The 47,735-nt window shown below is 60.0% G+C and carries 37 protein-coding genes, 1 other RNA gene and 1 pseudogene; 20 read left to right on the top strand and 19 right to left on the bottom strand.

The genetic code is table 11. The features are described 5' to 3' along the window. Window positions 1-224: 224 nt before the first annotated feature. The 3 genes from recC to recD are packed head-to-tail and all read left to right on the top strand — an operon-like array spanning window position 225 to window position 9,471. Window positions 225-3,677, top strand: coding sequence for an exodeoxyribonuclease V subunit gamma (recC, locus tag ACQKP2_RS17935; RefSeq protein ID WP_427578300.1), 3,453 nt, complete (start codon window positions 225-227; stop codon window positions 3,675-3,677). Next, on the top strand, window positions 3,674-7,366 hold the full coding sequence (recB, locus tag ACQKP2_RS17930) for an exodeoxyribonuclease V subunit beta (RefSeq protein WP_427578298.1): 3,693 nt from the start codon (window positions 3,674-3,676) through the stop codon (window positions 7,364-7,366). Before recC ends, recB begins: the two co-directional genes overlap by 4 nt. Beyond that, entirely contained in the window at window positions 7,363-9,471 is a 2,109-nt protein-coding gene (gene recD, locus ACQKP2_RS17925; protein WP_427578296.1) for an exodeoxyribonuclease V subunit alpha, read from the top strand. Before recB ends, recD begins: the two co-directional genes overlap by 4 nt. 48 nt (window positions 9,472-9,519) lie before the next feature. Here the strand turns inward: recD and ACQKP2_RS17920 are convergent, their stop codons facing one another. Further along, window positions 9,520-10,467, bottom strand: coding sequence for a LysR family transcriptional regulator (locus tag ACQKP2_RS17920; RefSeq protein ID WP_427578294.1), 948 nt, complete (start codon window positions 10,465-10,467; stop codon window positions 9,520-9,522). Window positions 10,468-10,617: 150 nt separating this feature from the next. On the opposite strand from ACQKP2_RS17920, the gene ACQKP2_RS17915 reads away from it, so the two are divergent. Together ACQKP2_RS17915 and mmsB are read left to right on the top strand one after the other, a co-directional pair. Then, the gene (locus tag ACQKP2_RS17915) at window positions 10,618-12,144 is read left to right on the top strand and encodes a CoA-acylating methylmalonate-semialdehyde dehydrogenase (protein WP_427578292.1); all 1,527 of its coding nucleotides are present in this window, start codon (window positions 10,618-10,620) and stop codon (window positions 12,142-12,144) included. Between the two features lie 10 nt (window positions 12,145-12,154). Next, complete coding sequence (mmsB, locus tag ACQKP2_RS17910) at window positions 12,155-13,042, top strand: 3-hydroxyisobutyrate dehydrogenase (protein WP_427578290.1); 888 nt, start codon at window positions 12,155-12,157, stop codon at window positions 13,040-13,042. A gap of 157 nt (window positions 13,043-13,199) precedes the next feature. On the opposite strand, the gene ACQKP2_RS17905 is transcribed toward mmsB, so the two are convergent. From ACQKP2_RS17905 to ACQKP2_RS17895, 3 genes are all read right to left on the bottom strand, one after another. Beyond that, window positions 13,200-13,550 carry a cupin domain-containing protein gene (locus tag ACQKP2_RS17905; RefSeq protein ID WP_175388829.1) on the bottom strand — a complete coding sequence of 117 codons (351 nt, stop codon included), beginning with the start codon at window positions 13,548-13,550 and terminating at the stop codon, window positions 13,200-13,202. 165 nt (window positions 13,551-13,715) lie between these two features. After that, window positions 13,716-15,119, bottom strand: a complete 1,404-nt coding sequence (locus ACQKP2_RS17900; protein ID WP_427578289.1) for an amino acid permease — start codon at window positions 15,117-15,119, stop codon at window positions 13,716-13,718. A gap of 105 nt (window positions 15,120-15,224) precedes the next feature. Then, window positions 15,225-16,127 carry a LysR substrate-binding domain-containing protein gene (locus ACQKP2_RS17895; protein ID WP_427578287.1) on the bottom strand — a complete coding sequence of 301 codons (903 nt, stop codon included), beginning with the start codon at window positions 16,125-16,127 and terminating at the stop codon, window positions 15,225-15,227. 231 nt (window positions 16,128-16,358) lie between these two features. On the opposite strand from ACQKP2_RS17895, the gene ACQKP2_RS17890 reads away from it, so the two are divergent. After that, window positions 16,359-17,123, top strand: a complete 765-nt coding sequence (locus ACQKP2_RS17890; RefSeq protein WP_427578285.1) for a sulfite exporter TauE/SafE family protein — start codon at window positions 16,359-16,361, stop codon at window positions 17,121-17,123. Here the strand turns inward: ACQKP2_RS17890 and ACQKP2_RS17885 are convergent. Continuing rightward, entirely contained in the window at window positions 17,113-17,427 is a 315-nt protein-coding gene (locus ACQKP2_RS17885) for a putative quinol monooxygenase (RefSeq protein ID WP_427578284.1), read from the bottom strand. The two genes, ACQKP2_RS17890 and ACQKP2_RS17885, sit on opposite strands and share 11 nt — an antisense overlap. A gap of 162 nt (window positions 17,428-17,589) precedes the next feature. Between ACQKP2_RS17885 and ACQKP2_RS17880 the strand changes: the two genes are divergently transcribed. From ACQKP2_RS17880 to ACQKP2_RS17850, 7 genes are all read left to right on the top strand, one after another. Beyond that, window positions 17,590-18,174, top strand: coding sequence for an NAD(P)H-dependent oxidoreductase (locus ACQKP2_RS17880; protein WP_427578282.1), 585 nt, complete (start codon window positions 17,590-17,592; stop codon window positions 18,172-18,174). A gap of 426 nt (window positions 18,175-18,600) precedes the next feature. Beyond that, a complete protein-coding gene (locus ACQKP2_RS17875; protein WP_427578280.1) occupies window positions 18,601-19,518 on the top strand; it encodes a LysR family transcriptional regulator in 918 nt (305 codons plus the stop codon). A 174-nt stretch (window positions 19,519-19,692) separates the two neighbouring features. Continuing rightward, entirely contained in the window at window positions 19,693-21,138 is a 1,446-nt protein-coding gene (locus ACQKP2_RS17870; protein WP_427578278.1) for a SulP family inorganic anion transporter, read from the top strand. Window positions 21,139-21,627: 489 nt separating this feature from the next. Further along, on the top strand, window positions 21,628-22,977 hold the full coding sequence (locus ACQKP2_RS17865) for a gluconate:H+ symporter (RefSeq protein WP_427578276.1): 1,350 nt from the start codon (window positions 21,628-21,630) through the stop codon (window positions 22,975-22,977). A 15-nt stretch (window positions 22,978-22,992) separates the two neighbouring features. Next, the gene (locus ACQKP2_RS17860; RefSeq protein WP_427578275.1) at window positions 22,993-23,853 is read left to right on the top strand and encodes a MurR/RpiR family transcriptional regulator; all 861 of its coding nucleotides are present in this window, start codon (window positions 22,993-22,995) and stop codon (window positions 23,851-23,853) included. Between the two features lies 1 nt (window position 23,854). Next, complete coding sequence (locus ACQKP2_RS17855; protein WP_427578273.1) at window positions 23,855-25,312, top strand: N-acyl-D-amino-acid deacylase family protein; 1,458 nt, start codon at window positions 23,855-23,857, stop codon at window positions 25,310-25,312. 117 nt (window positions 25,313-25,429) lie between these two features. Continuing rightward, window positions 25,430-25,798, top strand: a complete 369-nt coding sequence (locus tag ACQKP2_RS17850) for a glyoxalase superfamily protein (RefSeq protein WP_427578271.1) — start codon at window positions 25,430-25,432, stop codon at window positions 25,796-25,798. A gap of 235 nt (window positions 25,799-26,033) precedes the next feature. On the opposite strand, the gene ACQKP2_RS17845 is transcribed toward ACQKP2_RS17850, so the two are convergent. After that, window positions 26,034-26,738, bottom strand: coding sequence for a methyl-accepting chemotaxis protein (locus tag ACQKP2_RS17845; protein ID WP_427578302.1), 705 nt, complete (start codon window positions 26,736-26,738; stop codon window positions 26,034-26,036). Between the two features lie 198 nt (window positions 26,739-26,936). Then, window positions 26,937-27,818 (bottom strand): annotated as a pseudogene (locus ACQKP2_RS17840) (methyl-accepting chemotaxis protein); the annotation flags it as partial. Between the two features lie 418 nt (window positions 27,819-28,236). Here ACQKP2_RS17840 and ACQKP2_RS17835 point away from each other — a divergent pair. Both ACQKP2_RS17835 and ACQKP2_RS17830 read left to right on the top strand, forming a co-directional pair. After that, on the top strand, window positions 28,237-28,908 hold the full coding sequence (locus tag ACQKP2_RS17835) for a histidine phosphatase family protein (RefSeq protein ID WP_427578270.1): 672 nt from the start codon (window positions 28,237-28,239) through the stop codon (window positions 28,906-28,908). Window positions 28,909-28,934: 26 nt separating this feature from the next. After that, window positions 28,935-29,768, top strand: a complete 834-nt coding sequence (locus tag ACQKP2_RS17830) for a phosphatase PAP2 family protein (RefSeq protein ID WP_427578301.1) — start codon at window positions 28,935-28,937, stop codon at window positions 29,766-29,768. A 138-nt stretch (window positions 29,769-29,906) separates the two neighbouring features. Here ACQKP2_RS17830 and ACQKP2_RS17825 read toward each other — a convergent pair whose 3' ends face one another. The 3 genes from ACQKP2_RS17825 to ACQKP2_RS17815 all read right to left on the bottom strand — a co-directional run bounded on the left by ACQKP2_RS17825 (window position 29,907) and on the right by ACQKP2_RS17815 (window position 33,724). Continuing rightward, the gene (locus ACQKP2_RS17825; protein ID WP_427578268.1) at window positions 29,907-30,164 is read right to left on the bottom strand and encodes a DUF6124 family protein; all 258 of its coding nucleotides are present in this window, start codon (window positions 30,162-30,164) and stop codon (window positions 29,907-29,909) included. A gap of 343 nt (window positions 30,165-30,507) precedes the next feature. Further along, entirely contained in the window at window positions 30,508-31,947 is a 1,440-nt protein-coding gene (locus tag ACQKP2_RS17820; protein ID WP_427578266.1) for an ArnT family glycosyltransferase, read from the bottom strand. 370 nt (window positions 31,948-32,317) lie between these two features. Continuing rightward, window positions 32,318-33,724 carry a DUF2252 domain-containing protein gene (locus ACQKP2_RS17815; RefSeq protein WP_427578264.1) on the bottom strand — a complete coding sequence of 469 codons (1,407 nt, stop codon included), beginning with the start codon at window positions 33,722-33,724 and terminating at the stop codon, window positions 32,318-32,320. A 221-nt stretch (window positions 33,725-33,945) separates the two neighbouring features. On the opposite strand from ACQKP2_RS17815, the gene ACQKP2_RS17810 reads away from it, so the two are divergent. Both ACQKP2_RS17810 and ACQKP2_RS17805 read left to right on the top strand, forming a co-directional pair. Beyond that, on the top strand, window positions 33,946-34,155 hold the full coding sequence (locus ACQKP2_RS17810; RefSeq protein ID WP_427578262.1) for a hypothetical protein: 210 nt from the start codon (window positions 33,946-33,948) through the stop codon (window positions 34,153-34,155). Window positions 34,156-34,545: 390 nt separating this feature from the next. Then, complete coding sequence (locus tag ACQKP2_RS17805; RefSeq protein ID WP_427578261.1) at window positions 34,546-35,910, top strand: hypothetical protein; 1,365 nt, start codon at window positions 34,546-34,548, stop codon at window positions 35,908-35,910. Window positions 35,911-36,193: 283 nt separating this feature from the next. Here ACQKP2_RS17805 and ssrA read toward each other — a convergent pair. The 7 genes from ssrA to ACQKP2_RS17770 form a co-directional block, all read right to left on the bottom strand. Then, window positions 36,194-36,585, bottom strand: a transfer-messenger RNA (tmRNA) gene (gene ssrA / locus ACQKP2_RS17800). Between the two features lie 96 nt (window positions 36,586-36,681). Then, window positions 36,682-36,954, bottom strand: a complete 273-nt coding sequence (locus ACQKP2_RS17795; protein ID WP_427578259.1) for a hypothetical protein — start codon at window positions 36,952-36,954, stop codon at window positions 36,682-36,684. Window positions 36,955-37,173: 219 nt separating this feature from the next. Next, on the bottom strand, window positions 37,174-40,017 hold the full coding sequence (locus tag ACQKP2_RS17790) for an FAD-binding and (Fe-S)-binding domain-containing protein (protein WP_427578257.1): 2,844 nt from the start codon (window positions 40,015-40,017) through the stop codon (window positions 37,174-37,176). Continuing rightward, window positions 40,014-40,685: a LutC/YkgG family protein gene (locus tag ACQKP2_RS17785; RefSeq protein WP_427578256.1), complete on the bottom strand. Its 672-nt coding sequence runs from the start codon at window positions 40,683-40,685 to the stop codon at window positions 40,014-40,016. Before ACQKP2_RS17785 ends, ACQKP2_RS17790 begins: the two co-directional genes overlap by 4 nt. Further along, a complete protein-coding gene (locus ACQKP2_RS17780; RefSeq protein ID WP_427578254.1) occupies window positions 40,685-42,139 on the bottom strand; it encodes a LutB/LldF family L-lactate oxidation iron-sulfur protein in 1,455 nt (484 codons plus the stop codon). The genes ACQKP2_RS17785 and ACQKP2_RS17780 overlap by 1 nt, the downstream gene beginning before the upstream one ends. After that, on the bottom strand, window positions 42,136-42,960 hold the full coding sequence (locus ACQKP2_RS17775) for a (Fe-S)-binding protein (protein WP_427578252.1): 825 nt from the start codon (window positions 42,958-42,960) through the stop codon (window positions 42,136-42,138). The genes ACQKP2_RS17780 and ACQKP2_RS17775 overlap by 4 nt, the downstream gene beginning before the upstream one ends. A gap of 150 nt (window positions 42,961-43,110) precedes the next feature. Further along, complete coding sequence (locus ACQKP2_RS17770; RefSeq protein WP_427578250.1) at window positions 43,111-44,805, bottom strand: lactate permease LctP family transporter; 1,695 nt, start codon at window positions 44,803-44,805, stop codon at window positions 43,111-43,113. Between the two features lie 263 nt (window positions 44,806-45,068). Between ACQKP2_RS17770 and ACQKP2_RS17765 the strand changes: the two genes are divergently transcribed. Next, a complete protein-coding gene (locus ACQKP2_RS17765; protein ID WP_427578248.1) occupies window positions 45,069-45,836 on the top strand; it encodes a GntR family transcriptional regulator in 768 nt (255 codons plus the stop codon). Window positions 45,837-45,925: 89 nt separating this feature from the next. On the opposite strand, the gene smpB is transcribed toward ACQKP2_RS17765, so the two are convergent. Then, window positions 45,926-46,408: an SsrA-binding protein SmpB gene (smpB, locus tag ACQKP2_RS17760; RefSeq protein WP_427578247.1), complete on the bottom strand. Its 483-nt coding sequence runs from the start codon at window positions 46,406-46,408 to the stop codon at window positions 45,926-45,928. Between the two features lie 217 nt (window positions 46,409-46,625). Between smpB and ACQKP2_RS17755 the strand changes: the two genes are divergently transcribed. Continuing rightward, window positions 46,626-47,060, top strand: coding sequence for a type II toxin-antitoxin system RatA family toxin (locus ACQKP2_RS17755; protein ID WP_427578246.1), 435 nt, complete (start codon window positions 46,626-46,628; stop codon window positions 47,058-47,060). After that, complete coding sequence (locus tag ACQKP2_RS17750) at window positions 47,053-47,355, top strand: RnfH family protein (protein WP_427578244.1); 303 nt, start codon at window positions 47,053-47,055, stop codon at window positions 47,353-47,355. The genes ACQKP2_RS17755 and ACQKP2_RS17750 overlap by 8 nt, the downstream gene beginning before the upstream one ends. 56 nt (window positions 47,356-47,411) lie before the next feature. Here ACQKP2_RS17750 and ACQKP2_RS17745 read toward each other — a convergent pair. Next, window positions 47,412-47,735: phosphoenolpyruvate carboxylase (locus ACQKP2_RS17745; protein ID WP_427578243.1), on the bottom strand; the 324-nt coding region annotated here is incomplete at its 5' end.

Genomic DNA, 47,735 nt, shown 5'->3' with positions numbered 1-47,735 from the left:
GAAGTGAAACGATGCATCGCCGATGGTAGTGTGGGGTTTCCCCATGTGAGAGTAGGTCATCGTCAAGATTAAATTCCGAAACCCCTATCTGCGTACGCAGGTAGGGGTTTTGTTTTTGTCTGCGAAAAAGTTCATGCCGCAATAGCCGGCAGGTCCACGCTGTCACAGTCTCCCGACAATGCTAAGGTTCGGCCCAAGCATTTGTATTTTCCAAGGAAGCCTTTATGCCGGACGCAACGTCCCTCAATGCTGGTTTTATGGTGGTTCACGGCAACCGCCTGGACGAGTTGCGCAACCTGGTTGTGAGCTGGATGCGACGCTACCCGCTGGCCCCCCTGGAAAATGAAATCGCCCTGGTGCAGAGCAATGGCATTGCACAGTGGCTCAAACTGGCATTGGCCGAAGATGCAGAAGATGAGGATATGGGCGGTTGTGGAATCGCCGCCGCCATCGACGTGCAGCTACCCGGTAGCTTCATGTGGCAGCTCTATCGCATGGTCTTGGGGCGTGATGAAATTCCAGCCAAGTCGCTGCTGGATAAAGCACCACTGACCTGGCGTCTGATGCGCCTGCTCCCGCAGTTGATCAATCAACCACACTTCGAGCCTCTGCAACGCTTTCTGACCCATGACACCGATCTGCGCAAACGCTATCAGTTGGCTGAGCGTCTGGCGGATCTGTTCGACCAATATCAGGTATACCGTGCCGACTGGCTCGAAGATTGGGCAGAAGGTCGTCACCAGTTGCGCAATGGCCGAGGCGAGGCCAAGCCGTTGACAGAGGCCAATTGCTGGCAGGCGGAGTTGTGGCGCGCGCTGTTGCTGGATGTGGGTGAGGAAGGTATGGCGCAAAGCCGTGCCGGCGTCCACCAGCGGTTTATCGAACGTATCAACAGTCTTGAATCAGCCCCCGGCGGATTGCCCTCCCGAGTCATTGTTTTCGGCATTTCCTCCTTGCCAGCCCAAGCCCTGGAAGCCCTGGCCGGGCTGGCCCGGTTCAGTCAGGTGCTGCTGTGCGTACATAACCCGTGCCGTCACCATTGGGCAGACATCGTCGCCGACAAAGATTTGCTACGGCATCAATACAAGCGCCAAGCCCGCAAGAGTGGCATGCCGGTTGTCCTCGATCCGCAAACCCTACACCAGCATGTCCATCCGCTGCTGGCTGCATGGGGCAAACAAGGGCGGGACTACATCAACCTGCTCGACAGTTATGACGACCCCAACAGCTATCGATCGGCGTTTCGCGACGGGCGCATCGATCTGTTCAGTGACAACCAGCCACTGACCATGCTCAATCAATTGCAGGACGACATCCTTGATTTGCGCCCACTCAACGAGACGCGCGAACGCTGGCCGGCGATAGAGCTGGCCAGTGATGAATCGATCCGCTTCCACATCGCCCACAGCGCCCAGCGCGAAGTGGAAATTCTTCATGATCAGTTGCTCGCGCGCTTCAACAGCAATGCACAACTGCGTCCTCGCGACGTGATTGTGATGGTCCCGGATATCGATAGCTATGCGCCGCATATTCGAGCGGTGTTCGGTCAGCTCGAACGTCATGATCCACGCTTCATTCCCTTCACCTTGGCTGACCAGGGCCAGCGTGGACGAGATCCGTTACTGATCGCGGTCGAACACCTGCTCAAGCTGCCCGATAGCCGTTTCCCTGTCAGCGAGATCCTCGATCTGCTCGATGTTCCGGCATTGCGTGCCCGCTTCGGTGTGGAGGAACGCGACTTGCCCACCCTGCACCGCTGGATCGAAGGTGCCGGCATTCGCTGGGGCATGAATGCCGAACAGCGTGCGGGCCTCGGGCTGCCACAGGCACTGGAGCAGAACAGTTGGCGTTTCGGCTTGCGGCGCATGCTGCTGGGCTACGCCAACGGCAGTGCCCAGGCCTATGGCGACGTCGAGCCCTACGATGAGATCGGTGGTCTGGATGCCGCGCTCATCGGCCCGCTGGTTGCCTTGCTCGATGCGCTGGAGATCGCCCATCAGGAGCTCTCACAACCGACATCGCCCCAGCAATGGAGCGTGCGCTTGCAGGCCTTGGTGTCACTGTTTTTCCAGGCCAGCAACGAGCACGACGACTACTTGCTGGCACAGTTGGAGGAGCTGCGGGAAGCCTGGCTGGATAATTGCGAATCGGTAGGCCTGCAAGACGAACTGCCGCTGACGGTCGTCCGTGAAGCCTGGCTTGCCGGTCTCGATCAAGGGCGATTGTCCCAGCGCTTTCTGGCCGGTGCCGTGAACTTCTGCACCTTGATGCCGATGCGCGCGATCCCCTTCAAGCTGGTGTGCTTGCTGGGAATGAACGATGGCGACTATCCGCGAGCGCAGCCGCCGCTGGACTTCGACTTGATGGGCAGCGACTACCGCCCCGGCGATCGCTCCCGACGCGAGGACGACCGCTACCTGTTGTTAGAAGCGCTGTTGTCGGCACGTGAGCAGCTCTACATCAGCTGGGTCGGTCGCAGCATTCGCGATAACAGCGAGCGCCCGGCGTCGGTGCTGATCGGCCAACTGCGTGACCACCTGGCCAGTGGCTGGCGACTGGGCGATACCGGTGAGGACTTGCTTGAGGCCATGACCCAGGAGCATCCGCTGCAGCCCTTCAGCGCCCGTTACTTTCATGACGGCGATGATCTGTTCAGCTACGCCAATGAGTGGCAGGTACTTCATCACGGCATCACACCTGTGGCCGACACCGAATTGCTTGCGCCCCATGTTCAGGAAGAACCGTTGAGCCTCGGACAGCTGCAGGATTTCCTGCGTAACCCGGTCAGGCACTTTTTCAGCCAGCGGCTCAAGGTGTTCTTCGAGGCAGCCGAAGTGCCTTTGGCGGATGAGGAACCCTTTGTGCTCGACGCCTTGCAACGCTACAGCCTCAGCGACAGTTTGCTTGCCGCGGCACTGGCGGACCTGGATGACAGCGGCCACGCACTCGAGGCACAGGCCCGGCGCCTGCAAAACAGCGGACTGCTGCCCATGGCCGGATTTGGCGAATGCCTTCAACAGGAACTGATCGAGCCGTTGCCGGATCTGCTGCAACGCTATCGGCAGATCCTGGCGTTGTGGCCGACACCGCTGACCAGTGCACTGCCGGTGAGCCTGGAGATGAACGGCTTGCGCCTTGACGGCTGGTTAAGTGGCCTGCATCAACGCGCGGAGGGTGGATTGTTGTCCATCACCACGATCCCCAACAGCATCGGTTCGATCAAGTCGCGCAAATGGCATCGCCTGACACGACCCTGGGTCAATCATCTGGTGGCGTGTGCCAGCGGCCTGTCGATGTCCACCGCGTTGGTGGCCAGCGACGACAGCCTGCTGCTCGCACCGTTGGAGGCCGATGGCGCACGAAGAATCCTCAACGATCTGTTGCAGGCCTGGCAATCGGGCATGCGCCAACCGCTGCCGATTGCGGTCAAGACGGCCTTCGCCTGGCTGGGGCAATCCGATCCGGTCAAGGCCGAAGCGGCGGCTCGCAAGGCCTATGAAGGCGATGGGGTGAACACGGACGGTGAGCGACGCGAAAGCGTGGCGCTGGCTCGTCAATTCGCTGATTACGATGCGCTGATTGCCGACGAGACGTTTGCCGATTGGTGCAACGCGCTGTATCGGCCGCTGCTTGAAGCACCCTGGCGTTCAATGTCCAGCGAGGAGGCGCGCCCATGACCCGCAAGACACCACTTGCCCTGGCGTTTCCACTGCGCGGCAGCCAGTTGATCGAAGCCAGCGCCGGCACCGGCAAGACCTTCACCATTTCGGCGCTGTACTTGCGCCTGGTCCTCGGCCATGGCGTGGAGGCGAGCGGTTTCGGCCGCGAACTGTTGCCACCGCAGATTCTGGTCGTGACCTTTACCGACGCGGCGACAAAGGAGCTGCGCGAGCGCATTCGTACTCGACTGGCCGAGGCCGCACGCTTTTTCCGCGACGAAACGCCGGCCCCCGACGGCCTGATTGCCGAGCTCCGCGAACAGTACTCGCCCGAGCAATGGCCCGGCTGCGCGAACCGTCTGGACATCGCCGCACAATGGATGGACGAAGCCGCCGTTTCGACGATCCACAGTTGGTGCCAGCGCATGTTGCGCGAGCATGCCTTCGACAGCGGCAGCCTGTTTACCCAAACCCTGGAAACCGACCACAGCGATTTGCTCGGTGAGGTCCTGCGCGACTACTGGCGGTTGTTTTGCTACCCGATGCAGGGTGATGCACTGAACTGGGTGCGCAACAACTGGGGAGGGCCTGCGGCATTGCTGCCTCGCGTTCGCGGCCTGTTTGCCAGCGAACGGGACAACGCTGAAGGCAAGGATCCTGCCGAACTGATCACCGAGTGTTTGCAGCAAAGGCGCGCCGCGTTACTGGACATCAAACAGCCGTGGCGGCAGTGGGCAGACGAGTTGCTGGCCATCTGTCACGCAGGTGTCGCCAGCAAAAGTGTCGACGGTCGCAAGATGCAGGCACGTTACTTCGAACCCTGGTTCGAAAAAATCAAAACCTGGGCCGAAGACGAATCCCTTGAGCAGCTGGACATCGGCACCGGCTTCACACGCCTGACGCCCGAGGGGATGGCCGAAGCCTGGAAGAAGGGGGAAGTCCCACGCCATCCGGGGCTGGATGCCATGCCCGGCCTCAAGGCCTGCCTCGACAGCTTGCCGTCACCTGATGCCGCTGTGCTCAAACATGTCGCGCACTGGGTCGGCGCCCGGTTCGAAGAAGAGAAACGCCGTCGTGCGGAAATGGGCTTCGACGACATGCTCCTGCGCCTCGATGCGGCTTTGCAAACCGAGGGTGGCGAGCGTCTGGCAACCTTGATCCGCGAGCAGTTCCCGGTCGCGCTGATCGACGAGTTTCAGGACACGGACCCCGTGCAGTACCGGATCTTCGAGAGCATCTATCGAATCGAGGACAACAATCCCGAAAGCGGTCTGTTTCTGATCGGCGACCCCAAGCAGGCGATTTATGCCTTCCGTGGTGCCGACATCTATACCTACCTTCGCGCTCGCCAGGCGACCGCTGGCCGCTTGCATACCCTGGGCACAAACTTCCGTTCCAGCCATGGCATGGTCAGTGCCGTGAACCACGTTTTCCAGCGGGCCGAGTCCCGCGAAACCGGGCGTGGTGCGTTCCTGTTCCGTGAGAGCAATGGCGACAATCCCGTGCCGTTTTTGCCCGTCGAGTCCCAGGGGCGCAAAGAGGTGCTGCAGATTGATGGGCAGCTCGTGCCTGCGCTGAACGTCTGGCATTTGTCCAGCGAACAGCCGCTGTCCGGTGCCCTGTACCGACAACAATTGGCTGCTGCGTGTGCCAGTCAGATCACCGCGTTGCTCAATGGTGGGCAGCGAGGTCAGGCGGGATTCGTGCAGGACGGCAAAGACTTCAAAGGCCTGTTGCCGGCGGATATCGCGATCCTGGTCCGTGATGGCAAGGAAGCGCAGGCCGTGCGTGCCGAACTGTCTGCCCGCGGTGTGCGCAGCGTCTATCTCTCGGACAAGGACTCGGTGTTCGCCGCCCAGGAAGCTCACGATGTGCTGACCTGGCTCAAGGCTTGCGCCGAACCGGATGTCGAGCGGCCGCTGCGGGCCGCGTTGGCCTGCATCACGCTGAACCTGTCACTGGCGGAACTGGAACAGCTCAACCAGAACGAACTGGCCTGGGAGACCCGGGTCATGCAGTTCCGCACTTATCGCGAGATCTGGCGCAAACAGGGCGTGCTGCCCATGCTTCGGCGCTTGCTGCATGATTTCCGCCTACCCCAGGCATTGATTGCCCGCAGCGATGGCGAGCGGGTGCTGACCAATCTGCTGCACCTGTCCGAATTGTTGCAGCAGGCCGCTGCCGAACTGGATGGCGAACAGGCGCTGATCAGGCATTTGTCCGAGCATCTGGCACTGTCCGGGCAGGCTGGCGAAGAGCAGATTTTGCGCCTGGAAAGTGACGAGCAACTGGTCAAGGTCGTGACCATTCACAAATCCAAGGGCCTGGAATATCCCCTGGTGTTCCTGCCGTTCATTTGCTCGGCCAAACCGGTGGATGGCAGCCGCTTGCCGCTGCATTACCACGATGCCACGGGCAAGGCCCAGATGACCTTGAACCCGACCGCCGAGCTGATTGCCCTGGCGGATGACGAACGTCTGGCCGAAGACCTGCGCCTGCTTTATGTCGCACTGACCCGTGCGCAGCATGCCTGCTGGCTGGGGGTGACGGACCTCAAGCGCGGCAGCAACAACAGTTCCGTGCTGCATCTTTCGGCACTCGGCTATCTGCTGGGTGGCGGTGCTGTATTGAGCGAGCCGTCAGGGCTCCAACGTTGGCTGCAAGACTTGCAACAGGATTGTCCTGCCGTGAGTTACCGCGAAATGCCGCAGGCCACTGACGAGCATTACCAGCCACCGCAAAACGAAGCGACCCTGCTTGCCCCGCTGGTACCCAAGCGCAAGGCCAGTGAGCACTGGTGGATCGCCTCCTACAGCGCCCTGCGCCTGAGTGACAGCCTCCGTATCGGCACCGACGAGGCGCCGGAGAGCCCCCAGGCACAGAAACTCTTCGACGACGAACGCCTTGATCCACAGGCGTCCCGCGAGATGCTGGCCGGCGGCGCCGACATCCATCGATTCCCCCGCGGGCCGAACCCGGGCACTTTTTTGCATGGCTTGCTCGAATGGGCTGGCGATGAAGGTTTCGCCACAACGCCGCAAGCGGTGGAAGACGCCATCGCCCGGCGCTGCAATCGTCGTGGCTGGGAAGGCTGGATCACGGCGCTGAGCCACTGGCTGCAGCATCTGCTCAAATCGCCGATGTCTGTCGGAGCCGGGCAGGCTCCGGTGATCTTCGAGCGATTGAGCCAATACCGGGTCGAAATGGAGTTCTGGTTCGCCAGCCACAAGGTCGATGTGCTCAAGCTCGATGCGCTGGTGTGTCAGTACACGCACAACGGTGCGGCCCGACTGGCCGCCGAGCCAGTGTTGCTCAACGGTATGTTCAAGGGCTTCATCGACCTGACGTTCGAGCACGAAGGTCGCTACTACGTCGCCGATTACAAATCCAATTGGCTGGGCATCGATGATTCGGCCTATTCGGAACAGGCCATGGAACAGTCGATCCTGGATAACCGCTACGACCTGCAATACGTGCTCTACCTGCTCGCCTTGCATCGCCAACTCAAGGCCCGACTGGCCGATTACGATTACGACCGGCATGTCGGCGGTGCGTTGTATCTGTTCCTGCGCGGCACGCGTGCACCCAGCCAGGGCGTGTATTTCACCCGCCCGCCCAGAGAATTGATCGAACGCCTGGACCGCTTGTTCCAGGGCAAACCGGAACCGAAGGCCGAACCGGCATGGGAACAGGGAGTATTGCTATGAGCCGCACCTTCGCCGATTTGCTGCCCACGTCATTGGCAGACGAGCGCCTGGCGGATCTGGACCCACTGAGCCGCGCCGATGACCTGTTGCTGTTGCTCACGCGCTGGGTTGAACGTGGCTGGTTGCGCGCACTGGACAAGGCGTTCGTCGCCTTCCTTCATGAACTGGCGCCGGAGGATGACCCGCTGGTGTTGCTGGCCGCCGCGCTGACCAGTCATCAACTGGGCCACGGTCATGTTTGCCTGGATTTGTTCGAGACGCTGAAGGAGCCGGATTTCGCCCTGTCGCTGCCACCGGAGGGCGATCTGCACAGTGGCGCGATGTTGCTGCCGTCGCAATTGCTGCAGACGCTGGATGGTGCTCACTGGTGCAAGGTGCTGGCGTCCAGCAGCCTGGTCGCGTTGGCCGCTGACGGGCGTGACACGGTGCAAACCCGACCCCTGGTGTTGTCTGGCAAACGCCTGTACTTGCGTCGCTATTGGGGCTACGAACGGCGCATCGACGATTCGTTGCACCAACGTCTTGCCGAGTACGAAGCGACGCCGACCGACATGCTCCAGCGTCTCACCGGTTTGTTCGGTCCGGCCAGGCCCACCGAGATGATCGACTGGCAAAAGCTTGCCTGCGCCCTGGCGACACGCGGTGCCTTCAGTATCATCACCGGCGGCCCGGGAACCGGTAAGACCACCACGGTGGTGCGCTTGCTGGCATTGCTCCAGTCACCGGCGGTGGAGGCTGGCAAGCCGCTGCGAATTCGTCTGGCCGCGCCCACGGGCAAAGCCGCGGCGCGATTGACCGAGTCCATCAGTCAGCAGGTTCGAACGCTGAAAGTCAGCGAAGCACTGCGCGACAAAATCCCCTCCGACGTCACCACGGTTCACCGTCTGCTTGGCAGCCGACCCGGTACGCGACATTTCCGTCACCACGCAGGCAATCGCCTGCCGCTGGACGTGCTGGTGGTGGACGAGGCGTCCATGATCGACCTGGAAATGATGGCCAACCTGCTCGATGCACTGCCGCCGCACGCCCGGCTGGTGTTGCTGGGGGACAAGGACCAACTGGCCTCGGTAGAGGCCGGTGCGGTGCTGGGGGATTTGTGCCGCGATGCCGAGGCCGGTTGGTACAGCCCGCAGACACGCCAGTGGCTGGAGGCCGTCAGTGGCGAAAGCCTGGAGGCCAGCGGGTTGCAGGAGGGGACCCAGGGTGGTCATCCATTGGCCCAGCAAGTGGTGATGTTGCGTCACTCGCGGCGTTTCGGCGAAGGCAGCGGAATCGGTCAACTGGCCCGCTGGGTCAACCAGCAGCAACCTGAAGAAGCGCGCAAATTACTGGCGGCGCGAAGCCATGACGATGTGTTCTGCCTGTCGCTCAAGAGTGAACAGGACCGGGCGCTGGAGCGCCTGTTGCTCGAAGGCCATGGCGAGGGACCGCAGGGTTACCGGCATTACCTGAGCCTGCTGCGCAATCAACGGCCATCGCTCGACGCTGCGCTGGATGATTCACGCTGGGTGGATTGGGCGCGAGACGTGTTGCAAGCCTTCGATGCCTTCCAGTTGCTGTGCGCTGTGCGCAAGGGGCCATGGGGCGTGGAAGGGTTGAACCAGCGAGTCACCGAGGCACTGCTCAAGGCCCGGCTGATCGACAGCGACCAGCAGTGGTACGAAGGGCGGCCGGTGCTGATGACACGCAATGATTACGGCCTGGGCTTGATGAATGGCGATATCGGCATCGCGCTCAAACTTCCCGAGCGTGAGGGGACGGACGCGGGACGGCAGGTGCTGCGGGTGGCCTTCCCGCGCAACGATGGGCAAGGCGGGGTCCGTTTCGTTCTGCCCAGCCGGCTCAATGACGTCGAAACCGTGTACGCGATGACCGTGCATAAATCCCAGGGTTCGGAGTTTGCCCATACCGCGCTGATCTTGCCGGACGCCCTCAATCCGGTGCTCACCAAGGAACTGATCTACACCGGGATTACCCGGGCCAAGAACTGGTTCACCTTGATCGAGCCCCGCGCCGGCGTATTTGAAGACGCAGTGAGGCGCAAGGTCAAACGCCTCAGCGGGTTGATGCTCGAACTCAAGGACAGTGGCGAAATGGCGGATTGAACGAGGCGGTGCGAGGGCGCGAAAACCGTCCTCAGCACCTCGTGGCACTCAATCGGCAAACAGCAGCTCCCGCGTTTCCCCCATCAACAGACCCTGGTTGCGCTCGGTCACTTCCCGGATGTAATCCCACAACAAGGTGATCCGCTTGAGCTTTCTCAGGTCCTCCCGGCAGTACATCCAGAACTGCCGGGTGATGTTGATTTCATCCGGTAGCACCGGCAGCAAGCGCGGGTCCTGGGCGGCGAGGAAGCAGGGCAGGATGGCAAGGGATCGCCCTTGCTGCGCCGCCACGAATTGGGCGATGACGCTGGTGCTGCGCAAGTTGGCGCTGGCGCTGGGCAGCACGTTTGCCAGGTACAGCAGCTCCGAGCTGAAGGCCAGGTCATCGACATAACTGATGAACGAGTGGTGACCCAGATCTGCCGGGCGGCGAATGGCGGGGTGGTTGTCCAGGTATTCCTGGGTTGCGTACAGCTGCAAGCGGTAGTCGCAGAGTTTGCAGCAGACGTACGGGCCATGCTCCGGGCGTTCCAGGGCGATGACGATGTCCGCCTCGCGCTTGGACAGGCTGATGAAGTGGGGAAGCGGCAGGATATCCACCGAGATCGCCGGGTAAGCGTCGATGAAGTGGCTCAGTTGCGGGGTGATGAAAAAGCTGCCGAACCCTTCGGTACAGCCCATGCGCACATGACCGGACAAGGCCACGCCGGAACCGGAAACCTGCTCGCAGGCCATGTGCAGCGTGCTTTCAATCGACTCGGCATAACCGAGCAGCCGCTGGCCTTCGGCGGTCAGGACAAACCCGTTGGTCCGGGACTTTTCGAACAACAACGTACCCAATGATGCTTCCAGCGAACTGATGCGCCGCGACACCGTGGTGTAGTCGACGGCCAGCCGCTTGGCTGCGGTGCTGGCCTTGCGGGTGCGGGCCACTTCGAGGAAAAACTTGAGGTCATCCCAGTTCAGCGAGCCCAGTGACGTGATGTTTTTTTGCATGTTGGACCGGCTTTTATGTGCGTTCTTATCAGAAGTTTGCACATCTATACTCCAAAAACAGCCCGACAACCAATTCGCGGCACCGACCTCATCACAAGGCGGCTATCCCGCCTTGGCTCCCTGAATAAGAACAACGTCCAGGAGACCCACATGAACGCATCGCTCACGCCCAACGAAACCACCGTGCAAAAGGTCAAATTGCTGATCGACGGCCAGTGGGTCGAATCCAAATCCACCGAGTGGCACGACATCGTCAACCCGGCCACCCAGCAAGTGCTGGCCAAGGTGCCATTCGCCACCACTGAAGAAGTCGATGCAGCCATCAGCGCGGCCCACCGTGCCTTCCAGACCTGGAAGCTGACCCCGATCGGCGCGCGCATGCGCATCATGCTCAAGCTCCAGGCGCTGATTCGCGAGCACTCCAAGCGTATCGCCGCGGTCCTGAGCGCCGAACAGGGCAAGACCATCGCCGACGCCGAGGGCGATATTTTCCGTGGCCTGGAAGTGGTCGAGCACGCCTGCTCCATCGGCAGCCTGCAAATGGGCGAGTTCGCTGAAAACGTTGCCGGCGGTGTCGACACCTATACCCTGCGCCAGCCTATCGGCGTGTGCGCCGGCATCACCCCGTTCAACTTCCCGGCGATGATCCCGCTGTGGATGTTCCCGATGGCCATCGCCTGCGGCAACACCTTTGTCCTCAAGCCGTCCGAGCAAGACCCGATGTCGACCATGCTGCTGGTGGAGCTGGCGATTGAAGCCGGCATCCCGGCGGGTGTGCTCAACGTGGTGCACGGTGGCAAGGATGTGGTGGACGCACTGTGCACCCACAAGGACATCAAGGCTGTTTCCTTCGTCGGTTCGACGGCGGTCGGCACTCACGTCTATGACCTGGCTGGCAAACACGGCAAGCGTGTGCAATCGATGATGGGCGCGAAGAACCACGCCGTCGTGCTGCCGGACGCCAATCGCGAACAAGCCCTGAATGCGCTGGTGGGTGCAGGCTTCGGCGCGGCGGGCCAGCGTTGCATGGCCACTTCGGTGGTGGTGCTGGTGGGCGCGGCGAAACAATGGCTGCCGGACCTCAAGGCACTGGCGCAGCAACTCAAGGTCAATGCCGGCAGCGAGCCCGGCACCGACGTCGGCCCGGTCATCTCGAAAAAGGCCAAGGCGCGGATTCTCGACCTGATCGAAAGCGGCATCAAGGAAGGCGCGAAACTCGAACTGGACGGTCGCGACATCAAGGTCCCCGGTTTCGAGCAGGGCAATTTTGTCGGCCCGACCCTGTTCTCCGGGGTGACCACCGACATGCAGATCTACACCCAGGAAATCTTCGGCCCGGTGTTGGTGGTGCTGGAAGTCGCCACCCTCGATGAAGCCATTGCCCTGGTCAACGCCAACCCGTTCGGCAACGGCACCGGCCTGTTCACCCAGAGCGGTGCGGCGGCGCGTAAATTCCAGGCTGAAATCGATGTCGGCCAGGTCGGCATCAACATCCCGATTCCGGTGCCGGTCCCGTTCTTCAGCTTCACCGGTTCCCGGGGTTCGAAACTCGGCGACCTCGGCCCGTATGGCAAGCAAGTGGTGCAGTTCTACACTCAGACCAAGACCGTCACCAGCCGCTGGTTCGACGACGACAGCGTCAATGACGGTGTGAACACCACCATTCACTTGCGTTAAGGAGCCGGACATGAAAATTGCTTTTATCGGTCTCGGCAACATGGGCGCGCCGATGGCGCGCAACCTGATCAAGGCCGGTCACTCGTTGCGCCTGGTCGATCTGAACAAAGCCGTGCTGGCGGAACTGGAACAACTGGGCGGCACGATCAGTGCCTCGGCACGGGAAGCGGCACAGGGCGCAGAGCTGGTGATCACCATGCTGCCGGCCGCCGTGCATGTGCGTAGCGTGTGGCTGGGCGAAGACGGTGTTCTGGCCGGTATCGGCCAGGGTGTACCGGCGGTGGATTGCAGCACCATCGATCCGCAGACGGCCCGCGACGTGGCGGCGGCTGCGGCCAAGCAAGGCGTGGCCATGGCGGACGCGCCGGTGTCCGGTGGTACGGGCGGGGCGGCGGCCGGGACGCTGACCTTCATGGTCGGCGCCACTGCGGAACTGTTTGCCACCCTGCAACCGGTGCTGGCGCAGATGGGCCGCAACATCGTCCATTGCGGTGAAGTCGGCACCGGGCAAATCGCCAAGATCTGCAACAACCTGCTGTTGGGCATTTCCATGGTCGGCGTCAGCGAAGCCATGGCGCTGGGCGATGCGCTGGGTATCGACACCAAGGTACTGGCGGGCATCATCAACAGCTCCACCGGGCGTTGCTGGAGTTCGGAAATGTACAACCCGTGGCCCGGCATCGTCGAAACGGCACCGGCTTCGCGCGGTTACACCGGTGGCTTCGGCGCCGAACTGATGCTCAAGGATCTGGGGCTGGCCACGGAAGCGGCTCGTCAGGCGCACCAGCCGGTCGTGCTTGGCGCAGTGGCCCAGCAGCTGTACCAGGCGATGAGCCAGCGCGGGGAAGGGGGCAAGGACTTCTCGGCAATCATCAACAGCTACCGCAAGCCGCAATAAAACCTGTAGGAGCGAGCCAGCTCGCGATGAGGCAGGCACATTCAACATCGGTGATGATTGATTCACCGCCTCGCGAGCATGCTCGCTCCTACAAGTCATGCCTACATGCGCATATTGACCGGGACATCACGTCGGGTGATCTCCCGGTTTTTTTGCGTCAGGCAAACACGAAATACTTGCGCACGGTTTCCACCACTTCCCAGGTGCCTTTCATCCCCGGTTCAATGACGAAAATGTCGCCGGCACGCAGGTGGATAGGCTCTTTGCCCTCAGGGGTGATGATGCAGTAACCCTCGCGGAAGTCGCAGTATTCCCACTTCACGTACTCCACGTACCACTTGCCCGGCGTGCAGATCCAGGTGCCCATGATCTTGTTGCCGTCTTCGCTGGTGTAGGCGTTGAGGTTGACGGTGTGCGGGTCGCCTTCGAGTTTTTCCCACTTGCAGGCGTCGAGTACGGGAAGCGGGTGGGTGTCACGAAGAACGGTAATCGGTGCGTTTGCGGTCATGATGACTCCGGCGTTGAGGGACAGCTGAAGACGCACCCTATCGGGCCTGAATCGCTTTCAGTTGTCTGTGCTCGACATCCAGGTATCCAGAAGCGCTCACCGTTTGGCCCCCCAAAAAAAACGCCCCGGCATTCAATGAAGGCCGGGGCGTTTTTTCATGGGCGATTACTGCGCTGCAGGCAGTTCCCGATGCCGGGCCATGCGCAAGCGGTAGCAGACGTAGATGAACAACACCCACACCGGAATCGCGTACACCGAGGCGCGTACCGGCGGAATCATCCAGATCACGCAGATGATCACGGCCATGAACGCCAGGCACAGGTAGTTGGTGTACGGCGACCAGAAGGCCTTGAAGCCCGGCACGACACCGCGCTGGCCCATGGCCTTGCGGAACTTGAGGTGCGTGAGGCTGATCAGTGCCCAGTTGATCATCAACGAGGCGACCACCAGGGCGAACAGCAACTCGAGTGCTTCATGCGGGGCGACATAGTTGACCGCCACGACCAGCATGGTAATCAGCGCCGATACGCCCAGCGCCAGCAAAGGCACGCCTTGCTTGTTGAGCTTCATCATCGCCTTGGGCGCATCGCCTTGTTCGGCCAGGCCGTAGAGCATGCGGCTGTTGCAGTAGACGCCGCTGTTGTAGACCGACAACGCCGCAGTGAGCACCACGAAGTTGAGGATGTGTGCCGCGGTGTCACTGCCGATCAGGGCGAAAATCTGCACGAACGGACTGCCGCTGTAGGCATCACCGGACGCATTCAGTGTTTGCAGCAGTTGATCCCACGGGTACAGCGACAGCAGCACGGTGAGCGCGCCGACGTAGAAAATCAGGACCCGGTAGACCACCTGGTTGATGGCCTTGGGAATGACTTTGCGTGGCTCGCTGGCCTCGGCGGCGGTGATGCCGACGAGCTCCAGGCCGCCGAAGGAAAACATGATAAACGCCATCGCCATCAGCAGGCCGTCGTAGCCATTGGGGAAGAAGCCGCCATGGCTCCACAGGTTGCTGACCGATGCTTGCGGGCCACCGGTGCCGCTGAACAGCATGTAGCAGCCCAGGACGATCATGCCGATGATGGCCACGACCTTGATGATCGCGAACCAGAACTCCATTTCACCGAAGACTTTGACGTTGAACGAGTTGATCAGGTTGACCAGCACGAAGAACACCGCGGCACTGACCCAGGTCGGCACCTCCGGCCACCAGAACTGTATGTACTTGCCCACGGCCGTCAGCTCGGCCATGCCCACCAGCACATACAGCACCCAGTAGTTCCAGCCCGACAGGAAACCGGCGAAACCGCCCCAGTAGTTGTGGGCAAAATGGCTGAAAGAACCGGCCACCGGCTCTTCGACGATCATCTCGCCCAACTGGCGCATGATCAGGAACGCGATGAATCCGGCAATGGCATAGCCGAGGATCATCGAGGGGCCAGCGGACTTGAGCACGCCGGCGGAGCCCAGAAACAGCCCCGTGCCAATGGCTCCACCCAGGGCGATCAGTTGAATGTGTCGATTTTTCAACCCCCGCTTGAGTGTCCCCTGTTGCAAAATTTCATCCGCCATCTGGTTTCCTTCTGGTTGTTATGGCCAGGCCTGATTTCAAAGGTCGAATATTACTCTGCGTCACCTCTTCGTCATACAGGCGCATGTCAGGTGAATCACTGATTATCAAGGGTTTGCGGGCAGTCTTGCCGCGTGAAAGGCCTCAAGCAACGCTCTGGCGTAGCCGGGCAAGTGCTCGAACGAACGTGCACACAGCAACAGCTTTCGCTGTGCCCATGGCTCGTTCAGCACGACGCTTTTCAGCGCTGGCTCAACCGTGCGGCGCTCAAGAGCTGCCAGCGGCACGATGCCCAGCCCGGCGCCGTGGGCGACCATGCGCATCACACCGTCGAAGCCGTCGGCGCGGATGCGAATCTGCATGCGCAGGCCGGTGTGCAGGGCCTGTTCTTCCAGGTACACCGCCAATGCGCTGTTGGCGCTCAGGCCGACGTAGTGATGCTGCAATGTATCGCTGAAACTGGGTGGGGCGCCGTCAGCCAGTGGATGATCGGCAGGCATGATCAATACCAGCGGATCATCGCGAAAGGGCAGGGTGTCCAGGGCCTGGGTGTCCACTGCATCGGAGATGATGCCCAGGTCCGCCGCACCCTGGCGCAAGGCGTGGGTGATGCGCGTGCTGGGCAATTCCTGCAGGTCGATATCGAGATTGGGATGGTCGCGCAGGAAGTCGGCGAGCAACTCCGGCAGGTATTCGGTGATCGCGGTGGTATTGCACAGCAACCGGACCTGGCCTTTGACGCCGTTGGCATAGTCGGCCAGGTCCTGCTGCATGCGCTCGGCCTGCTGTAGCAGGGTGCGGGCATGTTGTGCCAGGGCCTTGCCGACAGGTGTCGGCGTGACTCCGCGCCGGCCTCGTTCGAGAAAGTCGATGCCCAACGACGCTTCCATGGCGCGAATGCGCGCACTGGCCGCCGCCAGCGACAGATGACTGCGCGCGGCGCCGGCGGTGATGTTGCCGGTGTCGAGGATGTTCAGGTAAAGGCGCAGGTCGGTCAGGTCGAAGTGCATTGGCAACCTATCGATATGTAATACATGAAAGGGCCTCATCGCTGGCAAGCCAGCTCCCACAAAGATCTCCAGCGAACACTTCATTGATGTACGACGTTGTTCCTGTAGGAGCGAGGCTCGCCCGCGAAGACGTCAGCCGCTCTAACGAATTCTTCAGCCTCTTGCCAGACAAGAGCCACCCTCAGTATATGGCAGATTTTCAACCGGCCAGCCCGGGCTCAGGATAGGCCCATGAACACACTCGCCTCGTTTTATCAAAACCTCGGTCTGGCGCTTTCACTGCTGGTCATTGCCACCTTCCTGCTGGCCGGCATGATCAAGGGCGTGATTGGTATGGGCCTGCCTACTGTCGCCATGGGCCTGTTGGGTCTGGCTATGGCGCCGACGCAGGCTGCAGCGCTGCTGATCATCCCAGCCACGCTGACCAACGTTTGGCAATTGGCGTTCGGCGGTCACCTGCCGGGGCTCCTCAAGCGGCTATGGCCGATGCTGCTGGCCATCTTCATTGGCACAGGCTCCGGCACGCTGTGGCTGGGCATGGCCGACGGGCATTGGGTGGTGCGGGGATTGGGCGCGGCGTTGTTGATTTATGCGCTCTGCGGATTGTGCCTGCCGACCCTGCGCATCGGCACGCGCAGCGAACATTGGCTGGGGCCGCTGTGTGGCCTGCTGACCGGTGTCATCACCTCGGCGACCGGCGTGTTCGTGATTCCGGCGGTGCCGTACCTGCAAGCGCTGGGGTTGAGCAGGGATGAACTGGTGCAGGCGTTGGGGCTGTCGTTCACCGTCTCCACCCTGGCCCTGGCCGCCGGCCTGTCATGGCGCGGCGCCCTGGACGGGGGCGAGTTGAGTGCATCGCTGCTGGCGCTGATCCCGGCCATGCTCGGCATGTGGTTGGGGCAATGGCTGCGCCAGCGGATCAGCGCCCCGTTGTTCAAGCGTGTGTTCTTCGTTGGCCTGGGTGTACTGGGCGGCCATTTGTTGATCAACGGCTAGCAGACGACGGGCTGATCATCTCGATGGCACGGATCTCGAAATCCCGCTCCAGGTACTCATCGCGCTGATTGAGAAACTGCTTCATGTGCGGCAGGTTCGAGTGCACGTCCAGGTGGGCCTGGGACTGCCAGACCTCGTAGAAGATGAACAGGGTTGGATCCTGTTTATCGCGTAGCATGTGGTATTCGATACAGCCGGGTTCAGTACGACTGGCTTCGACATGACGACTGAAAAACGCCTCGAAAGCGTCGGATTTTTCGGGACGGGTCTTGGCGTGCAGGATAAAGCCTTGCTGTTCACTCATGGGTAACGCTCCTCAAGTCAGAATCGGCCTCAGTCTAAGGCAACAATCGCCTGATGATTCTTGCGTCAAGGTCAAATGAATTTTGCGACACCGGCGCTTATTCCGTGCAGGGCGAATCGCTAATCTGCCGCCATCCCGTTTCTGACCTTACCGAGAGTTCCCATGAAAAAAGTTCTGTTGCTCAATGGCGGCAAAAAATTCGCTCACTCCGATGGCCGCTACAACGCGACCTTGCACGAAGCCGCGCTGAGCGTGCTGGATCGCGGTGGCGTGGATATCAAAACCACCTTCATTGACGAGGGGTACGACATCGCGGAAGAAGTCGCCAAATTCCTCTGGGCCGACGTGATCATTTACCAGATGCCCGGTTGGTGGATGGGCGCGCCGTGGACCGTCAAGAAGTATGTCGACGAAGTCTTCACCGAAGGCCATGGCAGCCTCTACGCCAGCGATGGCCGCACCCGTTCCGATGCTTCGCAGAAATACGGCAGCGGTGGCCTGATCCAGGGCAAGCAATACATGCTGTCGCTGACCTGGAACGCGCCGCAGCAAGCGTTCGACGACCCCACCGATTTCTTCGAAGCCAAAGGCGTGGACGCGGTGTACTTTCCTTTCCACAAGGCCAACCAGTTCCTCGGCATGACCGGCTTGCCGACATTCCTGTGCGTGGACGTGATGAAACGCCCGAATATCGAAGCCGATGTGGCGCGTTACGAGCAGCATTTGACTGAGGTGTTTGGCCTGTAGGAGCCAACGGTGCGGCGATCCGACTTGCCGGCGAAAGCGCTCTCAAGGAGGCTACCCTGTAGAAGCCAGGCTTGCCGGCGAAGACGTTCTTGAAGACGCTACCTTGTAGGAGCCAGGCTTGCCGGCGAAGACGTTCTCGAGGACGCTACCCTGTAGGAGCCAGGCTTGCCGGCGAAGACGTTCTCGAGGACGCTACCCTGTAGGAGCCAGGCTTGCCGGCGAAAGCGTTCTCGAGGACGTTATCCTGTAGGAGCCAGGCTTGCCGGCGAAAGCGTTCTTGAGGGTGTCTTCGCCGGCAAGCCTGGCTCCTACAAAAAACGGTTCAGTTCTTGAGGACGTCTTCGCCGGCAAGTCGGATCGCCGCACCGCTGGCTCCTACAAAAGTGGCTCAGTCAAACGGGGCGAAGTTATCGCTAAGGGAAACACGTGAAAGCCAGATCCGACGAGCTACAGATTTTCGTCTGCGTGATTGAGTGCGGCTCGATTTCCGCCGCTGCCGAGCAGGTCGGACAAACGCCCTCGGCGGTGAGTCGCACCTTGTCACGGCTGGAAGCCAAGCTCGATACAACATTGATCAACCGCACCACGCGGCGCATGGACCTGACCGAGGAGGGCAAGTATTTCTTCGAGCAGGCCAAGCGGATTCTCGATCAGATGGACGAACTTGAAGAGCGTCTGTCCTCCCGCCAGCAAACACCGTCCGGGCGTTTGCGCATCAATGCCGCCTCACCGTTCATGCTGCACGCCATCGTGCCCTACGTTGATGAGTTTCGCCGGCTCTACCCGCAGATCCAGCTCGAACTCAACAGCAATGACCTGATCATCGACTTGATCGAGCAAAGCACCGACATCGCCATCCGTATTGGCGTACTCACCGACTCGACCCTGCATGCCAGGTCGCTGGGGTGCAGCCCGTTGCACATCGTCGCAAGCCCCGAATACCTGGAAAAACACGGCACGCCGCAGGCGGTCGCCGATCTGAAGGAACACACCTTGCTGGGCTTCACCCAGAACGAAGGCCTCAACCAGTGGCCATTGCGCCATGTCCATGGCGATCGCTGGGCGATCCAGGCATCGATCAGTGCCTCCAGCGGCGAGACCCTCCGTCATCTGGCGCTCGAAGGCCAGGGCATCGCCAGCCTGTCGCATTACATGACCATCGAGGACATTCGTGCCGGGCGTTTGAAGGTGGTGCTGGCGCAGTTCAACAGCGGCTATCGCCAGCCGATCAATGCGGTGTACTACCGCAACTCGCAATTGGCCCTGCGCATCCAGTGCTTTCTGGACTTCATCCAGGGCAAATTGGCGGTTTATGCATCCGATGAGTTCAACATCGATTCCTGATTGACTCATCGCGAGCAGGCTCGCACACATTTGATCTGCGTTGCACACAGACTTCCATTGTGGGAGCGAGCCTGCTCGCGATGGCGCCTTCAAAGTCCAACAAACTGGTCGTGCAACCGCCGATTCCGTACCATTCGCACACTCTTTCCTGCTATTCCCTGTGTGCGATCCCCCATGAAAGCAAAACATCTGCGTGCCGATGCCCTGGCCGGTCTCACCACGTCCTTTGCCCTTTTGCCCGAATGCATCGCCTTCGCGCTGGTGGCTCATCTCAATCCGCTGATGGGGTTGTATGGCGCGTTCATCATTTGCACCCTGACCGCGTTGTTCGGTGGGCGGCCGGGCATGGTGTCCGGTGCCGCCGGGTCGATGGCCGTGGTGATCGTTGCCCTGGTGGTGCAGCACGGTGTGCAGTACCTGCTGGCCACGGTGCTGCTCAGTGGCCTGGTCATGCTGGCGTTCGGGTTATTGCGCCTGGGCAAGCTGGTACGCATGGTGCCGCATCCGGTCATGCTCGGTTTCGTCAACGGCCTGGCGATTGTCATTGCCCTGGCGCAATTGGAGCACTTCAAGAGCGGCGGGGCCTGGCTGAGCGGCACACCGCTTTACATGATGCTCGGCCTGGTGGTGGCGACCATGGCCATCGTCTATGTGCTGCCGCGCCTGACCCGCGCGGTGCCGCCGGCGCTGGTGGCGATTCTGAGTGTGGGCCTGGCGGTCTATCTGCTCGGCTTGCCGACCCGTACCCTCGGCGACATGGCGCACATCGCCGGCAGCTTGCCGACGCTGGCCTTGCCGGATATTCCGTGGAACCTGGAGACCCTGCGCATCGTCGCCCCGTACGGGATCCTGATGGCCATGGTCGGCTTGCTGGAAACCCTGCTGACCCTGAACCTGACTGACGAAGTCACCGAGAGCCGTGGCTACCCGGACCGCGAATGCGTGGCGCTGGGGGGCGCCAATATCGTCTCCGGTCTGTTTGGCGGCATGGGCGGTTGCGCGATGATCGGCCAGACGGTGATCAACCTGAGTTCGGGCGGACGAGGCCGCTTGTCCGGGGTGGTGGCAGGCGTGGCGATTGTGCTGTTCATTCTGTTCCTGTCGCCGCTGATCGAGCGCATTCCGTTGGCGGCGCTGGTGGGGGTGATGTTCGTGGTCTCGCAACAGACCTTCGCCTGGGCCTCGCTGCGGGTCCTCAACAAGGTGCCGTTCAACGACGTGCTGGTGATCATTGCCGTGACCGTGATTACCGTGTTCACCGACCTGGCGACCGCCGTGCTTTGCGGCATCATTATCGCGGCGCTGAATTTCGCCTGGCAGCAGGCGCGACAGCTGTACGCCGACAGCCACCTGGAAAGCGATGGCAGCAAGTTGTACCGCGTACACGGTACGTTGTTCTTCGCCTCGACCACGCCGTTCCTCAATCAATTCGACCCGGCCAATGACCCGGCACTGGTGACGCTCGATTGCCGTCACCTGAGTTTCGTCGACTACTCGGCCACCGCCGCACTGGATACGTTGCGTGAGCGCTACACCAGGGCGGGCAAACGGCTGCGGGTGCTGGGGCTGTCCGAGCGCTGCAAGAAACTGCTCAAGCGTGCCCGGGTGCAGCACGACTGACGGGATCGCTCCCACGCTCCGCGCTCGGCGTTGAAGGGACGCGGAGCGTCCCGGGCTGCGTTCCCACGCAGAGCGTGGGAACGATCAACCACCATAGAGTTTTGGCGTGTCGTGCATTTGTGGGAGCTGGCTTGCCAGCGATGACGGCTTGTCAGCCAATCTGACTTTGTTGGATGTACGCCAACCCTGTGGGAGCGAGCCTGCTCGCGAAGGCGGCCTTGAGTCATGCGGCGCCTTTGAAAACGCCTTCGCCGGCAAGCCTGGCTCCTACAAGGTTGATCGTTTTCCCACGCAGAGCGTGGGAACGATCAGGGCGATCAGTGGTGAAAGTTCGCTACCCTGATTTTCATTAATCGCGACATGACATATCTGTAAGCGACAGGTCTTGCCTCTGTACGAAAATTACTTTCATCTCGTTTGATAGTTGCGCCTCGAAATGTTTTAAGAGTTTCACAAAACATTCGACGTGACCCTTTCGAGGAGTACCGCATGACGCTGTCTTCCGGCTATTGGCTGCTGGTCTATGCCGCCATCGCAATCATTGCACTGATCGTTCTGATCGCCCGTTACCGGCTCAATCCGTTCATTGTCATTACCCTGATTTCCATTGGCCTGGCGCTGGTGGCGGGCATGCCGCCTTCCGGTGTGGTCGGGGCCTACGAGGCCGGGGTGGGCAAGACGCTGGGGCATATCGCGCTGGTGGTGGCGCTGGGCACCATGCTCGGCAAGATGATGGCCGAGTCCGGTGGCGCCGAGCAGGTGGCACGGACGTTGATCGACCGTTTCGGCGAGAAAAACGCGCATTGGGCGATGGTCTGCATTGCCTTCCTGGTGGGGCTGCCGCTGTTCTTCGAAGTCGGTTTCGTGTTGCTGGTGCCGATCGCCTTTACCGTGGCGCGCCGGGTCGGCGTGTCGATCCTGATGGTTGGCTTGCCAATGGTCGCCGGGCTCTCGGTGGTGCATGCGCTGGTGCCGCCACACCCGGCGGCGATGCTCGCTGTGCAGGCCTATCAGGCTTCGGTGGGGCAGACCTTGCTCTACGCCATTGCCATCGGCATTCCCACGGCGATCATCGCCGGTCCCCTGTACGCCAAATTCATCGTGCCGCGCATTCAATTGCCGGAGGAAAACCCGCTGGAGTGCCAGTTCCTCGACCGTGAACCGCGCGACAGCCTGCCGGGGTTCGGCCTCACCATGGCGACGATTCTGCTGCCGGTGGTGCTGATGCTGATCGGCGGTTGGGCCAACCTGATCTCTACTCCCGGCAGCGGCCTCAACCAGTTTTTGTTATTCATCGGCAACTCGGTGGTGGCGCTGCTGCTGGCGACTTTGTTGAGTTTCTGGACCCTGGGACTTGCCCAGGGCTTCAACCGCGAATCGATCCTCAAGTTCACCAACGAATGCCTGGCACCGACCGCCAGCATCACCTTGCTGGTGGGTGCCGGCGGCGGTCTGAACCGGATTCTGGTGGACGCCGGAGTGACCGATCAGATCGTCGGTCTGGCCCACGCCTTCCACCTGTCGCCATTGTTGATGGGCTGGCTGTTCGCCGCGCTGATGCGCATCGCCACCGGGTCCGCCACCGTGGCCATGACCACCGCGTCGGGCGTGGTCGCACCGGTGGCCATCGCCATGGGCTATCCGCACCCGGAACTGTTGGTGCTGGCGACCGGTGCAGGCTCGGTGATCTTTTCCCACGTCAACGACGGCGGCTTCTGGTTGATCAAGGAATACTTCAACATGACCGTCACCCAGACCTTCAAGACCTGGACCGTGCTCGAGACATTGATCTCGCTGGTCGCCTTCGGTCTGACCGTCGGTCTTTCTTACCTGATTTAACCGGAGCCGCCCGCCATGGACATCCTCTACCAGATCCGCGCCCGTCAGGATTCCTTCAGTGCCGGTGAAGGACGTATCGCCCGACTGATGCTCGACGACGTGGGGTTTGCCGCGTCCGCCAGCCTCGACGATCTGGCCCAGCGGGCGGAAGTGAGCACGGCCACGCTGTCACGGTTTGCCCGCACGGTGGGTTGTCGCGACCTGCGGGACCTGCGCTTGCAACTGGCCCAGGCCAGTGGCGTCGGCAGCCGTTTTCTCGACCCGGCGGGCACGCCCGAGCAATCGGCGTTTTACGGGCAGATCGTGGGCGATATCGAGTCGACCCTGCGTCAGCACCTGTCCGCTTTCGATGAGTCGCGCTTCGCCGATGCAGTGAAACTGCTGGGCAAGGCGCGGATGATTCACGCCTTTGGCATGGGCGGCTGCTCGACTCTGTGCAGCGATGAACTGCAAGTGCGGCTGGTGCGGCTCGGTTACCCGATTGCGGTGTGCCATGACGCCGTGATGATGCGTATCACCGCCGCCAGCCTCAACGCCGAGCAGGTGGTCATTGTTTGCTCGTTGACCGGAATGACGCCGGAGCTGCTTGAGACCGTAGAGCTGGCGCGCAACTACGGCGCCCGGATTCTGGCCATCACCCGCGGCGAATCGCCGCTGGCGCAATTGGCCGATGTTGTGTTGCCGCTGCAAATCGCCGAAACCTCGTTCATTTACAAACCCACGGCGGCGCGCTACGGCATGTTGCTCGCCATCGATGTGCTTGCCACCGAGCTGGCGCTGGCCAATCCTCAAGACAATCAAGAACGCCTGCGGCGGATCAAGCTCGCCCTGGACGAATACCGCGGCGGCGACGATCACTTGCCGCTGGGAGACTGACATGAAGTACGACACGCTGATTCGCAACGCCCTGGTCATCGACGGCAGCAACAGCCCCGGTTACCCCGCCGATGTGGCCATTCTCGACGGTCGCATCGAGCGCATCGGCGACCTGGGCGATGCCTGCGCCAGCGAAGAAATCGACGCGGCAGGCAAGGTGCTGGCGCCGGGGTTCATCGACGTGCACACCCACGACGATACGGTGGTGATCCGCCAGCCGCAGATGTTGCCCAAGCTCAGTCAGGGCGTGACCACGGTGATCGTCGGCAACTGCGGCATCAGTGCCTCGCCGGTGAGCCTGCGCGGTGATCCGCCGGATCCGATGAACCTGCTAGGCAATGTCGCCGCGTTTGTGTACCCGACATTCAGCGACTACCGAACCGCTGTCGAGGCGGCGAACACCACGTTGAATGTGGCGGCCTTGGTCGGCCATACCGCATTGCGCAGCAACCATCTCGACGACCTGTTTCGCACGGCCACGCCCGATGAGATTGCCGCCATGCGCAAACAGTTGCGCGAGAGCCTGGATGCCGGGGCGCTAGGTTTGTCTACGGGCCTGGCCTACGCCAGTGCCTTCTCGGCCTCCACCGACGAAGTCATGCAACTGACAGAAGAGCTGACGGCTTTCGGCGCGGTTTACACCACGCATCTGCGCAGTGAATTCGAACCCGTGCTGGAGGCCATGGACGAGGCTTTCCAGATCGGCCGCCATGCGCAGTCCCCAGTGATCATTTCTCACCTCAAATGTGCGGGCGCCGGCAATTGGGGGCGCAGTCCGCAACTGTTGGCCTCCCTGGAGCAGGCTGCCAAAAGCCATCCGGTGGGCTGCGACTGCTACCCGTACGCGGCGAGTTCGTCGACCCTGGACCTCAAGCAAGTCACCGATGCCCATCGCATCACCATCACCTGGTCCACACCGCATCCACAAATGGGCGGTCGCGATCTGATGGACATTGCCGCCGAATGGAACCTGTCGCTGCACGAAGCAGCCCGCCAACTGCAACCAGCGGGTGCGGTGTATTACGGGATGGACGAAGCCGACGTCAGGAGAATCCTTGCGCACCCGCTGTCGATGGTGGGCTCCGACGGTTTGCCCGAAGATCCGTTTCCTCATCCGCGCCTGTGGGGCGCATTCCCGCGGGTGCTCGGGCATTTCAGCCGTGATGTCGGCTTGTTTCCGCTACACACCGCCGTTCACAAGATGACCGGGCTGTCCGCGGCCCGATTCGGCTTGAAGGCACGGGGCGAAATCCGCGAGGGCCATTGGGCGGACCTGGTGTTGTTCGACCCGGCGACCATCCGCGACGTGGCGGACTTCAATGATCCGCAACGGGCGGCCGAGGGCATCGAAGGCGTGTGGGTCAATGGCGTGTTGAGTTATCGCGATTGCCAGGCAAACGGGCGCCGGGAAGGGCGGTTTCTGGCGCGGGAAGGCGACTTGCGCGAGGGTTTCAACTGAAGATTCGAGCAGTGCGTCACAGTGATGGCACATTGAGATTAAAGAATGCTATCACCGGGCCGATTTGTTGGTACAGCCCGGCTACACTCCGGGTTCTTTCTGTCTGGGAGCAACTTGATGAGCTTCGGCAAAACCACTCCGATCCTGCGGATCTTCGATGAAACCAAGGCCGTTGAGTTTTACGTCGACTTCCTGGGCTTCAAGATCGACTGGCAGCACCGCTTCGAAGACAACTTCCCGCTGTACCTGCAAGTCTCTCGTGGTGAGTGCGTTTTGCATCTGTCCGAACATCATGGCGACGCGACACCGGGTTCGGCGTTGCGCATCGAGACCGATGAACTGGAAGCCTTCCAGCAGCAGTTGCTGGCCCGGGAATACGGCTTCGCCCGCCCACAGATCCAGGCCATGCCATGGGGCAGCCAGGACATGACCGTGACCGATCCGTTTGGTAATCGGTTGGTGTTTACCAACGCCATCTGCGTCTGAGCTTTAGATCGCAATCGCGGGCAAGCCCGCTCCCACAAGGTTCAAGTTGAAACACAGATTGTGTGAACACCGAGAATCCCTGTGGGAGCTGGCTTGCCAGCGAAAGGGGCCTTACTGATGCTGAATCAATCCTTTTTAGAAAGGCATCAAGACAGTTGCTCCCACAGGGTTGCGCGTAGCCTGTAGGAGCGAGGCTTGCCCGCGAATGGATCTTTCATTCAACGATGACTGAACGTCATACCCGGAAGTGGCTCACCATCGTCTGCAACTGATTGCCCAAACGCGCCAATTCAACGCTGGATGCTGCGGTTTCGTCGCTGGCGGCGGCGGTCTGTTCGGACACATCGCGCACATTGATGATGCTGCGGCTGATTTCTTCGGCCACGGCGCTTTGCTGTTCGGCAGCGGCAGCGATCTGCTGGTTCATCGACTGGATGTTGGACACCGTGCGGGTGATGCTTTCCAGTGAGGCGCCGGCCTTGCGGGTCAGGGCCACGCTGCTGTCGGTCAGGCTGCGGCTGTTGTTCATCACGGCCGCCACTTGCTGTGTACCGTTTTGCAGACCGGCCACCAGGCCTTCGATCTCTTCGGTTGATTTCTGCGTGCGCTGGGCCAGGCCACGGACTTCGTCGGCCACCACGGCAAAACCCCGCCCGGCTTCACCGGCGCGAGCCGCTTCGATCGCCGCGTTGAGTGCCAGCAGGTTGGTCTGTTCGGCCACGGCCTTGATCACGTCCATGACGCTGCCGATCTTGTCGCTTTCCTGCTGCAACACACCCATGGCTTCGGTGGAACGTACCACCTCGCTGGCCAGGCGCTCGATCTGCGCGATGGCTTCGCCGACCACCTTGTCACCTTCGCGGGCTTCACCATCGGCCGCCGCGGCGGCTTGCGAGGCTTGCTCGGCGTTGCGGGCGACTTCCTGCACGGTGGCCGTCATCTCGTGCATGGCGGTGGCGACCTGATCGGTTTCCACCTTCTGGCTGTTGACCCCGGCGCTGGTTTGCTCGGTCACGGCCGACAGCTCTTCGGCAGCGCTGGCGATCTGGGTAACGCCGTCACGGATACCGCTGATCAAGTCGCGCAGCGTCGCGCCCATGCGCACGATGCCTTGCTGCAACACGCCCAGCTCATCGCGGCGCGTCACCTGAATGTTGTGCGACAGGTCGCCACTGGCGATGAGGTCAACCACAGCCAGGGTTTCACGCAACGGACGGGTGATCTGGCGTGTGATGACCACCGCGGCAATGATGCCCACCAGCAACGCCAGCAGCGTGCTGACCAGTTGCAGGGTTCGGGCGCTGGCGCTTTCGGCGTCACGGCGATCGAGCTGGATCTGATACAACGCATCGCTCTGGCTGACGATGGCGGCGCCCTGGTCAGTCATTTCCTTGCGCGCCTGCACCACATCGTTATTGGCGGCTTTGTAGGCCTGCAATGCACTGCGATAAGCGTCCAGCGCGGTTTCCAGCTGGCGCAGGGCATCGGGATGCACGTCGGCGAAATGGGCATTGAGGGATTTGACGCTGGCGATGGCGGCGTCCAGTTGGGCGACGGCTTTTTGCTCGGTCTCGGCGTTGGTGGTGGCGGTGTAGCCGCGCACTTCATAACGTGCCAGCAGGAAGGCTTCCCTGGCCGCAGTGATGGCCTGGAACTGCTCGAAGCGCTGCTCGCTCGGCGGCAGTTGTTGCACGCGGGTGTTGATGTCGTTGATCAGCGTGTTGGCGGTCTGTGCATTGGCCGTCATGACGTCGCGCGCACTGTTGCCGGCGCGGTAGGCCCCGCGCATTTTGTTCAGGGACGTCTTGTAGGCATCGATGACGGCGCCCTGTTCCCTGAGCAGCTTGAGGTTTTCCGGGCTCTTGAATTTGACCAGCAAGGCTTGCTGCTGAGCCGAGAACGCTTCAAGGGACGACTGCACGTTCTGGGCCGTGGCTTCGTCGCCGTTGGTCAGCATGTATTGCAGGCGCACTACACGCAGCTTGGTCAGGCCGGCATTGAGCTGGGTGATGTCGCTCATCCAGTTACTGCGGTCGATCAAGCTGCCGAGGCTGCTCCAGCCGGTCAGCGCCAGGACACAGGTCAGCGCCAGGACCAGGCCGAATCCCAGGCCCAGTTTCAGGTTCACGCTGATATTGCCGAACCATCTGTTCATCAAAATTCCTCCAGGAACGTGTTGCGTCGTGTTCGTCGATAGGCTGGAAGATTGTTGTTTTTGGCGCCAGCAAGGTGTGTAGAAGGCCTGTATCGGCCGCAAACACGAGAGCTGAAAGGATTTTGTTGAAACGAATCCACTTGAATGTGTTTCGGCTCTTGTCGAAACGACGGCAGGCAAATTCTTAAGCTTTTTTTCACAATCGTTTCACTAACTGCCCACGCCTGCCTCTTTACCCTCGTCGGATTAAATGAAGTGTCGCGTGCCGGCGAGGCGGCTTGATGTGGATCTGAGACTGAGTCTGTTCGGCATAAACCGCTCGATCAATCTGAGCCGTTATGCCCGTCATCACAAAAAGGCGCTGCTGCTGGTCTCGGCGTTGCTGGTGGTTCCTCTGGCGTTTTTTGCGCTGCGACCTGCGGCCGTGCCGGACCTGGCCCATGGCAACGTTGCCGGCGCGCGGGCGTTGAAGGCCGGTTGGGACAAGGGCGACATGATTGTGCTGGTGCGCCATGTCGAGCGCTGCGATCACTCCAGCGCCCCTTGCCTGGTCGGTGACGATGGCATTACCGATCGTTCGCGCAGTGTCGCGGTGGCGGTGGGTGCGCAATTCGAACAGATGGGCCTGGGCAAGGCCGACATCTACAACAGCCCCATGCTGCGAACTGCGCAGACGGCCGGGTTCATGTTCAACAAGGTCAGTGCCGGTGACGAGTGGCTGATCAACTGCAAGGGCACCATGTTGCGTGATGCCCTGTCGCACAAGGTTGCCGGGCGCAACCTGATCCTGGTGACCCACAGCGAATGCATGGATCAACTGGAAAAGGACCTCAATTTGTCGACTTCGACCCTGGGTTACGGTGCTTCGCTGTTCATCACGGCCGAACCGCAGCAGAAACCGCGCATGCTGGGCTTCATCGAAGCGTCCGATTGGCGTACCGTGACGACGAAATGAATTCACCTTCCAACTCGGCAAACAACATGCAGACGGCTTCCCCCTCGCGCTTTTACTGGCTGAACTTCGGTATTCCTCTGGCCTGTGCGGCCATCGTGTTCCTGATGTTCGACCTGACCCAGATCGACATCGCCTTCAACAACCTGTTTTTCGACCCGGTGACGCAGAGCTTCCCGCTGGACCAATCGCACCTGTTCGAAAAAATTACCCATAAATGGGCGCGGATCATTCCCAACTGGACTGCGGAGATTGCGCTGATAGGCGCCATTGCGTCGTTTATCTGGCCACGCCTGAACCCGCAAAAGCATTCGAAGATCATCGCGTTCCTGGAAAAAATCAAAGTCGCGCCGGTATTGCGATTTGCCGCCAAACACCGCCGGGACTTCCTCTTTGTGGTGTTCGCGTTCTCCATCACCACCGGCATGATCCACTACCTCAAGAGCCACACCAGTGTGTATTGCCCGATCGAGACCACCCAGTACGGTGGCAAGATCGAGCACAAGGAGTGGTACAAGAATTTCGACCTGCTCAATGACGCCGGTGAAGGTCGCTGCTGGCCGGGCGGCCATGCTTCCGGTGGTTTCACCATGCTGGCGCTGTACTTCGTGGCGCGGCGTTATCGCTGGCGCTATTCCAAGGCGCTGATGTACGGATCGCTGGCGCTTGGCTTCATCTACGGCACCACGCGGGTACTGCAGGGCTGGCACTACATGTCCCACACCTTCTGGGCCGGGATCGTGGTGTGGCTGACGTGTCTGCTGACGGCGCTGGCGTTCTACGGACGGGCGCGGCTAGACAAGCCGGTGCTGGGCAAGGATGAGGTGCCCGGGTTTGAGAATGAGCCCCAGGTAGCCGGTTGATATAGGTTTTTGAATATCGAAACCCGTAACTCGAGTAAGAGTTACGGGTTTTTTTTGCCTGTAGGAGCGAGGCTTGCCCGCGAAGACGGCCTGGTGTCGTGCGACAACCTGAAGCGCCTTCGCCGGCAAGCCTGGCTCCTACGGGTCGACGTTATCCAGCGCCCGATTCACCGCCAGTTCGGCCAGCATGACGATTTGTGCGATGGCCAGCGCGGTGTTGCGTTGCGGGCCGTCCAGGAACGTGGCGAAGTCGTTGAGCAGGACGTTGGCTGAGGCCAGTGACTCGCTGGCGTTGGCGAGTAGGGTTTCGGTGCCGATGCCGGGGAGGACCGTGAACAGGGTTGGCAGTTGGTAGGGCTTGGTTTCGCTGGGGGGATCAGGGATCAACTTATCCAAGGCAACTCTCCTTTGCGGTGGATACCTCCTCTCGCCGTTTCTCACGCGACATAAGGAGGCAGCTATGTGCGAGGTGAGAAACCGGTCATAGCCACCCGGCCAGACATAAGTCTGCCCGCACACAGCCGCCATTACGCATTTACCGACAGCGAATAAGCTGGCGGCAATTATGCGGATGCAGGCACTGAATGACTATTACTTGCCGGGTTCTCACACCCGATCACTGATTTTTTCAGTGACAACCCAAGACTAGGGAGCCAGTTTCCGAGCGACAACCTGAAAGTCCCGTGGGACCTTTCCTCAGGTTTTCATCGGGCGTAGGAAAGGTCGCAGGACCTCGCCCTCACTGCCCGACAAAGTAGTAATCCTGTTTGCCAACCTGCATTTTCCTCAGCACATGCAACGGTGGCGCCGGCTCGGTTTCGGCAGTCATCAGCGCGACGTGATGGGTCGAACTTCCCAGATACTCATGCAGCTGTGCCTCGGTCTCCAGTTGCTTGAGCAGGCTGTGGGTGTAGAACACGATGGCGCCATCGACCCGTTCGTTGCTCTGGTACAGGGCCACCTGTTGCCCGTCGGCTTGCAGGGACTGAACCTGTTCGGTCAGCGGCAGGAAGGACAGTTTGCGGTCGGCGTGGGGCATCAACCATTGCGCCGTCGCCAGGTAGCTGCCGACCGCCAGGGCCAGCGCAGCAATGACCCATTCACGACGATTTCGGGCCACACGTCCCCAAAGGGTCGAAGCGGTATCCTGGTTTTTCAGTCGTTCATACAAGACGTGTGCGTACTCGGCCGCGATCACGGCCGCCGCGGGCGTGATCGACATCAGGTACACGGTGCGCTTGCTTGAGGCCAGCGTCAGCAACACGAATTGCGCCAGTATCCACAGGCTGAAGAACAGCAGGTAACGATTGGCCGCCAGGCTTTTGCGAAAGTGCCACAGGCCCAGGTACACCAGAATGTTCCAGGGCAGAAACGCCTGGGGCAGTTTGGCCAGGTAGTAATAAAACGGCTCGTGGTGCCCGGCCTCGACGAATGAACCGCTGAAGCGTCCGACACTGTTGGTCAGCAGTATTTGTGTTACCGCCTCCAGGCCATCGCGCCGATACAGCAACGCCAGCCAGATCATCAACGGCACCAGGCCCGCCACAGTCAGCAGGGCAGGTCGCAGCCAGCGAGAAAGCTCCAGGCGCTTATCCATCAGGCTCTCGGCCAGCAGGAACGAGAAGATCACCACGCCCGGCATCGCCAGCCCCAACACGCCCTTGCTCAAGGTGGCGATGGCAATGCCCAGAATAAACAGCATGCCGTTGCCGACCGAGGCTTGCCGGTGACCGTGGAAAAAGGCCAGCAGCGCCATGCTGACGCCCAAAGCGAGCAGCGCGTCTTCCCCTACGCTGCGCACATTGATCCAGTAACTGGCCATGGTTGCCAGCAAGAGGGCGGCGGTCCAGGCGATGGTTTTTGGCCGGCCCAGGCGGCGCAGCATCGTGTACAGCAACATCACGCTGAACAGTCCCGCAAAGGCCGAGGCCAGGCGTACTGCCCATGGCGTGCTGCCGAAGGCACGGATTGCACCGGCATCGAGCCACAGGCTCAGGGGTGGTTTTTCCAGAAAGGGTTGGCCGAACAGGCGAGGGGTCACCCAGTCATTGTCCAGGTGCATTTCCATGGCAATGCCCGCGACCCGGGCTTCGGCGGAGCCCTGTAACTGGTGATTACCCAGGGCGAAAAAGAACAGCAGTGCAGCAAGCAGAAACAGTGAAGTGGCGGAGCGCGACATGGTGTGCGAGACCGAAGGAGTAGCGGAAACTCAAGGCTACTCGGGCAAAACTTAACAAAGCGTGAACGAGATGTGATCCCTGTGTGAGCTGCCGCGACCCGCGACGCAGTGGGGTTTCGCGGACCCTACTGACCAGCGCTGTCGGCACAGGATCCTGCCAGCGCCCGGGCGCCTGACGAGTCATTGTCCCAAGTGAATGAGCCTGTGCATGACGAGCAATCTGCAGGCAAAAAAAAGCCCGCGGGAGGGCGGGCAAACCGTAGTTTCTTGAATGAGCGAGGGAAATGTACAGGTTACTTCGCCAGGGTGTAGTGAAGAAAAGTTCATGTCGGGGGCGACCTGCGGCGCCCCTGTGATGGATGCGGTGTGCCTAAGGCGTATAGTCCGCGGCAAAATCCGCTTCGGACCGCGCATGCAGACGGCCCTTGCGGCAGGCCTGCTGGAAGCGTTCGAAGTCGCGTTCGTTTTGCCTGGCATAGGCCTTGGCATACTTGTAGAGCGCTTCGGCCAGCGCATCGCTCTTGCCGATGTAGCCACTGATCAGTGCGGCACACCCTGATGACTTGGCGTGAGCGTTGGCCAGCGCGCGACCGCAGACTCCGCCATAGGCGGTGAAGGTGTCGGCGTCGAAGGTTTCGATTTCGGCAGAGACTTTCATGTCCCGTAGTTGCCGTACATAAAAGTGCCGACCATTGGGGCCGGTGCCCCAACCGAGAAACAAGTCGCTGGCCGATTGCATCAGGCGCTGGCCCTCGACCACGCGTTGGCCCTCATGCTTGATCCGCGACTTGGCCTTGAAGTAGCTGGCGACCACCGAGCGGCGCGCTTCCTTGTATTGCAGAAACAGCGGGAAGCCTTGCTCGTCGGTCAGCAAGGCCACCAGGCAGCGGGTGCCGACGCTGCCGACGCCTACCACTTTGAAGGCCAGGTCCTGCACGCGAAAACGCGACAACAGTTCGCGGCGATCGGCCTGCAACGTCGAGCGGTATTCACGCATGAATTTGTCCAGATGCGTTTGCCAATCGGGAAGACGCAGCCAGTCATCATCGGCGTCCAGCAGCGTGGTGCTGCCGTGCAAATGAAAAATTTCCGGCAAGTCGTCGCGTATGACCAGGCGACCCTGGGCGTCACGCTCGCTGATTTTGGGCAGCAGCTCGGCGTGGGTGCGCCGTTCGGCTTTTTCGATGGCGCGCTCCACATGTTCGAGTGCGTTTTTACGCGCCTGCTCGCGCAGATCGTCGTAGGTAATGGATTCGTACCAGGTGTGCAGCGTGCTTTGTTCGGCACACTCCAGCATGGTCTGCTGGTAGGCGCGCACCACTTCATGGCAGACCGCTTCTTCCACCGAGTTGCCGTGGCGCAGGTCATGGGTCGCCACGACAAAACTCGCCACCAGGCGCTTGAGGTCCCACTCCCAGGGGCCTGGGTAGGTTTCGTCAAAATCGTTGACGCTGAACAGCAGGTTGCGTTCCGGCGTGGCAAAACCGCCAAAGTTCATCAGATGGCAGTCGCCGCAGATCGGCGATACCAGCCCCATGTTCGGCGAGTTCGCCAGGTCGTGTGCCTGCAACAGGGCATTGCCGCGGTAGAAGGTGAACGGCGACACCAGCATGCGCCCATAGCGCAACTCGACCAGTGACTTGACCCGCCCCTCGCTGGACGCCTTGATCAGAGGAACTGGATCGCGATTGACCTTGCCCGTGGATGCGTGGTCACCGCGAGAGCATTTCTTGCGTGCGTCTCTGCCTTGTTTGAAGCGATCTTTGAGGGTCGTCATGGATGGCTCGTTCGGCGAGTGGTGATGGGTGTTTACCGAATGAGTGTAGAAGGTGAGCGGACGTATTTCCGGGGCGGTTCATGTCCATGGGAGGTGTAAATGGGAAAGGCGCTCAGCCGACGGACGAACGCTGTAAAGCGCCGGCAGGTCCTTTGCCGATCCGGCCAGTGGCTATACTCATTGGGTTATGACAATCGCTTTCGACACTCCGGGAGAGCCGGATGGACCGATCGATCATGTTGTCCAGCGAGCAAGGGAAACCTGTGTGGGTGGTGCACACGTGCGGCATGGTTTTCAGTTTTTCCGATCAGCAATCCGCGACGTCCTTTGCGACCAAGCTGGAGGAAAGAGTGCGAGCACCCCATGCCCTGTCGCCGGAAATCTGCAAGCATTGGGCGGCCGAACAAGCGCGGATTTTGCGCGGCTGGTAGCCGAAAAAAACGCTCTTACAGCTCGTTCAAACTCACCACATGCTTGAAATGATGCGCCCAGAGTTTCACCCCCAACGCCCCCGACCCACCTTCAGGCTTTTCAGGTACTCGATCGTTTCGAGTGTGGGCGCGTAACTTCAAGGTATGAAGGCACCTACGAACCCCGGAGAAATTCAAACTCCAATAGTTTATTTGTGAAAAAAATCAATACCTGTATCAGGCTGTTTGCACGTTTATTGGTGTTTATTCAGTTGGCGTTCAGGGCGTTGGTGTAAGCAAATAGTTTAAATAAATAAGAGGTATTGCCTTTTGCAAATTTTTGCGTCTTCAGTCTGGATGGTCCGAAAAGCAAAATGCTAGCCTGCGCATTTTCAGGGGCGGCAGGATCACATGAAGAGGCTAAGGGAAGTAGCTGCAAGGAAACCATGCTCATTTATTTTTATTATGGCTTTTGTTGTGTTGGCTGTTTTGCAATACAAACCCGCCGTACTCAATTACACCACGCGCTTTGTCGATTTTGCCCAATATATGCTGCAGCATGGGGTGACGCTGTTTCCAATCGCTGAAGATCTGCAGCCATATCCCGATTACACGGTGCTCAACACACTCCTCGTGTATCTGGTGTCCTTGCCGTTTGGCCGTATATCCATCCTTTCGATGGGGTTGCCTTTTTGCGTTGCCGCCGCCTTGATGCTGGTATTTATTTACAAGTTGGGTGCATTGCATGAAAAGAAATGGGGCGCCTATGGTGTTGTGTTTGCGCTGTTCACCTGGTCATTCCTGGACGGCGTGAACTCCCTGGCGCTGGATATATACCCTGCGCTTATTACTGTGATGTGCTTTTACCTGGCCTATTCGGCAGAGATGCATAAACAGCGTTATCGGTTGTTATTGGTACTCGCGGGTCTGGCGCTGGGCTTTGCATTTCGTGGCCCTGTTGGCCTGATCGGCCCTGCCAGTGTCGTCGCGTCTTACTACCTGTTAAGCCGGCAGTGGCGCATGTTGGTGGTGTTCTCCTTGTCCGCAGGCCTGGTATTGGCCACAGGTCTTGCGGTGCTGACATGGGCTGCCTACGTGCAAGGTGGAGACGCTTTCCTGCAGGAAGTATTGATCATGCAAGGGTTGGGGCGATTTGCCAGTGCTCGTACGCCCCGTTATTACTTCTATTTCTCTGCAGGCTTGCTGACTTATGGCGTAACTGCTTTTTTCGCGTTGATCGTCATCATCAAGCAGTACAAACACTTTTTTGAGCGCTCGCCTGCTCCTGCCACGAACATGCTCCTGTACCTCACAGGTTGGCTCCTTGTGGTGATCGTACTGTTCACGATCCCAAGTACCAAGAAAGCTCGTTACATCCTTTCAATCACACCCGCTATTTCTTTATTGGCTGCCTACATATTCGTGGAGCGCAGCCATATTTTTGCAAGCGCCAGAGACAAGTTACTGAGATTTTGCTTGAATTTGCCGGAACTGGGACTGGGGATGTTACTGCTTGCCTTTACTTATAGTCTGTATGCGGCGACGCCACTTCGGCCGAACTATATCGGTACTTCTACGGCTTTGATTGCCCTTGTTGCCGTTCGGCCTTGGATGGAGTCGCGTTTCTGCACACATCCACATCGTGAGTTTGTGATTTTCTCTTTTGGTGCTGCCACCTTCCTTGTGTTGGATATGTTTTTCTTCAACGCTATTACCTATCATCGGGAATTAGCCATTGAGCCAACACCAAAATTTCTGCCTTACTGGTTTTGGTGAGGCGTGTGCTCAGAGGGGTATTTAGCTACAGCGACTTAAACTTTCGTTGGGTAACCAACAAGGCATAGCTGCCAAAGGCAGTCGCTGGTATTAGATAGAGTCTGGGGATTAACCGAGAGCCGAAGATCGCCACTGACCAGCATGATCCTGGATCCGGTGATGAAGTCGGAAAACGGGTTCACCAGCATCCGGATCAAGCCTCCGGTCAAGGTGATCAGAGAGCCGGGCTCACTGAATTTCAGGCACAAAAAAAGACGTCCGTGGACGTCTTTTTTTGATTGTTTGGTGGAGCCGGGGGGATTTGAACCCCCGTCCGCCAGTACTCCGCTGTCGGTACTACATGCGTAGCCGTGTCTATTGAGTTAACCCTCAGCGACCCGACGGGCAGGGTGCTTTGGGCGAGTTGTGTAAGTTTTAGCCGCTTCGTCCACAACGTACTGCACGGCGATTCTGTTCTGTATGACAATCATTTCGGGTTTACAGACATCCCCTGATGATTGCTGGACCCGAAGGTACCAGGAGGAAGGCTAGCGCCGCTTACGCAGCGAGAGCGTATTCCCCGTAGGTTTCGTCATTGGCAACTATAGGAAGTTGCAACAGTGGATTTACGAGTTCTGTTACCAACTCGGCATGCACCTAAAGTTTCGCAACCGGCGTCGAATCCTAAACGGCCCCGAACTCATTGCCCATGAATCTGTTGAGCAACAAGCCTGTGTAGTCTACGCCAATGTGGCCCGGAAGGCCAACCCGAAGGTTGGCCCCCGAGTCGTATCAACGGTTAGGGGCTCGAATGTTCATTTTTTGAATCATGCCGCCGGAAACCTCGATGCATTGCTTGAAGTCGCCGGATGCCTGGGCTGTCTTGGCTTTTTTCAGTGCGGCCTTGACGTTATTCAGGGTGCCCTTTGAGATGGCGGGGTCGCTGTTCACGAAGTCATTGATGGTTTGAATGTTACTGGTACAAAGATCACTGTCTGCCGCAAACACCGGCGAGGCCAACATTGCGGCAGCGACGAACAATCCAGCAATTGCAGTGTGCTTCATGAGTATCTCCTTTCGCATGAGGGCTCGGTGCTGCCGGTAGTGCGGGCTGCTGTCCGAGTTGGTTATAAGCCCCTTTCACGAGGCCTGGCTAAATGACTATAGCCGTCGGCGCGAATTCGGTTTTTTTTTCCGGATTCCGGGAGCTGCAGGAGCGAGCATGCTCCGGGCGGTGTTCCGACGATGTAAGCCGGAACACCGCAGGGTGCCAGGTCGCTAGCGCTATTGTTGACGACCATCGCGAGCTTGCTCGCTCCTACAGGTGCGAGGCAGGGTGACGCGGTCTACGAGGTAGACCAGGCCGTGGTAATCGATCCCGCCATGCTGGCTCAGGCCGATTTCACAGGTGCGGCTGGTGGAAATGCCTTCGCTGCAGTACTGCACGGCATCCTTGAGCGAGCGCAACGAATGAGCATTGAGCTCGGGGGTGGTGAAGCCCTTGTCACCGGCAAAACCGCAGCAGTGAATGCCTTCGGGGATGACGACATTCTTGCTGCACTTGCGCGCCAGATCGATCAACGCCTGGCTCTCTCCCAAGTGCTGGGTGCTGCAGGTGACATGCACTGCGATTGGCGCGTCTTGCGGTGTGAAATCCAGGCGATCCATCAAATGCGTGCGGATGAATCGCACCGGGTCGTACAGGTCAAGACGAACGTCGCCCAGGTCCTGGGTCAGGCGCAGGGTGCAGGGGCTGGTGTCGCAATAGATCGGATCGAGCCCGCCGCGGCTGGCGTGAAGCAGGGCGCTGATCAACTCCTGGCGCTTGTGTTCGGCCTGTTCGGTATAGCCCTTGGAGGCGAACGGCTGGCCGCAGCAGAGGTTATCCAGATTGTCCGGGAACACCACCTGGTAACCGGCCTTTTCCAGCAGGGCCCGGGTCTTGTCGTACAGCGACATCTGTTCCCTGTCGCCGGCGGCTGGCCCCATGGCGCGTGAAACGCAGGCGGCCAGGTACACCACGCGTGGACGTGCATCCGTCATCGCCGGACTGAAGCGTATCGCCTTTTCCGGTTGCGGCATGGCGTTGGTCCACTGTGGGATCTGCCCCTTGGAAAGTCGAGTCACCGTGGCAGAGAGTCTGCTCAGGCGAGGCGCCCCCAGCAGCATCCGCGCACCGTTGGCCACGTGCAGGGTGAAGCGGGCGCCTTGCATTGCCGTTGCGAAATTTCCCTCAAGCCAGTTGGCGGTTTTCGTGTGGGTGGCGTGCTGGGCGCGAAGCTTTTTCACCAGCTCGCCGGTATTGATTCCCACAGGGCAACGTTGTGCACAAAGACCGGTAGCGGCGCAGGTGTCGATACCCTGGTATTCGTAGGCAGCCTCCAGCTCCCGTGTGTCGACGCCGGCGCGTTTTTTCGCCTGGATGTCGCGCCAGATCACGATGCGCTGGCGTGGACTCAGGGTCAGTCCTTTGGAAGGACAAACCGGCTCGCAGAAACCGCATTCGATGCACTTATCCACAATCTCGTCGGCGGCGGGCAACGGCTTGAGGTGCTTGAGGTGGATTTGCGGATCCTGGCTGAGCACGACGTCCGGATTGAGAATGCCGTTGGGGTCGAGCAGGCGTTTGAGTTGCCACATCAACTGATAGGCATCGCTGCCCCATTCCAGTTCGACAAACGGCGCCATGTTGCGCCCGGTGCCGTGTTCGGCCTTGAGCGAGCCGCCGAACTCCACCGCGACCAGTTGCGCCACGTCGTCCATGAATGCCTGGTAGCGTGCAACTTCCTGCGCGTTGTTGAAGCCCTGGGTGAAGACGAAATGCAGATTGCCTTCCAGTGCATGGCCGAACAGGATGGCTTCGTCGTAGTGATGCTTGTCGAACAACTCGATCAAGCGGTTCACGCCGATGGCCAGTTGTCCAACCGGGAAGGTCACGTCTTCGATGATCACCGTGGTGCCGGTTTTGCGCACCGCACCGACGGCAGGGAAGGTGTCCTTGCGGATCGCCCAGAGTCGGGCGTTTTCCTGTGGGTCCTCAGTGAAATCGATCTGCTTCTCCACGGGGAACGACGCCAGCGACGCCATGATCTGCGCCAGTTGTTCCTGCAGCAATGTGGATGAAGCCGCGCGGGATTCGATCAGCAACGCGCAGGCATTGTTCGACAGGTGCTGTACGAAAGCGGGCATACCGGGTTTGCTCTGTACCGAGCGCAGGCTGCGCCGATCCAGCAGCTCCACGGCCGATACCGGTTGGCTTTTCAGGACGGTGACCGCGTTGCAGCAGGTCTCCACATCCGGGAATACGATCAGCGCCGAGGCTTTGTTCGGGTGGTCGATGACCGTGTCGTAGGTCACTGCACTGATGAAGCCGAGGGTGCCTTCGGAGCCCACCAGCAAGTGGCTCAAGATATCCACAGGCTCGTCGTAGTCCACCAGGGCGTTGAGTGACAGGCCGGTGGTATTTTTCAGACGGTATTTGTGACGGATCTTCGCAGCGAGTTCGGCGTTCGCCCGCGTCTCGCGCCCCAGTTCGGCCAGACGCTCCAGCAACGGTGCATGGCTTTGCCGAAACATCGCGACACTGGCGGCGTCTTCGGTGTCCAGGCAAGTGCCATCGGCCAGCACCAGGCGAATGCCGGCCAGGGTGTGATAGGTATTTTGCGCCGTGCCGCAGCACATGCCGCTGGCATTGTTGGCGACGATGCCACCGATTTTGCAGGCATTGATCGATGCCGGGTCCGGACCGATCTTGCGTCCGTACGGTGCCAGCCAGGCATTGGCCTGCGCGCCGATCACCCCCGGTTGCAGGCGGATTTGCGTGCCCTGGCCACGGATCTGGCGACCGTTCCAGTTATCCCCAAGGACAATCAGCACCGAATCGCTGATGGCCTGGCCGGACAGGCTGGTGCCGGCGGCGCGGAAGGTCACCGGGACCTGATCGCGTTGCGCCAGTTTCAGCAATGTCACCACTTCATCCTCGGACTCGACGCGGATCACCAGTTGCGGAATCAGGCGATAAAAACTGGCGTCGGTGCCAAAGGCCAGGGTCGACAGCGGGTCATCGAATCGACGATCCCGTGGAATCAGTTGCTGCGCATCGCGCAGGAAAGCGGCCGGTAGCGTCATTGGTCCCCCAGGATCAGCACCACCAAGTCTTTCGGGCCGTGGGCACCGTAAGCCAGGACTTGCTCGATGTCGGCGGTTTTCGACGGGCCGGAGATCAGCAACGCATTGGTCGGCATGCCCTGGGCCCATCCGAATTCCTGCTGGACCTGATAGAAGTTGTCGCGGATTTCGCTGGCCTTGAGCAGGGCGAAATGCACCGATGGCGCCAGGCTCATCAAACGCGGTTCTTCCCGCGTCGGCCAGAGAATCAGGCTACCCGTGGCAGCGATTGCTCCCAGGGTGCCCGTCAGGCTTGCCGGCGTGTCGTCGAACAACTCGGCTTTCCATTCTTCCACCGGGCGATCGTAGGCCTTGAGTGTCGGAAGGTTTGGATGTGCCGCCCAATGCTCGGTGATGCGCTGACCGTGAGCGGTCGTCGGCGCGATCAGCAGGCTCGGGAGTTGACGATCCTGCAGCAACTTCGCCAACAGGGCCGGCCAGTGTTCGGTTGAAGTCAGGTGGATTTCCGTGTGTACGGCTTCCATCAGCTTGCGCAGTTGCGGGATGCGTTGTTCCGCCGTGTAGGTGTAAGGGGCGGTCACCAGATCGACATTGAAGTTGTCAGCCAGCGGTGTGGTGCCAGTCAGACTCTTGCGCAACTTGCCGAGGATATTTTGCTTGGCGCTCATCAACGATCTCCCTGTTTGGCCAGATGCTCGCGAGCCATGTCATGCAGTGAACGGGCGGCCGGTTTCGGGGCGCTGTGGTTTTGTGTCCACGGGCCGACATTACTTGGCGTAAGGGCGCGCAGGCGCGTGGCGAGTAGGCCGAACACACGATACAGCGTCGGTGAACTGTTGAGTTTCGCCCAGGCGTTCCAGATAAACCGTTCCTTGCGCGAGTACTTGCTGCCCTGGCCGCGCATCACTTGATGCGGGGTATCCGGTGCCTTGACGTTTTCTTCGCGAAGCCGGCGCAACAGGGACGGAATCGGAATTTTTACCGGACACACTTCACCACAGGCTCCGCACAACGAAGAGGCGCTTGGGTGATCCGGGACTTTCGCCAGGCCGACCATGTGTGGCGTGATGATTTTTCCGATAGGCCCGGGGTACACCTCACCGTAGGCATGGCCGCCGATTCGGGTATAGACCGGGCAATGATTCATACAGGCGCCGCAGCGGATGCAGTTCAGCGTCTGTCGCAGTTCGCTGTCGGCAAAGGCCTGGCTGCGGCCGTTGTCCAGCAGCACCAGGTGCACTTCCTGGGGGCCGTCAAGCTCATGCGCCTTGCGCGGGCCTGAGATCATGTTGACGTAAGTGGTGATCGGGATACCCAGGGCCGAGCGGGTCAGCAGCGACAGCAGTGGCACCACGTCACGCAGGTTTTCCACGACCTTTTCGATGCCGGTAACGGCAATGTGCACGGGCGGCACCGTGGTCGTCATGCGGCCGTTGCCTTCGTTTTCCACCAGCAGCAGGGTACCGGTTTCAGCCACGGCGAAGTTGACGCCGGAGACACCGATGTCCGCTTCGATGAATTTCTGCCGCAGGACCCTGCGACCGATCTGAATGAGTTGGTCAACGTCCTTTGTGTATTCCACGCCGAGTTTGTCGTGGAACAAGGACGCGACCTGACCGGCGTTCTTGTGGATTGCCGGCATGATGATGTGTGAAGGCTTCTCGTGGTCGAGCTGGACGATGTATTCGCCCATGTCCGATTCCAGGCATTCAATGCCCTGTTCAGCGAGGACATGGTTCATTTCCATCTCTTCGCTGACCATCGATTTGCCCTTGATCACTTGCCGCCCCTCGTGAGCGCGGATGATCGAGAGGACGATGCCGTTGGCTTCGTCCACCGTTTCCGCCCAGTGCACTTTCACACCGTTGCGGGTCAGGTTCTGTTCAAGCTGCTCGAGCAGGTCGGGCAGCTTGGATAACGCGCGGGCACGGACAGCATTGCCCAGCGCGCGCAAATGTTCTCTTTCGTGGGCATCGCTGAACGCCGTTGCCCGTTTTGTCATCAGTGAATCCATGGCCTTGCGAAAGTTGTTTCGCAATTGCGCATCACCCAGGGCTTCGTGTGCTCGGGTGCGGAAATCTTCTTCTACGGCGACCGTAGGAATAATCTGGGCGGCGCTCATTGGCCACCTCCGGTACGCTGCCAAAGGAAGCTGGCCAGGTGTTGACCGCGCAGCGCTTCCTTCTGTTTCTCCAGCGCGCCATTGATGTTCATCAGGCAACCGCAGTCGGCACTCAGGACCCGGTGTGCACCGGACTCCTTCAGCGAGCGGGTCTTGTCAGCCACCATCGCTCCGGAGATGTCTGGCATACGGACGCTGAAAGTCCCGCCGAAGCCACAACACTCACTTTCGTGATCGTGATTGACCCGTTCCACATTGCTCAACTGCGCCAGCAGCTCGCGGCCATGCAAGTGGGTGTTCATTTCACGTCGTGCCGAACATGACGTGTGCAATGCCACTTTTACCGGTGCGCCGCTGTCCTTGAACTGCACCTTGCAGACAAACAACAGAAACTCGGCCAGTTCATAGGTTCTGGCAGCCAATGCCTGAACCTGTTTCAGTGTGTCCGGCTCATCCTTGAACAAGTCTGCATAGTGTTCGCGCAACATGCCGGCGCAGGAGCCCGAAGGCACGACCACCGGATAATCCCCGGCGAACAGCGCCAGTTGCGAGCGCGCCACGGCCCTGGCCTGTTCGGTGTAACCCGAGGTGTAGGCCGGTTGCCCGCAGCAGCTTTGCCCTTGCGGGTACTCGACCCGGATGCCTTCGCGCTCGAGCAAGTGGATCGCGTCCATTCCGGCTTCCGGGTAGAACAGATCCACCACGCAGGTTCCGAACAGGTACACCCGTTGCGGTTTTTCGCTGGGGTATTGCCGAGGCTCGGGCAGTGGCGGGGCGACTCGGGTCGCATTCGGCACGGCGTTGTAAAAAAGTTCGCTCATCAGGCGTGTCTCCGGGTGGTCCCGGTTATCCGTCCGTTGAGGCGGCTGAATATAAAGCGTGATTCTTTCAGCAGCCTTACAGACCGGGGTGTGAATAGCTGACGCCGGAGCGTGGTCCGGCGTCGGTTTTTTCCATGTATCTGGCCGGGCTTAGTGCACCAGCATGCCGGTGAACCAGTAGGCCTGAGCCAATGTGATCAGGCCGACGATGGTTGCAAAGAACAGGCTGTGCTTGAGCGTGAAGCGGAACAGATCCGACTCCTTGCCCACCAGGCCGGTTGCGGCGCAGGCGACGGCGATCGATTGCGGCGAGATCATCTTGCCGGTCACGCCGCCGCTGGTATTGGCCGCTACCAGCAAGGTGTCGTTGACGCCGATCTGGTGCGCGGTGGTCGCTTGCAGCGAACTGAACAGCGCGTTGGAAGAGGTGTCGGAACCTGTCAGGAAAACGCCCAGCCAGCCAAGGAACGGCGAGAAGAACGGGAACGCAGCGCCGGTGCCGGCCAGTACCAGAGCCATGGTCGAAGACATGCCCGAGTAGTTGGTGACGAAGGCGAAAGCCAGCACCATGCCAATGGACAGGATCGGCCAGCGCAGCTCGTAGAAAGTTTCTCGAAAAGTGGTCAGACCAGTTTTGATGTTGATCTTCAGGATCAGCATCGAGATCAACGCCGAGAAGAAAATCGCCGTACCGGTCGCGGAAACCGGATCAAGCTTGAATACAGCGGGAATGGCGGTTGGCGCGGCCACGATCGGTGCGGTTTTGATCACCAGCTGATCCAGGTGCGGGATGGCGAAGTTGAATACCCAGCTGTACATCGAGCCGCCGGCGGCAAACATCGCCTTGAACGGTTTGAGGGTCCAGATGGTGACCAGAACCGTCAAGATCAGGAACGGTGACCAAGCCTTGAAGATTTCCCCCAGGCTGTAAGGCGAAGCCAGGGTGCTGCGCTTCTGGCCGAAGCCGCCGACGCTTGTGGTTGCAACGGAGGCCGAGACGGCGCCGGCGATGTGCTGGCCGGCGGCGCGCTTGGGTTGCCAGACTTTCAGGAACAGGGTCAGGGAAACCAGGCTGACCAGGGCCGAAGTGATATCCGGCAGTTCCGGGCCGATGAAATTCGAGGTGAAGTACTGCGTGATGGCAAAGCTCAAGCCGGCCACCAGTGCGGCTGGCCAGGTTTCGCGAACACCGCGCAGGCCGTCCATCATGAACACCAGCCAGAACGGCACGAACAACGAAAGCAGTGGCAATTGGCGGCCGGCCATGGCGCCGATCTTCATCGCGTCGATGCCCGTTACCTGGCCTGCCACGATGATCGGAATGCCCAGGGCGCCGAAGGCAACCGGAGCCGTGTTCGCAATCAGGCACAAGCCGGCGGCGTACAGCGGATTGAAACCAAGGCCCACCAGCAGCGCGGCGGTAATGGCCACCGGCGCGCCGAAACCGGCTGCCCCTTCGAGGAAGGCGCCGAAGCAGAAACCGATCAGCAGCACTTGCAGACGCTGGTCGTCAGTGATCGACAGGACCGAGCTGCGGATCACTTCGAACTGGCCGCTCTTGACCGTCAGTTTGTAGAGAAACACCGCTGCCACGATGATCCAGGCGATGGGCCACAGGCCGTAGGCGAAGCCATATCCGGCGGCGGCGAATGCCATGTCGACCGGCATCTGAAAGGCAAAGATCGCCACGAGTATCGACAAGGCCAGGGTGATGCTGCCGGCGACGTGTCCCTTGAGGCGGAACACGGCCAGGGCCAGGAAGAAAAACACAATCGGGATGACGGCAGCGAGCGCGGATAAGCCAAGGCTGCCGAGTGGGCTGTAGAGCTGTTGCCAGGTTTGCATATGGGGTGGCCCCTAATTGTTGTTGGTCAGGCACTCATTTAGCGTGCTTGGATAATTGGTAATACCAATTTACAATCGCTGTCGGCTAGGGTAAAAGCCTTGTAGGCGGTGTGTCAATTTGCCGCCCTAAAACTTTTGTCGAATGAGGTCTTTGCCGCAGCGTTGAGGATGTCGCGGCAAATGCGTGCTGGCAGGTGCCGACATGCCGCGAATGGGCCAGAATAGAGGCCCGGCGAGCTGCCGGATCGTGGAGAAATCGAGTTATGGGGTTTGATCAGGTTCGTCAGCGCCGTTTGTCTGACGATATTGTCGAGCAGCTGGAAGGGATGATTCTCGAAGGCACGCTGAAGGCAGGCGAGCGTCTGCCGGCCGAACGTGCCTTGGCGGAGCAGTTCGGTGTTTCGCGCCCTTCATTGCGTGAAGCCATTCAGAAGCTGGTTGCCAAAGGTCTGCTGGTCAGTCGCCAGGGGGGTGGCAATTATGTGGTGGAATCCCTGGGCACGACATTCAGTGATCCGTTGCTGCTGCTACTGGAAAGCAATCCTGAGGCCCAGCGAGATTTGCTGGAGTTTCGCCATACCCTGGAAGCGTCCTGTGCTTATTACGCCGCGCTACGCGCCACGGATGTCGACCGCGAACGCCTGACCTCGGCTTTCAATGAGTTGCAGGACTGCTATTCGCGACACGATGAAGTCAGTCGAGCGGAAGAGGGGGCGGCGGACGCGAAGTTTCATCTGGCCATCGCCGAGGCCAGCCACAACGCGGTATTGCTGCACACCATTCGCGGCTTGTTCGATTTGCTCAAGCGTAACGTGGTGACCAACATTGGCGGCATGTACAAGCAGCGCACTGAAACCCGCGACATGTTGATCACTCAGCATCGGGAGTTGTACCTGGCGATTATCGAGGGCAGAGCGGAGCAGGCGCGGGAAGTCTCCAGTCGACACATTCTGTATGTGCAGGAAGTGTTGGAGGAGGTGCGTCAGGAAGTGCAGCGCGTGGCTCGGGCAGAGCGGCGTAAAGGGATGTAGTCAGAAGATTTTTTGGTACCGCATTCGCGGGCAAGCCTCGGTCCCGTGGGAGCGAGGCTTGCCCGCGAATGCGATCTCAGGCAGAAAAATTACTCTTCCTTGCCCTTGTTGCGTACCGCGCGCTGCAATTCGCGACCGGCATCGCGTTCGCGCTCGGTGTCGCGCTTGTCATATTCCTTCTTGCCCTTGCCCAGCGCGATTTCGCACTTGACCATATGCTTGCTCCAGTACCAGGACAGGCATACGCAGGCATAACCCTTTTGCTGTACGGCAGCCGACAGCTTGTCCAGCTCGCGCCGGTTGAGCAGCAGCTTGCGGGTGCGGACCGGGTCTGCAATGACGTGGGTGCTGGCAGTCGTCAGAGGCGTGATGTGGCTACCGAGCAGCCAGGCTTCGCCATCCTTGAGCAGTACATAACTGTCAACCAGTTGTAGCTTGCTTGCCCGCAGACTTTTTACTTCCCAGCCGGCCAGGACCAGACCAGCCTCGAACCGGTGTTCGATGAAGTAATCGTGTCGCGCCTTTTTGTTTTGCGCGATGGTCCCTGTTGGGTGTTTCTTCTGTTTAGCCATAGGGGCGGCATTATAGGGAGTTGCGCGCGAGTCGGCTACGGTGATGCTGCGTGCTTGAGCAGGTTGATTGAATCCCGGACAATGCGCGCTCTTTTTTTTGAACGCTTGGTCTTAATATCTATGTCGTCAGGCAAGGATTCGGTCCAATTGATGCGCTATGTGGCGCCCATCGGCATTCTCGTAGTGTTTGCCGCCCAGTTGTGGAAGTGAAGCTGACATGACGACACACATTTCACGTTCGGCCTTGCTGCCTTACCCGGCCAAAGCCCTGTATGACCTGGTCAACGACGTGGCGCGATATCCGGAGTTCCTGCCGTGGTGCTCATCGGCGCAAGTGCTGGAAAGCTCACCCGAAACCATGCGCGCCAGCGTCGGCGTGGCCAAGGGGGGGCTCAGCCAGCATTTCGTGACGCGTAATACCCTGGTTCCCGGCCAGTCGATTGAAATGAACCTGGAAGAAGGGCCATTCAATCAGTTGCATGGCATGTGGGTGTTCAAGCCGCTGGGCGAGAAGGCCTGCAAGATCAGCCTGGACCTGTCATTCGATTATGCAGGTCCCATTGTTCGCGCGACGCTGGGGCCATTGTTCAACCAGGCGGCCAATACGCTGGTGGATGCGTTCTGCCAGCGGGCCAAGCAAATACATGGTTGAGGTTGAGGTGGTGTATGCCGCCATCGATCGCCAGGTGCTTTTGTCGGTGACAGTGCCGTCGGGGACGAATATCCGCGCGGCGTTGTTGCAATCAGGTATCGGCCAGATATTTCCTGAACTGGATTTGGCCGGGTGCCCTGTCGGGATTTTCGGCAAGGTAATCGTCGATGCCGACAAGCGCTCGGTTCAGCCTGGCGATCGGATCGAGATTTACCGGCCGTTGGTGGCAGACCCGAAGGAGGTTCGTCGACTGCGTGCGGCAAAGGCGGCCGAGGCTAAAGCCAGAAATCAGTGAGTGGAGCGTCAGGCATAAAAAAACCCGGATATCCGGGTTTTTTTATGCGTCGCAAATTATTGCGGCGAGGTTTCCAGAGGCTCGGGTGTTGGGACTGGAACGGTTTCTACGCCGTCCACTTCCTTCTGGATCTGATCCAGCAACGAGCCAGGCTTGACTGGTTTTTCCGGTTTTGGCTTCTCGACTTTTTCTGCCGGTGCGGTGACGGTCGTTCCGCTGTCCTTGCCGAGAATGGCCTCGTCACGGCTCACGCCAGGCATGAAATCACCTGAGAGGCTGACAAGAGTCGACTGGCGGAAATATTCGACAAATTGCGGGTTTTCCCGCACCACGGCGCGGTAAGCGCTGACACCGTCTGCCGCCAATTCGTCCATCAAGTG

Source organism: Pseudomonas sp. NPDC089569 (assembly GCF_050280625.1).
GTDB lineage: Bacteria > Pseudomonadota > Gammaproteobacteria > Pseudomonadales > Pseudomonadaceae > Aquipseudomonas.
The sequence above is the reverse complement of the archived record's forward strand: the minus strand, read 5'-3'. Positions and strand labels throughout refer to the sequence as shown.

Bases quoted from the DNA above. Each gene is read 5' to 3' on its own strand.
- ACQKP2_RS17845 (WP_427578302.1), bottom strand. From the start codon at position 26,738: ATGACGGCCACCGTGCAGGAAGTCGCCCGCAACGCCGAGCAAGCCTCG.
- ACQKP2_RS17810 (WP_427578262.1), top strand. From the start codon at position 33,946: ATGGACCGATCGATCATGTTGTCCAGCGAGCAAGGGAAACCTGTGTGG.
- ACQKP2_RS17785 (WP_427578256.1), bottom strand. From the start codon at position 40,685: ATGAGCGCCAAGCAAAATATCCTCGGCAAGTTGCGCAAGAGTCTGACT.
- ACQKP2_RS17830 (WP_427578301.1), top strand. From the start codon at position 28,935: ATGCAGACGGCTTCCCCCTCGCGCTTTTACTGGCTGAACTTCGGTATT.
- ACQKP2_RS17820 (WP_427578266.1), bottom strand. From the start codon at position 31,947: ATGTCGCGCTCCGCCACTTCACTGTTTCTGCTTGCTGCACTGCTGTTC.
- ACQKP2_RS17780 (WP_427578254.1), bottom strand. From the start codon at position 42,139: ATGAGCGCCGCCCAGATTATTCCTACGGTCGCCGTAGAAGAAGATTTC.
- ACQKP2_RS17755 (WP_427578246.1), top strand. From the start codon at position 46,626: ATGACGACACACATTTCACGTTCGGCCTTGCTGCCTTACCCGGCCAAA.
- ACQKP2_RS17855 (WP_427578273.1), top strand. From the start codon at position 23,855: ATGAAGTACGACACGCTGATTCGCAACGCCCTGGTCATCGACGGCAGC.
- ACQKP2_RS17900 (WP_427578289.1), bottom strand. From the start codon at position 15,119: ATGGCGGATGAAATTTTGCAACAGGGGACACTCAAGCGGGGGTTGAAA.
- ACQKP2_RS17890 (WP_427578285.1), top strand. From the start codon at position 16,359: ATGAACACACTCGCCTCGTTTTATCAAAACCTCGGTCTGGCGCTTTCA.
- mmsB (WP_427578290.1), top strand. From the start codon at position 12,155: ATGAAAATTGCTTTTATCGGTCTCGGCAACATGGGCGCGCCGATGGCG.
- recD (WP_427578296.1), top strand. From the start codon at position 7,363: ATGAGCCGCACCTTCGCCGATTTGCTGCCCACGTCATTGGCAGACGAG.
- recB (WP_427578298.1), top strand. From the start codon at position 3,674: ATGACCCGCAAGACACCACTTGCCCTGGCGTTTCCACTGCGCGGCAGC.
- ACQKP2_RS17795 (WP_427578259.1), bottom strand. From the start codon at position 36,954: ATGAAGCACACTGCAATTGCTGGATTGTTCGTCGCTGCCGCAATGTTG.
- ACQKP2_RS17850 (WP_427578271.1), top strand. From the start codon at position 25,430: ATGAGCTTCGGCAAAACCACTCCGATCCTGCGGATCTTCGATGAAACC.
- ACQKP2_RS17915 (WP_427578292.1), top strand. From the start codon at position 10,618: ATGAACGCATCGCTCACGCCCAACGAAACCACCGTGCAAAAGGTCAAA.
- ACQKP2_RS17750 (WP_427578244.1), top strand. From the start codon at position 47,053: ATGGTTGAGGTTGAGGTGGTGTATGCCGCCATCGATCGCCAGGTGCTT.
- ACQKP2_RS17865 (WP_427578276.1), top strand. From the start codon at position 21,628: ATGACGCTGTCTTCCGGCTATTGGCTGCTGGTCTATGCCGCCATCGCA.
- ACQKP2_RS17885 (WP_427578284.1), bottom strand. From the start codon at position 17,427: ATGAGTGAACAGCAAGGCTTTATCCTGCACGCCAAGACCCGTCCCGAA.
- recC (WP_427578300.1), top strand. From the start codon at position 225: ATGCCGGACGCAACGTCCCTCAATGCTGGTTTTATGGTGGTTCACGGC.
- ACQKP2_RS17880 (WP_427578282.1), top strand. From the start codon at position 17,590: ATGAAAAAAGTTCTGTTGCTCAATGGCGGCAAAAAATTCGCTCACTCC.
- ACQKP2_RS17775 (WP_427578252.1), bottom strand. From the start codon at position 42,960: ATGAGCGAACTTTTTTACAACGCCGTGCCGAATGCGACCCGAGTCGCC.
- ACQKP2_RS17920 (WP_427578294.1), bottom strand. From the start codon at position 10,467: ATGCAAAAAAACATCACGTCACTGGGCTCGCTGAACTGGGATGACCTC.
- ACQKP2_RS17790 (WP_427578257.1), bottom strand. From the start codon at position 40,017: ATGACGCTACCGGCCGCTTTCCTGCGCGATGCGCAGCAACTGATTCCA.
- ACQKP2_RS17815 (WP_427578264.1), bottom strand. From the start codon at position 33,724: ATGACGACCCTCAAAGATCGCTTCAAACAAGGCAGAGACGCACGCAAG.
- ACQKP2_RS17805 (WP_427578261.1), top strand. From the start codon at position 34,546: ATGAAGAGGCTAAGGGAAGTAGCTGCAAGGAAACCATGCTCATTTATT.
- smpB (WP_427578247.1), bottom strand. From the start codon at position 46,408: ATGGCTAAACAGAAGAAACACCCAACAGGGACCATCGCGCAAAACAAA.
- ACQKP2_RS17860 (WP_427578275.1), top strand. From the start codon at position 22,993: ATGGACATCCTCTACCAGATCCGCGCCCGTCAGGATTCCTTCAGTGCC.
- ACQKP2_RS17765 (WP_427578248.1), top strand. From the start codon at position 45,069: ATGGGGTTTGATCAGGTTCGTCAGCGCCGTTTGTCTGACGATATTGTC.
- ACQKP2_RS17770 (WP_427578250.1), bottom strand. From the start codon at position 44,805: ATGCAAACCTGGCAACAGCTCTACAGCCCACTCGGCAGCCTTGGCTTA.
- ACQKP2_RS17895 (WP_427578287.1), bottom strand. From the start codon at position 16,127: ATGCACTTCGACCTGACCGACCTGCGCCTTTACCTGAACATCCTCGAC.
- ACQKP2_RS17905 (WP_175388829.1), bottom strand. From the start codon at position 13,550: ATGACCGCAAACGCACCGATTACCGTTCTTCGTGACACCCACCCGCTT.
- ACQKP2_RS17870 (WP_427578278.1), top strand. From the start codon at position 19,693: ATGAAAGCAAAACATCTGCGTGCCGATGCCCTGGCCGGTCTCACCACG.